The sequence below is a fragment of the Actinopolyspora biskrensis genome, assembly GCF_013408175.1.
GTDB classification, from domain to species: domain Bacteria; phylum Actinomycetota; class Actinomycetes; order Mycobacteriales; family Pseudonocardiaceae; genus Actinopolyspora; species Actinopolyspora biskrensis.
Window position 1 is genome coordinate 230,687 of record NZ_JACBYW010000002.1, and the last position, 57,671, is coordinate 288,357.

Annotated in this window: 50 protein-coding genes, 2 pseudogenes and 3 riboswitches (2 of these 55 running past the window's edge); of the genes and pseudogenes, 33 read left to right on the forward strand and 19 right to left on the reverse strand. The window is 68.1% G+C overall.

What is annotated here, in order from left to right; all coding sequences use genetic code 11:
* From FHR84_RS06785 to lgt, 5 genes are all read left to right on the forward strand, one after another.
* Positions 1 to 451 carry the 3' portion of a Trp biosynthesis-associated membrane protein gene (locus FHR84_RS06785; RefSeq protein ID WP_343075177.1) on the forward strand. The gene continues 203 nt to the left of window position 1, outside the view, so the window shows 451 of its 654 coding nt (coding positions 204-654); its start codon lies beyond the left edge, outside the window; it ends in the stop codon at positions 449 to 451.
* 338 nt (positions 452 to 789) lie between these two features.
* Entirely contained in the window at positions 790 to 1,602 is an 813-nt protein-coding gene (gene trpC, locus FHR84_RS06790; RefSeq protein WP_179534612.1) for an indole-3-glycerol phosphate synthase TrpC, read from the forward strand.
* Between the two features lie 8 nt (positions 1,603 to 1,610).
* Complete coding sequence (gene trpB, locus FHR84_RS06795) at positions 1,611 to 2,891, forward strand: tryptophan synthase subunit beta (RefSeq protein ID WP_218862316.1); 1,281 nt, start codon at positions 1,611 to 1,613, stop codon at positions 2,889 to 2,891.
* Positions 2,888 to 3,703: a tryptophan synthase subunit alpha gene (trpA, locus tag FHR84_RS06800; RefSeq protein ID WP_179534613.1), complete on the forward strand. Its 816-nt coding sequence runs from the start codon at positions 2,888 to 2,890 to the stop codon at positions 3,701 to 3,703. Before trpB ends, trpA begins: the two co-directional genes overlap by 4 nt.
* 54 nt (positions 3,704 to 3,757) lie before the next feature.
* Positions 3,758 to 4,825, forward strand: a complete 1,068-nt coding sequence (lgt, locus tag FHR84_RS06805; RefSeq protein ID WP_179534614.1) for a prolipoprotein diacylglyceryl transferase — start codon at positions 3,758 to 3,760, stop codon at positions 4,823 to 4,825.
* A 79-nt stretch (positions 4,826 to 4,904) separates the two neighbouring features.
* On the opposite strand, the gene FHR84_RS06810 is transcribed toward lgt, so the two are convergent.
* The 4 genes from FHR84_RS06810 to FHR84_RS06825 all read right to left on the reverse strand — a co-directional run bounded on the left by FHR84_RS06810 (position 4,905) and on the right by FHR84_RS06825 (position 10,538).
* On the reverse strand, positions 4,905 to 5,699 hold the full coding sequence (locus FHR84_RS06810; protein ID WP_179534615.1) for an ABC transporter ATP-binding protein: 795 nt from the start codon (positions 5,697 to 5,699) through the stop codon (positions 4,905 to 4,907).
* A 55-nt stretch (positions 5,700 to 5,754) separates the two neighbouring features.
* Entirely contained in the window at positions 5,755 to 6,843 is a 1,089-nt protein-coding gene (locus FHR84_RS06815) for a FecCD family ABC transporter permease (RefSeq protein ID WP_218862317.1), read from the reverse strand.
* Positions 6,844 to 6,852: 9 nt separating this feature from the next.
* A complete protein-coding gene (locus tag FHR84_RS06820; protein WP_179534616.1) occupies positions 6,853 to 7,812 on the reverse strand; it encodes an ABC transporter substrate-binding protein in 960 nt (319 codons plus the stop codon).
* Positions 7,813 to 7,915: 103 nt separating this feature from the next.
* Positions 7,916 to 7,991, reverse strand: a riboswitch (cobalamin riboswitch).
* 246 nt (positions 7,992 to 8,237) lie between these two features.
* Positions 8,238 to 10,538 carry an ATP-binding domain-containing protein gene (locus FHR84_RS06825; RefSeq protein WP_179534617.1) on the reverse strand — a complete coding sequence of 767 codons (2,301 nt, stop codon included), beginning with the start codon at positions 10,536 to 10,538 and terminating at the stop codon, positions 8,238 to 8,240.
* A gap of 342 nt (positions 10,539 to 10,880) precedes the next feature.
* Between FHR84_RS06825 and FHR84_RS06830 the strand changes: the two genes are divergently transcribed.
* Positions 10,881 to 11,603: a FadR/GntR family transcriptional regulator gene (locus FHR84_RS06830; RefSeq protein ID WP_179534618.1), complete on the forward strand. Its 723-nt coding sequence runs from the start codon at positions 10,881 to 10,883 to the stop codon at positions 11,601 to 11,603.
* A gap of 105 nt (positions 11,604 to 11,708) precedes the next feature.
* Here FHR84_RS06830 and FHR84_RS06835 read toward each other — a convergent pair whose 3' ends face one another.
* Positions 11,709 to 14,063 carry a LuxR C-terminal-related transcriptional regulator gene (locus FHR84_RS06835; RefSeq protein WP_179534619.1) on the reverse strand — a complete coding sequence of 785 codons (2,355 nt, stop codon included), beginning with the start codon at positions 14,061 to 14,063 and terminating at the stop codon, positions 11,709 to 11,711.
* A 20-nt stretch (positions 14,064 to 14,083) separates the two neighbouring features.
* The gene (locus FHR84_RS06840; RefSeq protein WP_343075178.1) at positions 14,084 to 14,467 is read right to left on the reverse strand and encodes a VanZ family protein; all 384 of its coding nucleotides are present in this window, start codon (positions 14,465 to 14,467) and stop codon (positions 14,084 to 14,086) included.
* A 109-nt stretch (positions 14,468 to 14,576) separates the two neighbouring features.
* Between FHR84_RS06840 and pyk the strand changes: the two genes are divergently transcribed.
* Together pyk and tesB are read left to right on the forward strand one after the other, a co-directional pair.
* On the forward strand, positions 14,577 to 15,998 hold the full coding sequence (gene pyk / locus FHR84_RS06845; protein WP_179534620.1) for a pyruvate kinase: 1,422 nt from the start codon (positions 14,577 to 14,579) through the stop codon (positions 15,996 to 15,998).
* Positions 15,999 to 16,115: 117 nt separating this feature from the next.
* Positions 16,116 to 17,060 carry an acyl-CoA thioesterase II gene (gene tesB / locus FHR84_RS06850; RefSeq protein ID WP_179534621.1) on the forward strand — a complete coding sequence of 315 codons (945 nt, stop codon included), beginning with the start codon at positions 16,116 to 16,118 and terminating at the stop codon, positions 17,058 to 17,060.
* A 333-nt stretch (positions 17,061 to 17,393) separates the two neighbouring features.
* Here tesB and FHR84_RS06855 read toward each other — a convergent pair whose 3' ends face one another.
* The gene (locus FHR84_RS06855) at positions 17,394 to 17,894 is read right to left on the reverse strand and encodes an Lrp/AsnC family transcriptional regulator (protein ID WP_179534622.1); all 501 of its coding nucleotides are present in this window, start codon (positions 17,892 to 17,894) and stop codon (positions 17,394 to 17,396) included.
* 100 nt (positions 17,895 to 17,994) lie between these two features.
* Between FHR84_RS06855 and FHR84_RS06860 the strand changes: the two genes are divergently transcribed.
* From FHR84_RS06860 to FHR84_RS06870, 3 genes are all read left to right on the forward strand, one after another.
* On the forward strand, positions 17,995 to 18,603 hold the full coding sequence (locus FHR84_RS06860; protein ID WP_179534623.1) for a LysE family transporter: 609 nt from the start codon (positions 17,995 to 17,997) through the stop codon (positions 18,601 to 18,603).
* A gap of 144 nt (positions 18,604 to 18,747) precedes the next feature.
* Entirely contained in the window at positions 18,748 to 20,355 is a 1,608-nt protein-coding gene (dacB, locus tag FHR84_RS06865; RefSeq protein ID WP_246300306.1) for a D-alanyl-D-alanine carboxypeptidase/D-alanyl-D-alanine endopeptidase, read from the forward strand.
* 98 nt (positions 20,356 to 20,453) lie between these two features.
* Positions 20,454 to 21,161 (forward strand): VTT domain-containing protein, encoded by a 708-nt coding sequence (locus FHR84_RS06870; RefSeq protein WP_179534624.1) that lies wholly within the window; start codon positions 20,454 to 20,456, stop codon positions 21,159 to 21,161.
* Between the two features lie 72 nt (positions 21,162 to 21,233).
* Here the strand turns inward: FHR84_RS06870 and bioB are convergent, their stop codons facing one another.
* From bioB to FHR84_RS06890, 4 genes are all read right to left on the reverse strand, one after another.
* Positions 21,234 to 22,295 carry a biotin synthase BioB gene (gene bioB, locus FHR84_RS06875; protein ID WP_179534625.1) on the reverse strand — a complete coding sequence of 354 codons (1,062 nt, stop codon included), beginning with the start codon at positions 22,293 to 22,295 and terminating at the stop codon, positions 21,234 to 21,236.
* A 237-nt stretch (positions 22,296 to 22,532) separates the two neighbouring features.
* Complete coding sequence (glyA, locus tag FHR84_RS06880; protein WP_179534626.1) at positions 22,533 to 23,813, reverse strand: serine hydroxymethyltransferase; 1,281 nt, start codon at positions 23,811 to 23,813, stop codon at positions 22,533 to 22,535.
* Between the two features lie 51 nt (positions 23,814 to 23,864).
* Positions 23,865 to 24,968, reverse strand: coding sequence for a glycine cleavage system aminomethyltransferase GcvT (gcvT, locus tag FHR84_RS06885; protein WP_179534627.1), 1,104 nt, complete (start codon positions 24,966 to 24,968; stop codon positions 23,865 to 23,867).
* 34 nt (positions 24,969 to 25,002) lie between these two features.
* Positions 25,003 to 25,112: riboswitch (glycine riboswitch) on the reverse strand.
* A riboswitch (glycine riboswitch) is annotated at positions 25,113 to 25,251 on the reverse strand.
* Between the two features lie 221 nt (positions 25,252 to 25,472).
* Positions 25,473 to 26,114: a TetR family transcriptional regulator gene (locus FHR84_RS06890; RefSeq protein WP_179534628.1), complete on the reverse strand. Its 642-nt coding sequence runs from the start codon at positions 26,112 to 26,114 to the stop codon at positions 25,473 to 25,475.
* Positions 26,115 to 26,502: 388 nt separating this feature from the next.
* Between FHR84_RS06890 and FHR84_RS06895 the strand changes: the two genes are divergently transcribed.
* From FHR84_RS06895 to FHR84_RS21970, 10 genes are all read left to right on the forward strand, one after another.
* Complete coding sequence (locus FHR84_RS06895; RefSeq protein ID WP_179534629.1) at positions 26,503 to 28,125, forward strand: long-chain-fatty-acid--CoA ligase; 1,623 nt, start codon at positions 26,503 to 26,505, stop codon at positions 28,123 to 28,125.
* On the forward strand, positions 28,122 to 28,895 hold the full coding sequence (gene fabG, locus FHR84_RS06900) for a 3-oxoacyl-ACP reductase FabG (RefSeq protein ID WP_179534630.1): 774 nt from the start codon (positions 28,122 to 28,124) through the stop codon (positions 28,893 to 28,895). Before FHR84_RS06895 ends, fabG begins: the two co-directional genes overlap by 4 nt.
* 330 nt (positions 28,896 to 29,225) lie before the next feature.
* On the forward strand, positions 29,226 to 30,404 hold the full coding sequence (locus FHR84_RS06905; protein ID WP_179534631.1) for an acyl-CoA dehydrogenase family protein: 1,179 nt from the start codon (positions 29,226 to 29,228) through the stop codon (positions 30,402 to 30,404).
* 301 nt (positions 30,405 to 30,705) lie between these two features.
* Positions 30,706 to 30,858, forward strand: a complete 153-nt coding sequence (locus FHR84_RS06910; RefSeq protein ID WP_179534632.1) for a hypothetical protein — start codon at positions 30,706 to 30,708, stop codon at positions 30,856 to 30,858.
* Positions 30,859 to 31,053: 195 nt separating this feature from the next.
* Positions 31,054 to 32,253: a Tm-1-like ATP-binding domain-containing protein gene (locus FHR84_RS06915; RefSeq protein WP_179534633.1), complete on the forward strand. Its 1,200-nt coding sequence runs from the start codon at positions 31,054 to 31,056 to the stop codon at positions 32,251 to 32,253.
* Positions 32,254 to 32,309: 56 nt separating this feature from the next.
* The gene (locus FHR84_RS06920) at positions 32,310 to 33,125 is read left to right on the forward strand and encodes a phosphoenolpyruvate hydrolase family protein (protein WP_179534895.1); all 816 of its coding nucleotides are present in this window, start codon (positions 32,310 to 32,312) and stop codon (positions 33,123 to 33,125) included.
* A gap of 70 nt (positions 33,126 to 33,195) precedes the next feature.
* The gene (locus FHR84_RS06925; RefSeq protein WP_179534634.1) at positions 33,196 to 33,633 is read left to right on the forward strand and encodes an SRPBCC family protein; all 438 of its coding nucleotides are present in this window, start codon (positions 33,196 to 33,198) and stop codon (positions 33,631 to 33,633) included.
* A gap of 166 nt (positions 33,634 to 33,799) precedes the next feature.
* On the forward strand, positions 33,800 to 34,726 hold the full coding sequence (locus tag FHR84_RS06930; protein ID WP_179534896.1) for an NAD-dependent epimerase/dehydratase family protein: 927 nt from the start codon (positions 33,800 to 33,802) through the stop codon (positions 34,724 to 34,726).
* Positions 34,723 to 36,156: a hypothetical protein gene (locus tag FHR84_RS21965; RefSeq protein WP_218862322.1), complete on the forward strand. Its 1,434-nt coding sequence runs from the start codon at positions 34,723 to 34,725 to the stop codon at positions 36,154 to 36,156. Before FHR84_RS06930 ends, FHR84_RS21965 begins: the two co-directional genes overlap by 4 nt.
* Positions 36,157 to 36,184: 28 nt before the next feature.
* Positions 36,185 to 37,033, forward strand: a complete 849-nt coding sequence (locus FHR84_RS21970; RefSeq protein WP_218862323.1) for a glycosyltransferase family 2 protein — start codon at positions 36,185 to 36,187, stop codon at positions 37,031 to 37,033.
* Here FHR84_RS21970 and FHR84_RS06940 read toward each other — a convergent pair.
* A complete protein-coding gene (locus FHR84_RS06940) occupies positions 37,002 to 37,484 on the reverse strand; it encodes a GtrA family protein (RefSeq protein ID WP_343075179.1) in 483 nt (160 codons plus the stop codon). The two genes, FHR84_RS21970 and FHR84_RS06940, sit on opposite strands and share 32 nt — an antisense overlap.
* Positions 37,485 to 37,805: 321 nt before the next feature.
* Between FHR84_RS06940 and FHR84_RS06945 the strand changes: the two genes are divergently transcribed.
* Positions 37,806 to 38,978, forward strand: a complete 1,173-nt coding sequence (locus FHR84_RS06945; protein WP_179534635.1) for an NAD-dependent epimerase/dehydratase family protein — start codon at positions 37,806 to 37,808, stop codon at positions 38,976 to 38,978.
* Between the two features lie 93 nt (positions 38,979 to 39,071).
* Here the strand turns inward: FHR84_RS06945 and FHR84_RS06950 are convergent, their stop codons facing one another.
* Positions 39,072 to 39,533, reverse strand: a complete 462-nt coding sequence (locus tag FHR84_RS06950) for a DUF6069 family protein (protein ID WP_343075180.1) — start codon at positions 39,531 to 39,533, stop codon at positions 39,072 to 39,074.
* Between the two features lie 792 nt (positions 39,534 to 40,325).
* On the opposite strand from FHR84_RS06950, the gene FHR84_RS06955 reads away from it, so the two are divergent.
* Positions 40,326 to 41,267 carry a M23 family metallopeptidase gene (locus tag FHR84_RS06955; protein WP_179534636.1) on the forward strand — a complete coding sequence of 314 codons (942 nt, stop codon included), beginning with the start codon at positions 40,326 to 40,328 and terminating at the stop codon, positions 41,265 to 41,267.
* Positions 41,268 to 41,683: 416 nt separating this feature from the next.
* Here the strand turns inward: FHR84_RS06955 and FHR84_RS06960 are convergent, their stop codons facing one another.
* The 6 genes from FHR84_RS06960 to FHR84_RS06985 form a co-directional block, all read right to left on the reverse strand.
* Positions 41,684 to 42,493, reverse strand: a complete 810-nt coding sequence (locus tag FHR84_RS06960; RefSeq protein ID WP_179534637.1) for a SigB/SigF/SigG family RNA polymerase sigma factor — start codon at positions 42,491 to 42,493, stop codon at positions 41,684 to 41,686.
* The gene (locus FHR84_RS22805; protein ID WP_343075181.1) at positions 42,490 to 42,966 is read right to left on the reverse strand and encodes an ATP-binding protein; all 477 of its coding nucleotides are present in this window, start codon (positions 42,964 to 42,966) and stop codon (positions 42,490 to 42,492) included. The genes FHR84_RS06960 and FHR84_RS22805 overlap by 4 nt, the downstream gene beginning before the upstream one ends.
* Positions 42,967 to 43,254: 288 nt before the next feature.
* Positions 43,255 to 43,905 carry a vitamin K epoxide reductase family protein gene (locus tag FHR84_RS06970; protein WP_179534638.1) on the reverse strand — a complete coding sequence of 217 codons (651 nt, stop codon included), beginning with the start codon at positions 43,903 to 43,905 and terminating at the stop codon, positions 43,255 to 43,257.
* A complete protein-coding gene (locus FHR84_RS06975) occupies positions 43,902 to 44,633 on the reverse strand; it encodes a DsbA family protein (RefSeq protein ID WP_179534639.1) in 732 nt (243 codons plus the stop codon). Before FHR84_RS06975 ends, FHR84_RS06970 begins: the two co-directional genes overlap by 4 nt.
* Positions 44,634 to 44,945: 312 nt before the next feature.
* On the reverse strand, positions 44,946 to 45,095 hold the full coding sequence (locus FHR84_RS06980) for an archaellin/type IV pilin N-terminal domain-containing protein (RefSeq protein WP_179534443.1): 150 nt from the start codon (positions 45,093 to 45,095) through the stop codon (positions 44,946 to 44,948).
* Between the two features lie 130 nt (positions 45,096 to 45,225).
* On the reverse strand, positions 45,226 to 45,963 hold the full coding sequence (locus FHR84_RS06985; protein WP_343075182.1) for a GntR family transcriptional regulator: 738 nt from the start codon (positions 45,961 to 45,963) through the stop codon (positions 45,226 to 45,228).
* 174 nt (positions 45,964 to 46,137) lie between these two features.
* Between FHR84_RS06985 and FHR84_RS23165 the strand changes: the two genes are divergently transcribed.
* From FHR84_RS23165 to FHR84_RS07030, 10 genes and pseudogenes are all read left to right on the forward strand, one after another.
* Positions 46,138 to 47,379 (forward strand): PucR family transcriptional regulator, encoded by a 1,242-nt coding sequence (locus FHR84_RS23165; RefSeq protein WP_343075183.1) that lies wholly within the window; start codon positions 46,138 to 46,140, stop codon positions 47,377 to 47,379.
* 338 nt (positions 47,380 to 47,717) lie between these two features.
* Positions 47,718 to 49,178 carry a dihydrolipoyl dehydrogenase gene (gene lpdA / locus FHR84_RS06995; protein WP_179534641.1) on the forward strand — a complete coding sequence of 487 codons (1,461 nt, stop codon included), beginning with the start codon at positions 47,718 to 47,720 and terminating at the stop codon, positions 49,176 to 49,178.
* A 157-nt stretch (positions 49,179 to 49,335) separates the two neighbouring features.
* The gene (gene pdhA / locus FHR84_RS07000; protein ID WP_179534642.1) at positions 49,336 to 50,457 is read left to right on the forward strand and encodes a pyruvate dehydrogenase (acetyl-transferring) E1 component subunit alpha; all 1,122 of its coding nucleotides are present in this window, start codon (positions 49,336 to 49,338) and stop codon (positions 50,455 to 50,457) included.
* Between the two features lie 130 nt (positions 50,458 to 50,587).
* Positions 50,588 to 51,583 (forward strand): alpha-ketoacid dehydrogenase subunit beta, encoded by a 996-nt coding sequence (locus FHR84_RS07005; RefSeq protein ID WP_179534643.1) that lies wholly within the window; start codon positions 50,588 to 50,590, stop codon positions 51,581 to 51,583.
* A 97-nt stretch (positions 51,584 to 51,680) separates the two neighbouring features.
* Positions 51,681 to 53,003 (forward strand): dihydrolipoamide acetyltransferase family protein, encoded by a 1,323-nt coding sequence (locus FHR84_RS07010; RefSeq protein ID WP_179534644.1) that lies wholly within the window; start codon positions 51,681 to 51,683, stop codon positions 53,001 to 53,003.
* Positions 53,004 to 53,227: 224 nt separating this feature from the next.
* Positions 53,228 to 54,028 (forward strand): EI24 domain-containing protein, encoded by an 801-nt coding sequence (locus tag FHR84_RS07015; RefSeq protein ID WP_179534645.1) that lies wholly within the window; start codon positions 53,228 to 53,230, stop codon positions 54,026 to 54,028.
* Between the two features lie 173 nt (positions 54,029 to 54,201).
* Positions 54,202 to 54,909: a M50 family metallopeptidase gene (locus FHR84_RS07020; protein ID WP_343075184.1), complete on the forward strand. Its 708-nt coding sequence runs from the start codon at positions 54,202 to 54,204 to the stop codon at positions 54,907 to 54,909.
* Positions 54,910 to 55,254: 345 nt separating this feature from the next.
* Positions 55,255 to 55,473 (forward strand): annotated as a pseudogene (locus FHR84_RS23170) (SAM-dependent methyltransferase); the annotation flags it as partial.
* Positions 55,400 to 55,933, forward strand: a pseudogene (locus tag FHR84_RS23175) (SAM-dependent methyltransferase); the annotation flags it as partial. The pseudogenes FHR84_RS23170 and FHR84_RS23175, both read left to right, overlap by 74 nt.
* A 228-nt stretch (positions 55,934 to 56,161) precedes the next feature.
* Positions 56,162 to 57,671, forward strand: the 5' portion of a protein-coding gene (locus FHR84_RS07030; RefSeq protein ID WP_343075194.1) for a putative bifunctional diguanylate cyclase/phosphodiesterase. Its footprint extends 635 nt past the window's final position; only the first 1,510 of its 2,145 coding nucleotides appear in the window; its start codon is at positions 56,162 to 56,164; its stop codon lies beyond the right edge, outside the window.

Genomic DNA, 57,671 nt, shown 5'->3' on the forward strand with positions numbered 1-57,671 from the left:
CCGCGGCGAGCTCACACCGCTCGCGCTGGCCACGCTGGCGGCCATCGCAGCCGTGCTGGCCACTGGCGGGCTGATGCGTCGGGTGATCGGTCTGATCGTCCTGCTGGAGGCCGTGCTGCTGACCTGGCGGCTGGTCGACTGGACGACGGGGTCCCACGGGGTCGACGAGCTCCCCGGCACGCCCCCGGGGACCCGCGCGCTCGCCGTGGAGCGAGTGGTTCCGTACGGTCCGATCCTGATGGGCGCCTGCGCGGCCGTGCTGCTGCTCTGCGGGCTCTCGGTGCTGGTGACGGCTCGGCGGATGCCCGCGATGGGGGCCAAGTACTCGGCTCCTTCCGCGGAGCGCGAGCCCGGCGATCCCGACCAGCGCATCTGGGACGCCCTCGACAGGGGGCGGGATCCCACCGAGAACGAGGAGCCCCCCGGAGGGGACGAACCACCGCGCCCCTGATCGAGGTCTTCCGCTCGGTTCGTGGTGTCCGTTCCGCGTGCTCGCGGGATTCGGGCGAGGGCAAGCCTGCGCGCCCGGAGTGTCGTGGGGAACGTCCTCACGGGGGAACCCGTGTACCCCCAACAGCAGGAACGGTGTGACCACCAGGGACTTAGGTCCTTGGTGCGCTGGGACGTTCTTCCGCCCCCTGCGGTGGGGTTCACACCGAACGGGGTTAGCATCGACAACGCGACCGGCACGGCGGGGAAGGGGAGTGTCGTGATCGAGCGCGATGAGACGATCCGCGCGTATTGCCACCTGCGAGCAAGTGTCCGGCCGGCCCTAGGTGAGGTGCGCGCGTGAGCGTTCTGGACACGATTATCGAGGATGTGCGAACGGATCTGGCCGCTCGTGAGGCGGCCGTTCCGTTCGAGGAAATCAAGCAGCTTTCCGCTGCCGCACAGCCGCCCAAGGATGTGTGGGCGGCGCTGCACGAACCGGGCGTCGGTGTGATCGCCGAGGTCAAGCGGCGCAGCCCCTCGAAGGGGGAGCTGGCCGACATAGCCGAACCGGCCGATCTCGCGGCGGAGTACTACGACGCGGGCGCCAGGGTGATCAGCGTGCTCACCGAGGAGCGTCGTTTCGGCGGTTCGCTCGCCGATCTGGACGCGGTGCGCGCTCGGGTGAGTGCTCCGCTGTTGCGGAAGGACTTCATCGTCAGCCCCTACCAGGTGCACGAGGCACGTGCGCACGGAGCGGACATGGTGCTGCTCATCGTGGCCGCGCTCGAGCAGAACGCTCTCGAGGCCCTGCTGGACCGGGTGGAGTCGCTCGGGATGGCGGCCCTGGTCGAAGTGCACAACGCCGAGGAGGCAGACCGCGCTCTCGCGGCAGGTGGAAAGATCATCGGCGTGAACGCGCGGAACCTGCACACGCTGGAAGTGGACCGGGAGGTTTTCGGGCGGACAGCCCCCGGACTGCCCGCCGAGGTGATCAAGGTCGCCGAGTCCGGAGTGCGCGGGCCCAGTGATCTGATGGCCTACGCGGGCTCCGGTGCCGACGCCGTCCTGGTCGGCGAGGGTCTGGTCGGTAGCGACAATCCACGTGCGGCTTTGACGCAGTTGGTCACGGCGGGGTCGCACCCCGCCTGCCCGCGGCCGAGTCGCGGATAGGAGACCGGATGACAGTACGCGATCCCGACGAGGCGAACGGCGTGGGCGGTGCGCATGCCACGTCCGGTGGGCACGATCCCGACGAGGGCGGCCATTTCGGTCCCTACGGGGGCCGGTTCATGCCAGAGGCGCTCATCTCCGCTCAGGACGAGCTCGCCGAGGAGTACGACAAGGCGCGCAACGACCCCGAGTTCGTCGCCGAACTCGATCGGTTGTTGCGGGACTACGCCGGCAGGCCCTCGCCGCTGACCGAGGCGGAGCGGTTCGGTGCCCACGCGGGGGGAGCCCGGGTGCTGCTCAAGCGCGAGGACCTCAACCACACCGGATCCCACAAGATCAACAATGTGCTCGGCCAGGCGCTGCTGGTCAAGCGCATGGGAAAGCGCCGGGTGATCGCCGAGACCGGTGCGGGACAGCACGGGGTCGCCACGGCCACGGCCTGTGCGCTGCTGGACCTGGACTGCGTCATCTACATGGGCGCGACGGACACCGAGCGGCAGGCGCTCAACGTCGCCAGGATGCGGTTGCTCGGGGCGGAGGTGCGGCCGGTGAACACCGGTTCGGCCACGCTCAAGGACGCGATCAACGAGGCCCTGCGGGACTGGGTGACCAACGTGGCGGACACCCACTACCTGCTGGGCACGGCGGCGGGCGCCCACCCGTTCCCGCTGATGGTTCGGAACCTCCACAAGGTGATCGGCCAGGAAGCCCGGGAGCAGGTGCTGCGCTCGACCGGTGAGCTGCCCGACGCCGTGCTCGCCTGCGTGGGAGGCGGTTCCAACGCGATCGGCGTGTTCCACGGCTTCGTCGACGACCCGGGGGTTCGCCTGATCGGCATGGAGGCGGGAGGCCACGGTCTCGACAGCGGGGAGCACGGTGCCGCGCTCACGAGCGGAACTCCGGGCACCCTCCACGGAGCCAGGTCGTACCTGCTGCAGGACGAGGACGGCCAGATCGCCGAGGCCTATTCGATCTCGGCCGGTCTGGACTACCCGGGTGTGGGCCCGGAACACGCGTGGTTGGCCGACAGCGGACGCGCCGAGTACCGTGCCGTGACCGACGAAGAGGCCATGGAGGCGTTCAAGCTGCTCTCCCGCACGGAGGGCATCATCCCCGCCATCGAGTCGGCCCACGCGCTGGCCGGAGCGCTGCGCCTCGGAAGGGAGCTCGGCCCCGACGCGGTGCTCCTGGTGAACCTCTCCGGGCGAGGGGACAAGGACATGGACACCGCCGCGCACTACTTCGGCCTCGTTCCCGAGGCCGGTATCACGGGAGAGGACCAGCAGTGAGCCTGGAAGATGTTTTCCGTACCTGTGCGGCACAGCGGCGGGCGGCTCTGATCGGCTACCTGCCCGCGGGGTTCCCCACGATGCCCGAGAGCGTCGAACTCCTCGAGGCCATGGTCCGGGGGGACGGCGACACGCCGGGCTGCGACATCGTCGAAGTGGGGCTGCCCTACTCCGATCCCGTGATGGACGGGCCGACGATCCAGGCCGCGTCCGGGCAGGCGCTGCGCAACGGGTTCCGGGTGCGCCAACTGTTCGACGCGGTCTCGGCGGTGGCCGCGGCAGGCGCGGCTCCCGTGGTCATGAGCTACTGGAACCCGATACACCGCTACGGTCCGGACGCTTTCGCCGGGGACCTGCGTGCCGCGGGAGGACTCGGACTGATCACACCGGACCTGATCCCGGAGGAAGCCGGGGAGTGGACGGCCGCGTCGAACCGGCACGGACTCGACAGGATCTTCCTGGTGGCCCCCTCCTCCTCGGAGCGGCGCCTGGCGCTGACGGCCGAAGCGGGTTCGGGTTTTCTCTACGCGGCCTCGGTGATGGGGGTGACCGGGGCGCGGGACTCCGTGTCCGGTTCGGCGCGGGACCTGGTGCGTCGCACCAGGGAGCACACGAGCCTGCCGATCGGTGTGGGGCTCGGGGTGCGCGACGCCGAGCACGCGGCCGAGGTGGGCCGATTCGCCGACGGGGTGATCGTCGGTTCCGCCTTCATCACCCGTGCCGAGCGGGAGGGCGCCACGGGAGCGGGCGCTTTCGCCGGCGAGCTCGCCAGGGGGCTGCGTGCCGAGCCCGCGTCGACAGCGGAGCGGTGATCCGAGGCGGGAACCCGTGTCGAAGGCGGTCCACGCGCCCGTTACGGTAGTCGCGTGACTGTCGCGCTGCCGACCCCGGCGACCACTCATCTGGCCAACATCCCCAGTCCCGACCGCGGGGTCTGGTTCCTCGGCCCGGTCCCCATCCGCGCCTACGCGCTCTGCATCATCGTCGGCATCATCATCGCCATCTTCTGGGCGGAACGCCGCTGGGTGGCACGCGGTGGCCGCAAGGGCGCGGTTACCGACATCGCCGTTTTCGCGGTTCCCTTCGGCCTGGTCGGCGGCAGGCTCTACCACGTGATCACCGACTACTGGCGTTATTTCGGCGCCGACAGTCCGAACCCGTGGTGGGGCATATTCCAGATCTGGCAGGGCGGCCTCGGCATCTGGGGAGCCGTGGCTCTCGGCGCGGTCGGTGCCTGGATCGGCTGCAGGCGGCGCGGAGTGCCGCTGCCCGCCTTCGCCGACGCGGTGGCCCCCGGACTCGTGGTGGCCCAGGCCGTCGGCAGGTTGGGCAACTACTTCAACCAGGAGCTCTACGGCGGTCCGACCGACCTGCCCTGGGGACTGGAGATCTACCAGCGCGAACCGGACCCGGTCACCGGTGTGGCCGTCAGTGACGTGCCCGTCGAGGTCGTGCACCCCACGTTCCTCTACGAGCTGCTGTGGAACCTGCTCGTCGCTCTGCTGATCGTCTGGGCCGACCGCAAGTTCCGAATGGGGCACGGCAGGGTGTTCGCGCTGTACGTGGCCGGCTACACGGCGGGGCGCTTCTGGATCGAGATGATGCGCACGGATCCGGCCTCCACCCCGTTCGATCTGGGGATCAGGGTCAACGTCTACGTCTCGGCGCTGGTTTTCGTGCTCGCCGTGGCCTGTCTGCTGCTCGCCCGACGTGGCAGGGAGGATCCACACCTCCTGCTCGGCAAACCGATGCCGGGAGACCCCGACTACGGGACGGGGAGCTCCGCGGCCCGGGAGAGCGGGGCTCCGGGGCAGGAGAGCGGACGTGGTTCCGTCACGGAGGAGACGTTCGAGGCCGAGCACGCTCACGGGGACGAGCCCCCGGACTCCTCCTCGGAGCGCGGAGCCACGGGGAGGACGAACCCTCCCGAGTGACCGGGTTGCCGGGGACTTCGCGGTCCCGGCCCGTCGGCGGTGCCGCCCGGGCCCTGCCGCGGAGCCCACGCGGTCCGCGTCAAGCGCGCCGCCGGGGTTCCGCGGCACGTACGGGTGCGACGACCGGGGAACCGTCCGGGGCGCGCAGGACGGAGATCCGAGCGGTGTAGTGCTCTTCCAGGGTGTCGGCCGTGAGCACCTCCTCGGGAGTGCCTTCCGCCGTCACCGCGCCCTGGTCCAGCAGCAACAGACGTTCGGCGTACTGGCCCGCCATGGTGAGGTCGTGCAGCGTGGTCACGACCGTGGTCCCCTGCTCGTGCCGTAGCCGGTCGACCAGGTCCAGCAGTTCCTGGGCGTGCCCCACGTCCAGGCCCGTGGTCGGTTCGTCGAGCAGCAGCACACCGGTGCGCTGGGCCAGGGCCCGCGCCAGCACGGCTCGTTGCCGCTCACCCCCTGAGAGGGTGGGGAGTTTGCGGTCGGCCATCCGGGTGAGGTCCAGGCGGTGCAGCACCTCGGCCACCACGTCGAGGTCCGTCCCGCTCTCCCTGCCCAGCAGCCCCGTGTGCGGAGTACGCCCGAGCAGCACGTAGTCGGTCACGGTCAGTCCGACGGGCAGCTGCGGAAGCTGGGGTGCGTACCCGAGTGATCTGGCCCGGTCCCGGTGCCGCAGTCCGGTGACGGCGCGTCCGTCCACGAGCACCCTCCCGGTGTGCTCGACGAGACCGAGCACGGCCTTGAGCAGGGTGGACTTGCCCGAACCGTTCGGACCGATAACCCCGAGCCAGCCCCCGGACTCGATCCCGGCGGAGACATCGGAGACCACTGTACGGCCCCGGTATCCCGCCGAGAGCCCGCTGATCTCCACGGCGCTCATACGATCGCCTCTCCGTTCGCGGTCTCGGTCCTCACCGGACGCCTCTTCCGTTCCGTCACCGCGTTCGGTTCGTGCGCAGCAGCAGGGCGAAGAACGGAGCCCCGGTGAAGGCGGTGACGACGCCGATCGGGAGTTCGGCCGGAGCCATGACGGTCCGAGCCAGCATGTCGGCTCCCACCAGGAAGGAACCACCGAACAACAGCGAGAGCGGGACTATGACGCGGTAACTGCCCCCCGCGGTCAGCCGTACCAGGTGAGGGACGACCAGCCCGACGAACCCGATCAACCCCGCCACGGAAACGGCCGATGCCGTGGCCAGTGACGCGGCCACCAGCACCAGAGCTCTTACCCGGCCGGGGCGGACTCCCAGCGCGCTCGCCTCCTCGTCCCCGGTCCCGAGCAGATCCAGCAGCCTGGAGCACGCGCACAGCACCACGGCGGCCAGTGCCGAGGTCGGCAGCACCACGAGCACCTCGTCCCACCCCGAGGTGCTCAGGTTGCCGAGAATCCACATGTACACGCGTTGCAGGGATTCCACGCGGAGCTGCTGGACGAACGTCTGGGCCGCAGTGAGGAAGGCACCCACCGCCACCCCGGCCAGCACCAGGGTGGCGGTGTCGGGTCCGGCGGAACGGCCGATCAGCCAGGTGAGCCCGACCCCGCCCAGCGCGCCGCCGAAAGCGGCCAGCTGCGCGAGACCGGTGCTGCCGAGGTCGACCTGCGGCACCGTGGTGACCACGACGGTCACGCTGAGTCCGGCCCCCGCTGCCGCACCGAGCAGGTAGGGGTCGGCCAGCGGATTGCGGAAGACGCCCTGGAAAGCTGCTCCTGAAACCGCCAGTGCGGCTCCGACCAGCGACGCGAGCACCACACGGGGGACGCGCAACTGCCAGAGGATCGCGGCTTCACGTCCGGAGAGGGGCGAGCGGCCTCCCGTCAGCTGCGCGCCGATCTCGGCGAGCACGCGCTGCCAGCCCAGGTCGGCCGCGCCGATCAGCGCGGACAGCAGCGTCAGCGCGACGAGCACCGCGAGTCCGCACAGCACGTGGACCGGCCGCAGCGCGTTGCGCCGGGGACGTGCTCCGCGCTCGGGTGCTCCGGAGGAGCCGTCCGTGACGGCGGTGCCGGCCCGTAACTCGCTCATCCGGAACGGTCAGCTCTTCTGCGCGGAGTCGACGGCCTCGCTGATCGAGCGGGCCAGTTCGACCACGCGCGGTCCCCAGCGGTTGGCGATGTCCTCGTCGAGTTCGTGGATCCGTCCTTCGCGCACCGCCGTCAGGTTGTTCCAGCCGGGACGCCGGGAGACTTTCTCCTTCGTGACGCCGGCGGAGCCGGTGTCGGCGAGGAAGATCATGTCCGGATCCGCCCGCAGGATCTTCTCCTCGGAGAGCCGGGGAAACTTGCTGTCGCCGGCGGAGTCCGCGATGTTGGTCAGTCCGAACTTCCGGTAGACGTTGCCCACGAAGCTCTCGGACGTGCTGGTGAAGTGGTCCGGGCTGATCTCGTGGTAGTAGGTCAGTTCCCCTTGCGGTTCGGGAGTCCTCTCCACCAGTTCGTCCATCCGGGAGCGCATGCGGTTCACGGTCTCGGTGGCGCGTTCGCCGTGCCCCGTGGCCCGTCCCAGTGCCTTGATCTGGTCGTACGAGTCCTGAAGGTTTTCGGCCGAGGGGGTGAGCAGCACCGGAACGTCGATCTCACGCAGCCCGTCCGCCAGCGAGTCCGCACTGCCGGCCTGGGCGATCACGAGATCGGGACGGTACTCGGAAACGGCGCTCGCGCTGGTGTCCAGGGCGGAGAACTCCTTGCGCGGAGCCCTGCCGGGATGGTCGGAGTTCTTGTCGACCGCGATGACCTGCTCATCCGCGCCGATCTCGTAGAGAACCTCGGTGGCCGTCGGGCTCAGCGAGACGATGCGCTTCGGCTGTTCCGTCAGGGTGACCGGCTGCCGGCCGGACAGCTCGACCCTGACCGGAAAGGCGGAAGCGGAATCGTTCCCGCTGTCCGGCTGCTCGTTGGAGGTGGGCCTGCTGGCGCACGATGTGAGTGGAACGAGTAGCGCGAACACGGCCAGCAGCAGGGCCGCGTTGCGGCGAAGTCCGATCGTCCGGCTCATGACTGTCCTCGGTCTCGGCCGGTGCACGCGGAGTCCGCCACAGAACCGGCCGACACCGCGTTCCTGCACCGGGAACGGCGGTCTCGAGTGACGTACGAGGCGACCTGGCTCGGCCCGGTCGTTCCGCGACGGCGGAACGGGGCCTCACAGTTGCGGGACAGCACCGGAGTCACACCGGGTTTCGCTCGTACGGCACCACGCGGGCTGCTCCGTGGGGAGCAGTCAACGTTCTGATCAGCAAAGATACCAGTTCGTTCGGTCGTGTGAGCGGACAGCCCCGCCGGTGCGCGGTACTGCGGTCCGTTCGGTTTCCCGATGCGCGGGATTTCCGGGAGGGACACGGGCCCTGCCCCGTTCACCAGGCGCGGCGGGGCTCCCGGCGGGCGGGACGTGCCACGCCGCCCGCCCGCCGGTGCCGCCCTCGTTCACTCCTCGAGCTCGAGCCCCCGCAGCTCCGCGGGAAGGTCACCGGTGTGCACGACAGCCAGCCTGGTGGTGCTCCTGGTGAGCGCGACGTAGACGTCGTTGAGCCCCCGGGCGGACTCGGAAAGCAGGACCTGCGGCTCGACCACGACCACGCTGTCGAACTCGAGTCCCTTGGCCTGGTCCACCGTCAGCACCATCACCGGCGCTTCCAGTCCCTCCGGCTGGGGGCCGAAGGCGGCCTCCGGCGTTCGCCCCACGATCGAACGACCGACCCCGGAGAACCCGTTCGCCGGGAGCAGCACCGCGACACGCCCACCGTCGACGGCCTCCATCTCCTTCGCGGTCACCTCGGCGACCCGGGCGGGGAGCTCTTCCTCCGGCACGCGGAGTCGGTGGGGGCGTACTCCGGTGCTGCGGACCGAGGTGGGCACGGAAAGATCCACATCCATCGCGGACAGCAGCGGTTCCGCACGGGACATGATCTCGGAGGGCGTCCGGTAGTTGATCGTCAGTTCTTCCATGCGCCAGCGCCGTGCGACGTACGGGGACAGCACCTCGTGCCATGAACCGGCCCCCGCCGTCGAACCGGTCTGGGCGATGTCGCCGACCACCGTCATGGAACGACTCGGACACCTCCGCATCAGCACGCGCCAGGCCATCGCGGACAGCTCCTGGGCCTCGTCGATGATGACGTGCCCGAAGGTCCAGGTTCGGTCACCCGCGGCTCGTTCCGCCGCCGTCATGTCGCTGTTCGTGCGATGCCGTTGCGCCAGAAGGTCGGCGTCGAGCACGTCGGAGACCCGCAGCCGCTCGGGATCGATGATCTCCTCGTCCTGCTCCATGATGTGCAGCACGCCCTCGGCGTAGGCCAGCTCCTCGCGTTCCTGCTGCCGCTGTGCCTGCTGCTGTTCGGACTCGTCCTCGCCGAGCAGTTCGGCCAGCTCGTCGAGCAGCGGCGCGTCCGAGGGAGTCCACTCGGCCCCCGACTCACGCAGCAGCGCCTGCCGCTGCTGCTCGTCGAAGTACTTGCGGGCGGCCTTGCGCAGCCGTTCGGGTGAGGAGAGCAGCTCGTCGAGCAGCGTGGTCGGTTCGAGCTCGGGCCAGAGCCCTTCCAGGACCTCGCCCACGCCGGAGTCGGCACGCAGCTCCGCGGAGATGTCGTCGATGTCGCGCTGGTCGAGCAGGTCCCTGCCGAGGCGGTCGGCAACCTGCAACGCCAGCGCCGAGAACATCTCGCGCCGGAAGATCTTCCTGGCCTCGTTGTGCGACTTGCGCGACTTGCGGGCCTTGGTGCGTGCCTGGCTGCACGTGCTCTTGTCGATGTGGAGTGGTTCGCGGTCGAACATCACCTCGACATAGTTCTTGGGGACCTGTTGCCGCTCGCGCACCGCGTTGTTCAGGATCGAGACCATTTCCGAGCGCCCCTTGAGCTCGGCGGCCTCGGCGGATTCCCGCCCCGTGGCCGCCACTCCCGGGTACAGCTCCCCGACCGTGGAGAGCAGCACACCCGTCTCCCCGAGCGAGGGAAGCACCTGTCCGATGTAGCGCAGGAACGTCGGGTTCGGGCCGACCACGAGCACGCCGCGCTTGGTCAGCTGCTGCCGGTAGGTGTAGAGCAGGTAGGCGGCCCGGTGCAGCGCGACGGCCGTCTTGCCCGTTCCGGGGCCGCCCTGCACCACCAGCACGCCGTTCATGCCGCTGCGGATGATCCGGTCCTGTTCGGCCTGGATGGTGGCGACGATGTCGCCCATCTTCCCGGTGCGGCGCTCGTCCAGTGCCGCGAGCAGCGTGGCCTCCCCCGCGAGACCGAGATGGCTGCTCTGCTCGGCCGCGTCCAGGTCGAGGACCTCGTCCTCCAGATCCGTGACGGTACGTCTGGTGGTCCGTATGTGCCTGCGGCGCACGACTCCGTCCCTGGACGCCGCCGTGGCGAGGTAGAACGGGCGCGCGGCCGGAGCCCGCCAGTCGATGAGCAGCGGTGTGTACTCGTTCTCCTCGTCGAACAGCCCCAACCTGCCGATGTGAAAACGTTCGCCACTGTCCAGGTCGAGCCTGCCGAAACACAGCCCGTTCTCCACCGCGCTCAGCTGGGAGAGCTTGTCGATGTGCATCTTGGTGGAAATATCGCGTTCGGTGCGCGCCTGCGGGGTGCCACCGGTTTCGCGGAGCGTCTCGGCCAGACGCCTGCTGTTGTACTGGCGTAGCTCGTCGAGCTTGTCGTAGAGCATCGACACGTACTGCTGCTCGGCGGCGACGCCGTCGGTGTGGTCAAGTTCCCGATCGGCTCGGGTGTCGGACACGACTCCACCTCGTGCGGTCAAGAGCGTTGGGACAGTAAGTGCGCCAAGTGGAGGCGCGGCGGTGTCGGAGACGAACACCGTGGCCCGCCAACAGGGCCGACGAACGAGTATACCTCCGCGGGGAGTGTGCTTGCCGGTGCGTGATCGCCGGCGTCGTGTGAAACGGCGCGGTCCCGCCGCGGGAACCGCTCGGGAAAAGCGTCCCTGACCGCGCGGGGGGTGCGACGACTATTCTGGTCCGCCGGAATGTGCACGTGCCATGTTGGCGGCCCTCCCGCGCCGTCACCGGGGTGACCGTCGCGCGGTGACCACCGGGCGAGGATCGGGAGGTCCCGGGCGTGCATGGCGGCGAACGGAGCCAGGTTGAGCGGAGGACTGCACGGAAAGATCGTCGACGTTCTGGGGCGCGAGATCAGCGCCGGGACGCATCCGCCCGGTAGCGTGCTGCGCGTCGAGGACCTGGAGCAGCGTTTCGGCATATCCCGCAGTGTGGTGCGCGAGGTGGTGCGCACGCTCGCCTCGATCCGGCTCGTGGTGGGACGTCAGCGGATCGGGATCGTGGTTCGGCCGCGCGAGGAGTGGAACACTTTCGATCCGATGCTGATCCGCTGGCTGCTGGAGGTCGACAGGACCAACCAGGTCAAGACCCTCGTGGAACTCCGCACCGCCGTCGAGCCGGTGGCGGCCGGTGCCGCGGCGCAGCGTGCCGATGCCGAGCAGGTGGCGGAGCTGGCGCGTCTCGCGGCTCGGATGGGGGAGCTCGCCTCGGCCGGAGCTCTGGAGGAGTTCCTCGACGCCGACGTGGCTTTCCACTCCCTGGTGCTGAGGGCCTCGGGCAACGAGATGTTCGCCCAACTGCACGAGGTGGTGCGGGAGGTGCTGCGCTGGCGCACCGAGCAGGGACTGATGCCGGCTCGTCCCGAGCCGAGGGCCATCGAGCTGCACAGCGAGATCGCACGGTGCATCGGGGAGGGGCACGGGCAGCGTGCCGAGGACGCGACGAGGGAGCTGGTCGCCGAGGCGCTGCACGGGACGCTGGAGCTGTTGGACACCTCCGAAACGTGACCGTTCGGCGCGGAGCCCGTGGCCGCCCGAGCTCGGGCACTCGGAGCGGAGGCCCGGGGAAGGGGGCGGGCGGCGAGTTCCGGTGGTCCGAGCGGAAGGCTTCGATCAGGACTGCTCCGACTGCTGCCCCGCGACCCACCCCGCGATCTGCGCCCGCGAGGTGAAGTCGAGCTTGGTGAGGATGTGCTGCACGTGGCCCTCCACCGTTCGCAGCGCGATGACCAGTCGTTCGGCTATTTCCTTGTTGGTGCGTCCCTGCGCCACGAGCTGGGCGATCTCCCGCTCCCGGCTCGTCAGCGGCATCGGGTGAACGTTCTCCCGCGAGCTGGTCCGCGAGCGCTGCTTGATCTCCAGCGCGTAGTCGATCGCGGTCTCGGAGGACCAGCGGTATCCGCGGTCGAAGGCGTCGTTGTACTCCTCGGAGCCGAGGGCCTGCCTCGTGGCGACCAGGTGGTTCCGGTGCTCCTCGGCGAAGGCGGCGTAGAGGTTGGGGGTGGAACGCGCCGACTCCCAGGCTCCGCCCGCCGCCCCGAACAGCCGGGCCGCGCGCTTGTCGTCACCGCGCCGGTGCACGGCCCAGGCCATGGTGTCCATGCTGAAGGCGATGGCCAGACGGTTGTCCAGCCTGCGCTGCAGGCTCAGCGCTTCCTTGAGGGCGGATTCGGCCCGTTCGGGGGCGCCGGCCGTGATCTTGAGGTATCCGATCGCCCACAGCGTCCAGGAACGCCAGTAGATCTCGCCTCGGCCCGTGGTGATCGCCAGTGCGTCGTCGAGCAGCTCCAGCCCGTGCTGTCTTCGCCCGCCCAACGTGTGGGCGAGCCCGAGCCCGATCAGCGCGAACAGTTCGCCCTGCGGATCGACGTGGCGGCGGAAGGCGGTCAGCGCTCCCTGGAGGAGCCGGGTGGCCGTGTCCGTTTCCTGCTCGAACAGTGCCGCCATGCCGTACACCTGGGTCAGCTGGGCGCGTTCGAGGGCGGCGTCCTCGTCCTCGATCGTGGTGGTGGCCGTGTCCAGCGAACGTCGAGCCACGGAGACGTCTCCGTGCAGGAGGGTGAACCAGGCGCTGGCGGCGAGCGCGGAGGCCCTGTCCCGCTTGGCGTGTTCCGTACCGGTCAGCGCCAGCGTCCTGTCCAGCCAGTGCCGAGCCTCCGAATGCAGACCGCGCAGCTGCCAGTAGCGCCCCAGCCCGATGGCCAGGCGCAGCGCGAAGGACGGGTCGGCGGCCGCCCTTTCGGGGCCGCTCGCCAGATGCAGCGCCGTACGCAGGTTCGCCTGCTCCATGCGCAGCCGCCGCACCCATTCGACCTGCTCGGCACCGAGCCACTCGGCGGAGAACCGCTCCACGATGCCGCCGTACCACTGCCGGTGCCGTTCCTCGGTTCCGGGGCGCTCACCCGCCGCGGTCAGCTTCTCCAGGCCGTACTCGCGCAACGCGTGGGGGAGCCGGTAGCGGCTCGGACCGTCGTGGTCGGAGTCGCGCAGCAGGATCGACTTGTCCACCAGCGAGTGGACGAGCGTCGCGACGTTTCCGCGGTCGACGGTGTCTCCGAGGACGTGTTCGGCCGCTTCGAGGTCGAAGCTGCCCGCGAACACCGACAGGTGCGCCCATGCCCTGCGGTCCTGCTCGGTGCACAGGTCGTAGCTCCAGTCGATCAGGGCCCGCAGCGTCCGCTGCCGCTGCGGAGCTCCGCGCCTCCCCCCGCTGAGCAGCTCGTACCGCTCGTTGAGGCGTTCCTCGAGCTGTTCGGGGGACAGGGAGCGCAGTCGCACCACGGCCAGCTCGATGGCGAGGGGGTTGCCGTCGAGTCGCTGGCACAGCCGCATCAGCACGGGGGCGTTGTCCGGAGTCACCTCGAACTCGGGAACCACGGCGCGGGCCCGGTCGGCGAACAGCCTCACGGCGGCGTACTGCTCGTAGGCCTCCGGAGCGGGCAGTTGCTCCGGGTCGGGAGCCTGCAGCGGGGGGACGACCAGTGTGCTCTCCCCGGCGATACCGAGGGAGTGCCTGCTGGTGGCGAGTACGCGCACCCCCGGGCAGGAGCGCACGAGGGCGTCCACGAGCCCGGCGCAGGCCTCCACGAGGTGTTCGCAGTTGTCCACGACGAGCAGAGTTTCGCGTTCACGGAAGTACTCGACGATGTCGTCGGTCTCCGTGCCGCCGGAGGACTCCGGGATGTTGAGCTGTTCCACGACGGTGGCCGGCAGCAGTTCCGGGTCGTCCAGATCGCCGAGGTCGACCTGCCACACCTTGTCCCGGAACGATTTGCGCGCGCCCGTCGCCACGCGCAGCGCCAACCTGCTCTTGCCGATCCCCCCTGGGCCGGTGAGCGTGACCACCCGGGATTCGGCCAGCAGTCGTTTGGTGAGCGTGATCTCGCGACGCCTGCCGACGAAGCTCGTGACCTCTGCCGGGAGATTGCCGCCGGCCGTACGTGAGCGAGCTCGTGCGGTGGAGTCCACGTCCACGAGAATAACGCGATTCAGTCCGCGGAACCGTCGATCATTCCCGAGCGGGAGCGCGTTGCCCTGGGACGACGGCTACTCACACGAAGGTGGGAACGCCGTGTCAGCCGGAGGAGCGCCAGTGCGGTGAGAACTCCTGCCAGGTCCGCCGCGAGGTCGAGGGGATCGGCGTGGCGGCGTATCGGCAACGCGGCTTGCAGCAGTTCGGACAGCGGTGCGTAGCAGACCAGCGTGGTGACCAGCGGCCCGGAACGTGCACCGGCCAGCTGCCCGGTGCCGGTCAGCGCGAGGAAGAGCGCGAGGTGGACGAGCTTGTCCGTGCCGGGAGGAGCGGTGGGAACCCCGCTCGAAGGGGTGAAAAGAATCACCGCGCTGGCTACGCAGCAAATCGTGAACAGCACACGGTGGAGGGGTCTACTGAAAGGATCCAGCACTGTGGCCTCTCGGAAGGTGGACAACGCCGGTGGTCGCATGCTGCGCGCGCGATAGTACGGATTAGGCTGTGGCACCGTGAGTCGACGAGCCAAGATAGTTTGTACTATGGGGCCAGCAACGGCCAGCCCGGAGAAGGTGAGTGCGCTCGTCAGCGCCGGGATGAACGTCGCTCGGCTGAATTTCAGCCACGGTAGTCACGAGGACCACCGCCATGTTTACGACATGGTTCGTGCCCAAGCGTCCGAGTCGGGACGTGCGGTGGGAGTCCTCGCCGACCTGCAGGGGCCGAAAATTCGGTTGGGGACCTTCGCCGAGGGCGAGGTCGAATGGCGTACCGGCGAGGCGGTGCGTATCACGGTGGAGGACGTACAGGGCGACCACGACCGGGTGTCCACGACCTACGAGGGACTGACCGGCGACGCGAAGGTGGGCGACCGGATCCTCGTCGACGACGGGAAGGTCGGACTGACCGTTACCGACGTCGAGGAGACCGATGTGGTCTGCGAGGTCGACGAAGGGGGGCCGGTCTCCGACCACAAGGGGCTCTCCCTGCCGGGAATGGACGTCTCCGTTCCGGCGATGTCGTCCAAGGACATCGAGGACCTGGAGTTCGCGCTGAACATGGGTGTGGACTTCATCGCGCTGTCGTTCGTCCGCACCCCGGCCGACATCGACATCGTGCACCAGGTCATGGACCGGGTCGGTCGTCGAGCCCCCGTGATCGCGAAACTGGAGAAGCCCGAGGCGGTGGACAACCTCGAAGCCATCGTGCTCGCATTCGACGGGGTGATGGTGGCCAGGGGGGACCTCGGCGTCGAGCTCCCGCTGGAACACGTGCCGCTGGTGCAGAAGAGGGCGATCGGGATCGCCAGGGAGAACGCCAAGCCGGTGATCGTGGCCACCCAGATGCTCGATTCCATGATCGGCAACCCGAGGCCCACCCGCGCGGAGACGTCCGATGTGGCCAATGCCGTGCTGGACGGCACCGATGCCGTGATGTTGTCCGGCGAAACCAGCATCGGCGACTATCCCGTGGATACGGTGGAGACGATGGCCCGCATCGTCGAGGCGGTCGAGGCCGGTTCCTCGGAACCGCCGGAACTGAGCCACGTGCCGCGTACCAAGCGGGGAGTGCTCTCCTACGCCGCGCGGGACATCGGGGAGCGTCTCAGCGCCAAGGCGCTGGTGGCGTTCACGCAGTCCGGTGACACCGTACGGAGGTTGGCCCGGTTGCACACCAGGCTGCCGCTGTTCGCGTTCACCCCCGAGGAGTCCGTCCGGAGTCAGCTCGCTCTCACTTGGGGGACGGAAACCTTCCTGGTGCCTAGTGTGGAGACCACCGACCAGATGGTGCGCCAGGTGGACCAGGCCATGTTGTCGATCGGACGTTCGGAGACCGGGGACACGGTGGTTATCGTCGCCGGATCCCCTCCGGGGACGGTCGGCTCGACGAACCTGGTTCGGGTGCACCGTCTCGGCGAGGAAGACCACGTCTGATCCCCCCGAAGCGTGGCGGAACCGGAGTACGCGGTACTGCGGTGCCAGCGCTCTCCGGCATTCCGCGCGCCTCGGGCGAGGGGTGGCGCACACCGATCACGACACGAGGAGCCCGAAGTGACCCGAGCGGCACGGGACGCCGCCGCAGACCCGGCAGGCGCCAGTAGTCAGTCCTCGGTTCCGGTGGACGCCAGCGGAATGCCGCACGGACAGCCTGTGCTGGACCGTCTGGTCGCGTTGCTGGATCTCGAACCCATCGAGGAGAACATTTTCCGAGGGGTCAGTCCCGCGGAATCACCGGTAAGGGTGTTCGGCGGCCAGGTGGCCGGGCAGGCCCTCGTGGCGGCCGGGCGGACCGTGCCGTCCGACCGCAGGGTGCACTCCCTGCACGCGTACTTCCTCCGTCCCGGAGATCCCAGCGTTCCGATCGTCTACGAAGTGGACCGGACACGCGACGGCCGTTCGTTCACCACGCGCCGGGTCGTCGCGGTGCAGCACGGCAAGCCCATATTCTCGTTGTCCACGTCCTTCCAGGTCGAGGAGGAGGGCATGGACCACTCCGAGCCGATGCCCGAGGTCCCGGCGCCGGAGGAGCTGCCGACCTACGGGGAGCGGATCGGTGCCATGGCCGACGAGGTGGGGGGCATGGCCAACCTGCCGCGGCCCGTCGACATGCGTCACGTCACCGAACCGCCGTGGTTGAGTCGCCGGGAGGGACCGCGGGACGCCCGCAGCAGAGTGTGGATGCGGGCCGACGGTGAGCTGCCCGACGACGATCTGCTGCACGTCTGCCTGCTGGCCTACGCCTCGGACCTGACGCTGCTGGATTCCGTGCTCATCGGGCACGGCGTGTACTGGGGGGTCGACAAGGTCCACGGCGCCAGCCTCGACCACGCCATGTGGTTCCACCGCCGTTTCCGCGCGGACGAGTGGTTCCTCTACGACTGCAGTTCCCCGAGCGCTTCCGGCGCGCGTGGGCTGGCGACGGGGAACTTCTTCGCCAGGGACGGTTCCCTGATCGCCACCGTGGTTCAGGAAGGGCTGCTCCGCATGGCGGACTGACCGCGAGAGTTTCCCGCCTCGGTTAGCGCGGGTGGTTGCGTGGCGGAACCTCTCGCGGGCTCTCGCTGCGGGTGCCCCGACCTCGGGTAGCCGGCCTACACGACGTCGGGACCGTCCTCGCGAGAGCACCACGAGAGAACCCGCGGCGGCGCCGATCACCGGGGCGGAATCCCGGCCCTGCCTGCTTCGGAAGAACCGCTCCGGGGCTTTGACACGACGGGAGGCCCGAACCGGCTGCTCGGCGGGATGAATAGCTCGGCTGATGCGGGTACCGGCACACGAGGCTCCTGTTCGCACGGACTCGGTCGCAGGCCCGCGCCTCGTCGGCACTGCTCAGCCGCGCCTGCGTGCCGGTCGCGGCGGCCGGGGCGGAGTGAGCGCGCGGGTGTGGACCTGTTCGAGCACCACCGAGGTGGTGAAGTGCCGTACCTCCGTGCGCGCGGACAGCTTGTCCACGAGGAAGCTCTGCAGGTGCGCGCTGTCGGCCACGGCGACGTGCAGCATGAAATCGGCCTGCCCGCTGACGTGGAGCAGCGAGCGGGTCTCGGGCTGGGCCATCACGAACTCCCGGAAGGAATCCACCACCGCCCGCGTGTGCGGGCGGACGTTGATGGAAACCACGGCCTCCAGGGTCAGACCGGTTGCGGCCGGGTCCACGTCGATGTGTGACCCGGTTATCACCCCCTGCTCACGCAGCCTGCGCACTCGTTGCAGGCAGCTCGACGCGGCGAGACCGATCCTTTCGGCCAGCGTCCTGTTGGCCAGTGTCGCGTCGTTCTGCAACTCCTCCAGGATCCGCCAGTCCACCGAATCCAGTTCTACTGTGTTCGTCATCGCCGAACATCGTATGTCGTAGCTGGAAAGAGCACGAACTAATGACCCATTATTCCGAGGACTGTCGAAGATTCGTCGGATAAGCGTGAAGGAGTTCGCGGTGCACATCGCTTGGGGGTCGTTCCTGCTCGCCCTGCTGGTGATCATCCTGGTCCCGGGGCCCGACTTCGTGATGGTGACCAGAAACGCCGCGAGTGGAACCAGGTGGGGATGGCTGGCGGCCGCCGGTGTGACCTGTGGGCTGCTCGTGCACGCGAGCGCGGCCACCGCGGGACTGTCCGCGCTGGTCATGGCCGTTCCCGGGGCGTTGGCCGTGGTCAAGGTGATCGGGGTCTGCTATCTGGCCTTCATGGGACTGCAGATCCTGCGCCGGGCGGGCGCCGGGACCGTGCGGGAGGCGACCGCGGCGCCGACGTCGCGGCGGGCGGTGTTCTTCCGCGGTTTACTGATCGACGTGCTCAACCCGAAGGTGCTGCTCACCTTCCTCACCCTGTTGCCGCAGGCCATGGATCCCTCCGGTGAGCCGATGCCACAGGCGTTGTTGTTGAGCGGGGTGGCGGTGTCCTCGTTCGCCGCCTGGTGGCTGATCGTGGTGCCCTCGGTCGGGTGGTTGTCGGCCTTTCTCGCGGATCCGCGGCGGAAGCGCGTCTTCGAGCGCTGCTGCGGCGGTGCGCTGCTGGTGATGGCCGGCTCCATCGCGATGGCCTGATCGGCGGGGCGTGCCTCCGCGAGCTAACACGACGGGGAGCGGTGCGTCGATGTTGACCACGCGCACGCGCTGTGCTTGCTTGTACCGAGCACGAAAGGTGTTCGCTCGTGTGGTGTACGTGTGCCGTGTTCGAAAGGCGGGACGTTGCGGCGTGGGTTGGCTCTGTTCCTCGGGTTCGTAGTGCTGCTGGCGACTCCCACCGGCGCCGCTTCTCCTGCCTCTCCGGACGGGCGCGGCGAGCTGCGCGACGATCTGGACGGGATGCTCGAGGACCCTCGCCTGGACGGGTCCACGGTGGGGGTCGTGGTCCGCGATCCGCGCAGCGACCGCGTGCTCTACGCGCGGAACCCGCGCACGCGGATGACTCCGGCCTCCAACGCCAAGTTGTTCACCTCGGTGGCCGCGCTGGAAACGCTCGGCAGGGACTTCCGGTTCGGCACCGAGGTGCTCACGACGGGGGAGAGGCAGGGCGCGGAGCTGCGCGGTGATCTGTACCTGCGCGGGAGCGGCGACCCGACGATGCTGGCTGCCGATTACGAGGGGCTCGCCGCCGATGTCGCCGAGTCCGGGATCGACGTCGTCCGCGGCCGGGTGCTCGCCGACGACAGCTGGTTCACCGGTCCGGGGCTGGCCAACGGCTGGATGGCGGTGGACGAGCCCTATCACTACGCGGCGCCGGTCTCAGCGCTGACCGTCGCCCCCACCGACGACTACGACGCCGGTTCGGTGGTCGTCCGGGCGCGGCCGGGAAAGCCGGATCGTCCCGTGCGGGTGAGCACCAGTCCCTCGACCGGTGCGGTCACCGTGGTGAACCGGGCCCGAACGACCCGTGCGGGGTCCGAGGGGAGCCTGTCCGTGCGTCGCGAGCACGGGAGCGACCGGGTGCTCGTGTCCGGGGAGCTGCCTGCCGACTCGGGGAAGAAGCGGTTCTTCAGCAGCGTGCCGGACCCGACGCGCTACGCGCTGGACGTGTTTCGCCGAGCACTGGCCGAACACGGGGTGTCCTTCGAGGGGACGGGAACCTCCCGGGCCCCCGAACGGGCGCGGGTGCTGGCCGAACATCGTTCCATGCCCCTCGGTGAACTGCTGACCCCCTTCCTCAAGCTGAGCAACAACGGGCACGCGGAAACACTGGTCAAGACCATGGGAAGACGGGTTCTGGGCGAGGGCAGCTGGACCGCCGGCATGAGAGTGCTTCGGAGTGAGCTGGAGTCCCTGGGCGTGGACCCCGGGGGGTACCGCCTCGTCGACGGCTCCGGGCTCTCCACGCTGGACACGGTGAGCCCGAGGCAGTTGAGCCTGCTGCTCGACGCGGCGCGCGAGGAACCGTGGTTCGGCACCTGGTACGCGGCTCTGCCCGTTGCGGGAAAGCCCGAACGACTGGTGGGAGGCACGCTCAGGGGACGCATGGAAGGCACCGCCGCCGAGGGCGACGTCGTGGCCAAGACGGGGTCCATGACCGGGGTGACCGCCCTGTCCGGGTACGTGCGCACCCGCTCGGAGCGGCCTTTGGTGTTCTCGGTCGTGTTCAACGACTTCCTGGGAGCCGCTCCGCGCGACGTGCAGGACGCGATAGCGGTGCGGCTGGCCGAGCACGGAGGTGACGTCCCCTCCGGAACGGTCGATCCGCATTCCCGGGAAGGCGGCCCGCCGACCACTTCCGGGGGGCGGGACGGCTCCGGTGTCGACGCCCACCGCTCACCGCTCGAGTGCTCCTGGACCAAGAGCTGCCGCCCCGGCGACGATAGTTGAAGTCGTGCCCTGACTCAGGGCGGTTCAGGGTCGTACCGGGTTCGTGCGACCGTAATCACGCGATAGCGTGAGCCACGTCGCCGGTCCGAGGAGTGCGTGTGTCTGTTGTCAGTGAGCTGCTCGCAGCGATCGCGGGGCTTCCCCGGCCACTCCTCGTCGTAGTGGTCGGTGCACTGGTGCTGGGCGAGTGCACTCTCGGTATCGGCTTCTTCGTGCCCGGGGAAAGCGGCTTGCTGATCGCTTCGGCCGCCGTCACCGACTTCGGTTTCTTCCTGACGCTGTCCCTGTGCGTGGCTTTGTTCGCCGTCGTCGGTGACAACATCGGTTTCCTGCTCGGGCGTCGCTACGGGTGGCGTATGCGGGAGAGCGCCGCCGTGCGCAAGCTCGGCCAACGGCACTGGGACCGGGCGGGTGAGCAGCTGCGTCGCTACGGGACGGGGGCCGTGTTCATAGCGCGCTTCCTGCCCGTGGTTCGCACCCTGACACCGGCCGCTGCCGGATCCTGCGGGCTCGGCTACGCCCGGTTCCTGTCCGCCTCGCTGCTCGGGGGCACCTCCTGGGCCGTGCTGCACGTGTCGATCGGCTGGTTGGCCGGGGCCTCGGCCAAGTACATCGAACACATACTCGGCGGAGCGGGGTGGTTCGCGCTGGGGGCGCTGGTGCTGATCGGGCTGGTTTTCTGGCTGTGGCGACGTCGTTCCGGTCGTCGCGTCGGGCAGGGGACCGGCGCCGGCTCGGTCGGCTCGGAGAGCTCCGACTTCGCTGCCGGAAACGGCACGGTCGAGGACATCGACCGTGCCGCGTGAGCATTCGCGCACCGGTTGTTCGAGCCCGGAGCACTAGATCCCGGACCGCCGCCCCCGGACGGCGAACTCCGCTCAGACGTTGGAAGCCACGTCGGTGCCGACCCCGCGCCTGCGGATGTTGACCAGGTCCTGCCGCTGCCCGGGCAGGGTCGCCTCCTCCTTGCCCTCGATGACGAACCCAGCGTCGGTGATCAGCTGACGGTCCTGGTCCCCGGTTTGCCCCTCGCTGGTCAGGTAGTCGCCCAGGAAGATCGAGTTCGCCACGTGGAGCGCCAGCGCCTGGACGTTGCGCAGGTGTATCTCCCGGCCGCCGGCCAGGCGGACCTCGACGTCGGGGAAGAAGAACCGGTAGAGGGCGAGGATCCGGAGGCAGCGCTGCGGCGTCAGGTGCCACTGCCCCTCCATCGGGGTCCCCTCCATCGGAATCAGGAAGTTGACGGGTACGGAGTCGGGGGACAGCTCGCGCAGTTCGAAAGCGAGGCTGATCACGTCCGCGTCCGACTCGCCCGTGCCGAAGATCGCCCCGGAGCAGGGGGACAGCCCAGCCGAAGTGGCTTCCCGAACCGTTCTCGTCCGATCCGCGAAGGTGTGTGTCGAGCAGATCTCGGCGTAACGTTCCTCGTTGGTGTTCAGGTTGTGGCTGTAGGCGTACGCGCCTGCCGTGCGGAGTTGCTCGGCCTGCCCCTCGGAGAGCAGCCCGAGGCAGGCGCAGATCTCCACGTCCGGTTGTTTCCGCAGGATGGCCTCGATGGTCGAGCCGACCCTGTTGACGTCACGCTGCCCCGGCCCCCGACCGCTGGCGACCAGGCAGATGCGCTTCGCTCCCGCGCCGGCGGCCGCCTCGGCGGCCTCGGCCGCTTCTTCGGCCGCGACCCAGGAGTACTTGAGGATCTCCGAGTCGGAGCCGAGCCGTTGTGCGCAGTAGTTGCAGTCCTCCGGGCACAGCCCGCTCTTCATGTTGATGATCGTGTTCAGCTTGACCCGGTTTCCGAAGAAGTGCCTGCGCACTCGAGCCGCGGCCGCTACGACATCGAGAACGTCGAACTCCTCGGTGAGCACTCCGGCCGCCTCTTCGCGCGTCGGAGTCCGCCGTTGCAGCGCCTTCGTGACCAGTTCGTCCAGCGGATTCGTCATGCCGTCGACGGTCGCCGAACGACCGGAGGGCTACAAGATCGCGAAACCTACAAGATCGGCCGCGGTGATTTGTCGGTACGGAGTCCCGGCACCGAAGAAGTGCCGCGCCCCCCGGGAGGGACGCGGCACTGTCACTCGGCTCGGATCCCGGCTACCCGCCGGCGGGGCTTCCGCGGCGGTCCCCGCCGGAAGGTTCCGCCGAGCGAGTAGCCCGACAACCCGAACGGAGAACCACGATCAGAGGTTGGGGTAGAGCGGGTGCTTCGCCGCGAGCGCTTCCACCCTGGCACGCAGCTTCTTGCTGAGCGCCTCGTCGAACTCGGAGTGCAGCGCCGTGGCGATGATGTCGGCGATCTCGGTGAAGTCCTCGGCCCCGAACCCGCGGGTGGCCAGCGCCGAGGTGCCGATGCGCAGCCCCGAGGTCACCATCGGCGGCCGCGGATCGTTCGGAACCGCGTTGCGGTTGAGCGTCACGCCGACCTCGTGCATGCGGTCCTCGGCCTGCTGACCGTTGAGCTCCGAGTTGCGCAGGTCCACCAGCACCAGGTGCACATCGGTGCCGCCGGAGACGATCTGAACTCCTGCCTCGGCAGCGTCGGGCTGCTGCAGCCGGTCGGCGACGATCCGCGCGCCCTCGAGGGTGCGCCGCTGACGGTCGGCGAACTCCTCGCCCGCGGCGAGCTTGAAGGCCACCGCCTTGCCCGCGATCACGTGTTCCAGCGGACCACCCTGCTGTCCGGGGAAGACGGCGGAGTTGAACTTCTTGCCGAGGTCCTCCTGGGAGGACAGGATCACGCCCGCACGCGGACCGCCGAGGGTCTTGTGCGTGGTGGTGGTGACCACGTGGGCGTGCGGAACCGGGTTGGGGTGCAACCCGGCCGCGACGAGCCCGGCGAAGTGCGCCATGTCCACCATGAGGTAGGCGCCGACCTCGTCGGCGATCTCCCTGAAGCGCTTGAAGTCCAGCTGACGCGGGTAGGCGGACCAACCGGCGATGATCAGCTGCGGCTTGTTCTCCCTGGCCAGACGGGCGACCTCATCCATGTCGACGAGGTTGTCGTCCTCACGGACGTGGTAGGGGACCACGTTGTAGAGCTTGCCCGAGAAATTGATCCGCATCCCGTGGGTGAGGTGCCCACCGTTGGCCAGGTCGAGTCCCAGGATGGTGTCGCCCGGGTTGAGCAACGCGAACATGGCCGCCGAGTTGGCCTGGGCGCCCGAGTGCGGCTGGACGTTGGCGTAAGCGGCCCCGAAGAGGTCCTTGACCCTGTCGATCGCCAGTTGCTCGACGACGTCGACGTGTTCGCAGCCACCGTAGTAGCGCTTGCCCGGGTACCCCTCGGCGTACTTGTTGGTCAGTACCGATCCCTGAGCCTCCAGCACCGACTGCGGTGCGAAGTTCTCCGAGGCGATCATTTCCAGCGTGTTCTGCTGGCGGTGCAGCTCGGCATCGACCGCATTGGCCACCTCGGGATCGACCGAGGCGAGTCGCTCGTTGAACAGATCGCCTGACGGCATGATCAATTACCTCCGTGTTTGTGATTACCGGTGGACTCGGGGCGGCCGCGTTCAGCGGTTCCGGTTGTAGAAGGGTGTTTCCACGACCTCCACGGGCGCGGCCTTGCCGCGGATGTCCACCTGCAGTTCGGTACCCGGCTCGGCGCTGGCCCGGTCCACATAGGCCATCGCGATCGGGTGTCCCAGCGTGGGCGACGGTGCGCCGCTGGTCACGACACCGGTCTCGGCGCCGTCGTTGTCCAGCACGGTGTAGCCGTGCCGCGGCGCGCGACGACCTGTCCCGCTCAGCCCCACCAGAGTCCTCCGTGGTGGTTGTTCGGCGGCCGCCGCGAGCGCCGCGCGGCCGACGAAGTCCGCCGATTTGTCCAACCGAACCACTCGCCCCAGGTTCGCGTGGAACGGAGTCAGCTCGGGGGACAACTCGTGTCCGTGCAGCGGCATGCCCGCTTCCAGCCGCAGGGTGTCCCGACACGCCAGGCCCGCGGGTTGCAGCCCGTGCGGTGCGCCCGACTCGCTGAGCGCGTGCCAAACCGTAGCGGCGTCGGCGGTCGATGTGAACAGCTCGAAACCGTCTTCGCCGGTATAGCCGGTACGGGCGAGTAAAATGTCACAGTTGGCCACGCGGCTCGAGTACCCGGCGAAGTAACGAACCTGTCCGAGATCGGTGTCGGTCAACGGTGCCAGGATGTCCGCGGAGGCGGGGCCCTGCACCGCGATCAGCGCGTACTCGGTGGAGACGTCGGTGTACTCGGTGTCGAAAGCACGCACCCGTTCGGCGAGTTCGGCGGAGACCACTTGCGCGTTGGCCGCGTTGGCGACCACGAGGAACTCGTGATCACCGGTGCGGTAGACGATCAGGTCGTCCAGCACGCCGCCGTTCTCGTCGCAGATCATCGTGTAGCGCGCGCGTCCGACCTTGATCCCGGACGCGTTGGCCACCAGGGCGTAGTCCAGTGCCTCGGCCGCCTGCGGGCCCCTGAGCCTGAGTTCGCCCATGTGCGTGAGGTCGAACAGCCCGGCCGTGTTGCGCACGGCGTTGTGCTCGACGGTGTCCCCGGCGTAGCGTAGCGGCATCTCCCAGCCGGCGAACTCGGTGAAACTCGCCCCCAGCTGCTGGTGCACGTCGTGCAGTGGTGTCTGACGGGGTGGTGGCATGCTGTGTGACTCCTCCTGGTCGGCGCCTGCTAGGCGTCTCCCCGGAGTCATTGGCCTGAGAGTTTCACCGCGTCGTGGCTTGCACCGTGGGCGGCTTGCACCGTGGGCGAGGGGCTCCCGCCCCTGCTTTCCTCCGTGATCGCCTGCTGTCATGCGGTGATTGGGCCTGAGAGTTTATCGGGGAGTATTGCTCCTTCGGCGCTCCGCGTGCACGTTGAGGCCATTGCCGTGGCCGGGCAGCGTTGCCGCGAGCCGCTTGCGGAGTCTCTCCCGCATGACGTCATCGGCGCACTGTTCGGTTGTGGGCAGGACGCTACGTAGCCCCCGGGGCCGAGTCAAGCACACCGAGGGGTGATCCTCGTCCGAGCATTCGTGGGTTCGTGCGTTCCGCGCGCGGAGATCACCGCTGTCCGGTGCCGGGGCACCCGTGACGGGAGCCCGCGGGAGGTTCCGCCACCCGCGCCGCCACGCGACCCGAGACGACGAAGTCCCGGTGTGATCCCGTCAGGAATCCTCGGTTTCCCCCGTGAGTTCGGCGTGGCGCCTGCGCAGGCCCTCCACGAACGCCTGCAGGGCCAGCTCGAAGCTGGCGCTGTCGATCTCGGCGGCGTGCCGCGGGAGCAGGTGCGCCCGTTCCAGGTTGGGGAAGCGGTCCTCGTACAGCTCCGCGTCCGCGGGGAAACCGCCCGCGAAGGACCCCATGGCCCCTCCGATGACCAGGTATTTGACCGAGGCCCCGATCATCGTCGCGTACCGTTGCGGCCATCCCGCGCTGATCAGGCCGCCGTGCACGGCGTCGGCACGTCGCAGGGCCGCTTCCCTGCGCGCGGGTCCGGAGGCGAGGAACGGGACCAGATTGGGGTGCTCGGCAAGTGCGGCCCGGTAGGAGCGCGCCCACACCGTCAGTCCGGTGACCCAGTCCGTGTCGAACCCGGAGACGTCCACCTCGTCCATCACCGAGTTGGCGATGTCCTGCAGCAGTTCGTCCTTGTTGGGGACGTAGTTGTACAGCGAGGCTGCCCGCACCCCCAGGCGTTCGGCGAGCTTCCGCATGGACAGGGCTTCCAGGCCGGCCTCGTCGATGATCTCCAGAGCGCGTTCGCGGATGCGCGGCATCGAGAGCAGCGGAGTGCTCGGTCTGGGCACTGTTACCTCCGGGATCTCGATGTCCGGCTCGTCCGGCTTTCGCGCCCGTGCGGGGAGTGCCCGGCGTCGGCCGCTCGGTCCCGGCCGCGCGGTGCTCGGGAGCGTTTCGGGGATTCACCGGCGAGCGAGCGGAAGCCGGATCGTGGCTTCAATGTGTCATATCGGGCCCCGGGCGACGTGCTGGGCTCCGCTCGCCCGGGATCACGGTCCCGCCGCGGCGCGCGTCGCTGCCCGGTGTGCTCGCCGTTCTTTCCCGTGCACGTCTCCCTGGTCAAATTCGTGGTTCCGTTGTAGGGTCCCATAAAACTAACAACGTTAGTTAAGCTGTCGGCCGCAGCGGTGCGTGCCGCACGCGGCAGCGGCTCCTGGTGAGCGAAGGAGATCGCTGATGATCGAGAAACGCCCTTGCCCGAACTCCGCGGACGAGAACACGGCAGGTCCGCATTCCACTCTCTCGCTGGCCTCGCTGCTCGCGGAACCCGCCAAGCGCGCCCCCGAACGAACCGCCGTCGTCGAGGGGCGAGAGCGCTTCGGTTACGGCGAGCTCTGGGAACAGGTGCGCGGGTACGCGGCAGTGCTGCGCGAACTCGGTGTGACCGAGGGATCGCGGGTGGCTCTGGTGGCCCCGAACGTGGTCGACTTCGTACGTGTCTACTACGCGGTGCAGGTCCTGGGAGCGGTCGTGGTGCCGGTTCCGCTGCTGTTGGTTCCGGAGGAAGCCGAACACCTGGTGGCCGACTCGGAGGCGGAGCTGATCGTCGGGCACACCGGTCAGCTCGAACTGGCGCGCGGATGTTCCCGCCTGGCGGGAGTCCGGCTCGTCACCGTCGGCCCTCGGGAGGACGGGCAGCCCGAACCCGGCCTCGACGAGCTGGCCCGCTCGGTGGAGCCCGTGCGCGGTTTCGTCTCCAGGCGGCCGCGGGATCCGGCCGTGATCTTCTATACGAGCGGAACCACGGGGAAGCCCAAGGGTGCCGTGCTCACCCAGCTCAACATGGTCATGAACGCCACGGTCAACGCCTTCGACGCCAACGAGACCACTCCGCGCGATCGGGTGCTCGGTTGCCTCCCGCTGTTCCACGTCTTCGGGCAGACGGTCTCGATGAACACCACGTTCCGGGCCGGAGCCACCCTGGTCCTGCAGCCGAGGTTCGAGCCGGCACAGGCCCTGGAACTTATTCGTGAGCACGAGATCACCCAGTTCAACGGGGTTCCGACCATGTACGGCCGGTTGCTCGACGCGGCGGAGGAAGGTCTGGAGCTGCCCAGCCTTCGCCTGTGCGTGTCCGGGGGAGCGGCGCTTCCCGTGCCGGTGCTGGAACGGTTCAACGAACGTTTCGACACCAGGATCCTGGAGGGCTACGGGCTGTCCGAGACCTCGCCGACGGCGACGGTGAACCAGCCCGCGCTGGGGACCCGTGCGGGCACCGTCGGGCATCCGCTCTGGGGGATCGAAGTGGAGACGGCCGACCCCGACGCGGAGCGGATCGAGCTGCTCGGCGCCGGAGCGACCGGTGAGGTGGTGGTGCGCGGGCACAACGTGTTCGCCGGTTATCTCAACGATCCGGAGGCGACCGAGGCCGTGCTGGTCGACGGCTGGTTCCGGACCGGCGACATCGGGCGCAAGGACGAGGACGGATTCCTGTCCATCGTCGACCGGAAGAAGGACCTGATCATCCGCAACGGGTACAACGTGTATCCGCGCGAGGTTGAGGAGACGCTGCTCGACCACCCCGCCGTGGATCAGGTGGCGGTTATCGGTCTGCCGGACGAAGTGCGTGGTGAAGAGGTCTGTGCAGTGGTGGTTCCCGCCGATAAGGTGGATACCGACCAGTCGGTTGGCGATTGGATAACCGAGTGGGCCGCGCACAGGCTGGCGGCGCACAAGTATCCGCGCCGAGTGAGCTTCGTGGCCGAGCTCCCGCTCGGCCCCAGCCACAAGGTCCTGAAAAGGGAGTTGCGCACCCGGATCATCGGGGAGCTGCGCCGAACCAACGACAGTGAGGAGTGAACGTGTCTTCGGAACTGAGTGACAAGGTGGCCGTGGTTACCGGAGCAGCCAGGGGGATCGGCGCCGGTATCGCCCAGACCCTGGCCGCCTCCGGGGCGGCGGTGGCCGTGGTGGACCTCGAGGAATCCGCCTGCGCCGACACCGTGGAGCGGATCGAGGCCTCCGGCGGCAGGGCACTCGCCGTGGGGGCGGACGTGACCGACTCCGACTCCGTCGAGCGGGCCTTCGAACGCGTCTCCGAGCAGCTCGGCACGGTCGGGGTTCTCGTGAACAACGCGGGAGTCACCAAGGACAACATGCTGTTCAAGATGTCGGAGCAGGACTGGGACGCGGTCATGGGAGTCCACCTGCGTGGAGCCTTCCTGTGCAGCAGGGCGGCCCAGAAACGAATGGTGCCCGAGCGCTGGGGAAAGATCGTGAACCTGTCCAGCGTCTCCGCTCTCGGGAACCGCGGTCAGGCCAACTACTCGACGGCGAAGGCGGGCATCCAGGGATTCACCAAGACCCTGGCGATCGAGCTCGGACCGTTCGGGATCAACGTCAACGCGATCGCACCGGGGTTCATCGTCTCGGACATGACCGCGGACACGGCACAGCGGCTCGGCATGGACTTCGAGGACCTCAAGGCCGGGGCGGCAGGCGAAACCCCGGTCCGACGGGTCGGTCAACCGGAGGACATCGCCAACGCGGTGTCCTTCCTGACCAGCGACAAGTCCTCGTTCATCACCGGGCAGACGCTGTACGTCGACGGTGGTCGCAAGCTCGGCTGAGTCGTTTTCCGGTTTTCCGACGGTGCACCGGGGTGGTGCACCGTCCCGGGCGCCGCGTCACTTGGAACTTCTGACAGGGGCTCGTCCGGCTCGGGTGCTCAGCCCACGCGGAGCGAGTGGCTCGGGGTGCGTGCCCCGGATGCGCCACGAGGCGGCAGGGCACGTGGCTCGCCGCTGTTCGGGGTGCCTTCCGGCGCTCCCGAAGCGCCGACCACGCGGGCGGTCACCCGGCTCGGCCGAGCAGAGTTCCGCCATGAGTTCTTCAGTGCCCGCGAAGCCCTCCTCCACTCGTTGACAGGCTAGAACTTCTTTCCGGGAAAAGGAATTGTCATGGTCGATTTCTCGTTGTCGGACACCGAGCGCGACATCCGCGACTGGGTGCGCAACTTCGTCCAGCGCGAGCTGATGCCGCTGGAGCAGCAGGTACTCGACAGGGAGCGCAGGGGAGAGCGCGGTCTGACCAAGGAGGAGACCGAGCAGCTGCGTGACAAGGCCCGCCAGGCGGGGTTCTGGGGCGTGCAGACGCCCGAGGAATACGGAGGCATGGGGCTGTCGGCCGTGCTGACCGCCCTGACCGAGGTCGAACTGGGACGCACCTTCGTGCCGTTCAGTTTCGGAGGCAGTGCGGACAACATCCTCTACCACGGGGACGAGCGGCAGAAGCAGCGCTATCTGCTGCCCACCATCGAGGGCACCCGCAAGTCCTGCTTCGCGATAACGGAGCCCGACGCGGGTTCGGACGCGAAGAACATCCGCACGACCGCTCGGAAGGAGGGGTCGGAGTGGGTCATCGACGGTGAGAAGACCTTCATCACCGGCGGTATCGACGCGGACTTCGCGATGGTCTTCGCCGTGACCGACAGGGAGAAGGGGGCCGACGGCGGTGTGACGTGCTTCCTCGTGGACAGGGACATGGGGTGGACATCGGAGCCCATCGACATCATGGGCGAGTGGGACCGGCAGCCTGCCGCGCTGACCTTCGAGGGGGTCCGGGTCCCCGAGGAGAACGTGCTCGGTGAGGTCGGGGGCGGGTTCTCGCTGGCCATGCAGTGGATCGGCCGGGGGCGGTACCTGCTGCCCGCGCGTGCGCTCGGTGGTTGCGAGCGCATGGTGGAGATGGCGACCGAGTACTCGCGGTCGAGGAAGACCTTCGGTGCGCCCATCGCCGACAGGCAGGCCATCCAGTGGATGCTCGCGGATTCGGCCGTGGACATCGAGTCCCTGCGCTGGTTGGTGCTCCAGGCCGCCTGGCAAGCCGATCAGGGGCTGGACTCCCGTCACGCGCAGTCCATCGCCAAGCTCCACGGAGGGGTGCGCGCCAACGAGATCGTCGATCGGGTGATGCAGATCCACGGCGGGATGGGCTACACCCGGGAACTGCCCATCGAGCGCTGGTACCGCGACCTGCGGCTGCTGCGCATCTTCGAGGGAACCGACGAGATCCAGCGCCGCACCCTGGCCAGGAACCTGCTGAAGGGGAACGCCTCGGTGCGGGGAGTGCTCGGCTGATCGAAGTTCTCCGTTCGCTCCTGGCGACTGCTCGGGCGGTGTTCCGGTGTGGCGGCGCCGAAACACCACACCCGCCCCCGGCACGGCGGGGGCATCGATGAGTTCCCGTCCGGGGCCCGTGCCGAACGGTCGGGCGCCTCCCGGCTGCGCGAGCCGGTGCGCCCGCGGGTTCGCGAGCCCCGGCACGATGATTCCACCGGGTGACCCGGTGGGCGCACACGGTCTTGTGATGCTGGTCTCCCGCTGTTCCGTAGCGGGTACTCTGGGCGGGGAGGAATCCGATTCGACGGCAGGAGCTGGCATGTCGATCTTCAAGAAGGTGGCCGACTTCGCCAAGGGGCCGCAGGGCAGGCGTGCGGTCGAACAGGCCAAGCGCTATGCCCAGGACCCCAAGAACAAGGAAAAGATCGATCGGGTCGTCAACAAGGTCAAGGGCCGGGGGAAGGGCCACTGAGCCCCCAGGGACGAAGGCCCCGCCGGTGCCCGGCGGGGCCTTCGTCGTCTGTGGTGCCCCTCCGGACGCCTCCCGCGGCGTCCTGTGCACGATCAGGCGAACGAGTGAGGTGAATTCCGGCCGAGGGCTGTCCCGCGCCCGAGCGGACCAGTAGAGTGCGACACGCATGATCACTGTTCGACCGCGGGGCGTGATGTGGCCAGCGTTTACGTCGTCGGGACCTTCGACACCAAGCGAGCCGAGCTCGACCACGTCGCCTGCCTGCTCCGGGAGAACGGTTCCTCGGTGGTGACCGTGGACCTGAGCACCCACGACACCGCGACGGCTGCTGTTGCCGTCTCCGCCGAGTCGGTGGCCGCGCACCACCCGCGCGGAAGTGGGGCGGTTTTCACCGGGGAGCGCGGTTCGGCGGTCTCCGGGATGGCCGAGGCGTTCGAGGAGTTCCTGAACTCCCGTGCGGACGTGGCCGGGGTCCTCGGGCTCGGCGGGTCCGGAGCCACGGCGATGATCACCCGGGCCATGCGTTCCCTGCCGGTCGGCGTCCCCAAGTTCATGGTCTCCACCGTCGTGTCGGGCGACGTCTCCGGTTACGTCGACGCGAGCGACATCACCCTGCTGCCCTCGGTCACCGATATGGCGGGGCTGAACCGGATCTCGCGCCGAGTGCTCGCCAACGCGGCCAACGGACTCCACGGCGCTGTCGCGGCCGGGAGGGCCTCCGGCGCGGAGGACAAGCCCGCTGTCGCCCTTTCCATGTTCGGCGTCACCACGGCCTGCGTTTCCGGCGTCGTGTCCGAGCTGGAGAACGAGTACGACCCCCTGGTCTTCCACGCGACCGGTACGGGAGGTCGCGCGATGGAGAAACTGGCGGAAGACGGGCTGCTGCGGGCTGTGCTGGACATCACCACCACGGAGGTGTGCGATCTCGTCGCGGGCGGCGTGATGAGCGCAGGGCAGGAGCGTTTCGATTGCCTGGCGCGCAGCGGTGTTCCCTACGTCGGCTCGTGCGGCGCGCTGGACATGGTGAATTTCGGGGCGCGGAGAACGGTCCCGGAGAAGTACGCCGACCGGAACCTTTACGAGCACAATCCCCAGGTGACCCTGATGCGAACCACCCCGGAGGAGTGTGAGCGCATCGGCCTGTTCATCGCGGAGAAGATCAACACGTTCGTCGCCCCGGTTCGTTTTCTGCTTCCCGAGGGCGGGGTCTCCCTGCTGGACGCCCCGGGAAGCCCTTTTCACGATCCCGAGGCGGACGCCGCTCTCTTCGAGACCCTGCGCCGTCACGTCGTGCAGGACGAAAAGCGTCGTCTCGTTCGGTTGCCTCACAACATCAACGATCCGGAGTTCGTGCGCGAACTGTTGACCGCTTTTTCCGAGGTGGTGGGAGAGTGACCGAAGACGGTACGACCCCGGGTGATGTGGGGAAACCGAACGACCGGTCACGCATAATGCGGCGACTCCGGGAAAAGGCCGCCCGGGGGTTGCCGATCATCGGCGGCGGGGCCGGAACCGGGCTCTCGGCCAAGTGCGAGGAGTCCGGTGGGATCGACCTCATCGTGATCTACAACTCCGGTCGTTACCGCATGGCAGGCCGCGGCTCGCTCGCGGGATTGCTCGCGTACGGAAACGCCAACGACACGGTCGTGGAAATGGCCCGCGAGGTGATCCCGGTGGTGCGGGAGACCCCCGTTCTCGCCGGAGTGAACGGGACCGATCCCTTCATGATGCGGGACAGATTTCTGTCCGAGCTCCGCGAACTGGGATTCGCCGGTGTGCAGAACTTTCCCACGGTCGGACTCATAGACGGGACTTTCCGGCAGAACCTGGAAGAGACCGGGATGAGTTACGAGCTGGAGGTGGAACTGATCCGTGCCGCCAACGAAGCGGACCTGCTCACCACTCCCTACGTTTTCTCGGCCGAAGATGCCAGGGCCATGACCGAGGCCGGAGCCGATGTCCTCGTGTGCCACATGGGGCTCACCACGGGAGGGGCCATCGGGGCCGAAACAGCCAGGAGCCTCGACGACTGCGTCCGGCTGATAGACGAGTGGGCCGCGGCGGCTGCCGAGATCCGGGACGACGTTCTGGTGCTGTGCCACGGAGGACCGATAAGCGATCCCGAGGACGCCGGTTACGTGCTGTCACGGACGCGGCGCTGCCACGGTTTCTACGGCGCGAGCAGCATGGAACGGTTGCCCACCGAGCAGGCGGTGGTCGCTCGGACCGAGGCCTTCCTGCGCGGAACCGGGCGGCCGGGCAGTTGACCGGCGTCTCCCGCTCCCCGGGCGTGTCGGGCGTGCGGATTCCGTTTCGGAAATGTTGTGGAGGAGTCCGATGGCAGAGTCCTACGCGAGCGCGGTCATCCCCGCCCCCGTGGACCGCGTCTGGCAGCGCTTCGGGGACTTCGCCGGCCTCGCCGAGTGGCATCCCGCCGTGACCGCGCTCGAGCTGGAGGGGGGAGCCCCGACCGAGGTCGGGGTGGTCAGGAGGCTGTGGTTGAGCGACGGGTCGCCGATCCGTGAGCGGTTGACAGCGTTCGACTCGATCAGCCGTGGGTACGGCTACGAGATGCTGGAAGGGCCGTTCCAGGTCCGGACCTACCGGGCGGCCGTGCGGTTGGCACCGGTCACGGCCACCGGTGCGACCTTCGCGGAGTGGTCGGCCTGCTACGACACCGATGCGGATCAGGAGGCCGAGCTGGACCGGGTCTTCGTCACGGAGGTGTTCGCCTCCGGACTCGCCGGACTTGCCCGGTTTTACACCGACGAGTGAAACTCTGTGTTTACCCCCGGCTGTCCGGCTAATTCGTTCGGGGGATCGGTTTCCGACGGGCTCGCACACGACGAATACAGGAACGGTTAGAGTCATATGCGTGCCAAGCAGCTTTGTGCAGTCCGCAGCGAAATCAGGTGAACCGGGAGTCGGTGCAGAGCGGGTCGTGGTGACCGGTGGATCGGGCTTTGTCGGCAGAGCCGTCGTCCGGGCCTTCGCGAACCGCGGCAACCCCGTGACGGTCGTCGACCGGGTCGAGCCCGAGATTCCGGAGGAACACCGTCACCTGGTCAGTCACGTCCCGGGCGACCTGACAGACCCCGAGGTTCGGGACGCCGCCGTCACCGAGGGAAGCGCCGGGATCATCCACCTGGCCGCCATCACTTCCGTGTTGCGTTCGGTGGACAAGCCGACCGAGACCTTTGCCGAGAACGTGGAGGTCACCCAGGGGTTGCTGGAATTGGCACGCCAGCGCGGCCTCACGCGTTTCGTGCTCGCCTCCACCAACGCCGTGGTCGGCGACATCGGGTACGGCACGATCTCCGAACGGCTGCCGTTGCGACCGCTGACACCGTACGGGGCGACCAAGGCCGCCTGCGAGATGCTGTTGTCCGGCTACACCGGGGCCTACGGCATCGCCACGACGGCGCTGCGCTTCACCAACATCTACGGGCCCGGCATGGGGCACAAGGACAGTTTCGTGCCGCGCCTCATGCGTGCCGCACTGGCGGACGAAGGCGTGGAGGTCTACGGGGACGGCTCGCAGAGCCGTGATTTCGTGCATCTCGACGACGTGGTCCGAGCCATCGTCGCCTCATGGGACAAGCAGTACAGCGGTACGGCCGTCATCGGCTCCGGAAGTTCCGTCTCGGTGCTGGAACTGATCGAGTCGGTACGCGCCGTCACCGGCAAGGAGCTCCCCGTGACGCACGTCCCCGCGAAGAACGGCGAGATGCCCGCCGTGATCGTCGAGGTCGAGAAGGCCAAGCGCGAGCTCGACTACCAGCCGAGTGTGCGGTTCGCCGAGGGGCTGCGTACGGTTTGGGACGATTTCCGCCACGTCGCCGACGGCAGTGTCCCAGCGGCGACATGACCCACCGGCTGTTGCGTGCGGTCCGGCGGCACTGGTTACTGGCGCTGTTCCTGCTGGCCGGGGTGTTGCTGCGTATCGTCGTGGAGGTCGCCTACCAGCCCGCGCTGCTGTACATCGACTCCACCCGGTACCTGAGGGATCTCGGGGTGTTCTACCCCGGCAACATCAACCCGATCGGCTACGAGCTCCTGCTGCTCGGACCGGTGCTGCTGTTCGGTGACCTCGGGGTCGTCGTACTGGTCCAGCACCTGCTCGGGCTCGCCATGGCCGTGGCCGGGTACTCCCTCCTGCTGCGGCTGGGGTGCAGGCGTTGGCTGGCCGCGCTGGCGGTCGCCCCGGTCCTGCTCGACGCGTACCAGCTCCAGGTCGAGCACATGATCATGTCCGACCTGCTGTTCCAGCTGTTGTTGCTGACCGTGCTCATCCTGCTGACCTGGTGGGGCACTCCGGGGCCACGGCTCGCGCTCGTCGCCGGGTGCGTGCTGGCGACCTCGGTGCTGGTTCGCCTGGTGGGGATCACCCTCGTCGTCCCGGCGGCCGTGTTCGTGCTGCTGGCCGCCGGGCTGCGGCCGCGGGACGGCTGGAGACGTCGGTTGCGTGCCGGAGGCGCTCTCGTGGGTGGTTTCGTGCTCGTGCTGGTCGGGTACGCGGGTTACCACATGCTCTGGACAGGAGTTCCCGCACTCGGTGGCTCGACGGGCAGTGTCGTGTTCGGCCGCACGGCGATGGTGGCCAAGTGCGACGAGCTGCACCTCACCAAGGCGCAGCGGGTCGTGTGCCCGAAGGAGCCGGTGGCCGAGCGCAAGCGCAACGGGATCGACTACTACATCCACTTTTTCCACAACCAGGTGGATGCCGATGAGCTGCCGGAGGACACGAGCTACTCGGCCGCGCAACACTCGCTGGCGTTCAAGGTGCTGCGCAACCAGCCCCTGGACGTCTTCGGAGGTGTGACCAAGGACTTCCTCAAGGGGTTCGCCCCCATGCGCACCCAGTCGCCGGGGGACGTCCCACTGTCGAGATGGCATTTCCAGACGGAGTACCCGCTCTACTTCTCCGAGTGGTCCCTGAACGGGTGGCTCGAGTACTACGACAACGGCAGTTACTCGGTCAACGACCGAGCCGCGGGATTTCTGCGCGCCTACCAGCAGGGCGGGGGATATACTCCCGGCACCGTCCTCGGGTTGGCGTTGCTCGTTGCCATCGCGGCGATTCTGGGGGTGGGACGAGCCGGCCGGAGCGGGCTCAGAGCGGTGTGCCTGCTCTCGGGAGGGCTGGCTTCTGCCGCACTCCTCACAGCGGCGGCCATGGAGTTCTCCTGGCGATACCAACTTCCCGGACTGCTGTTACTGCCCCTGGCCGGGGCACTGGGAATCACAGCCATAACCGGCCGCCGAGCCGACACCAAGGGTTCCGCGACGAACCGGTAGCCGAGATCACGGCCTGAAGGAGCATGAGATGTCGACGACCTTTCCGGACGAGGTCGACCAGGACGCGTTGGCCGATTACGCCACTCGCTACGGCGATCACCGGTTCGCCCCGGTAGTCGTGCTGATCGCCGCCTACAACGAGCAGGACGCCATTCCCTCCGTGCTGGACGGGATGCCCGAGACGAGCTGCGGTCTGAACGTGGACACCCTGGTCGTGGTGGACGGTGCCACCGACGCCACGGCCGAGGCGGCGGCACGTCACGGTGCCTACACCTGCACGGCTCCGAAGAACCGGGGGCAGGGAGCCGCGTTGCGGCTCGGCTACCGGTTGGCGGCCGAGCGCGGGGCGCGCTACGTGGTGACCACGGACGCCGACGGGCAGTACGAGATCGAGGAGCTCCCCAGCCTGCTGCGCCCGCTCGTCGACGACGAGGCCGACTTCGTGACCGGGTCGCGGCGTTTGGGCAGCAGCGAGAACCCCCAGTTACTGCGCCGCATGGGCACTTATGTGTTCGCGTGGCTCGTCAGCGTCATGACCGGCCAGCGCATCACGGACACCTCGTTCGGGTTCCGCGCCATGCGCGTCGAGGTCCCCAACTCGGTGTGCCTGGAGCAGCAGCAGTACCAGTCCTCGGAGCTGCTGGTCGGGGTGTTGGCACGCGGTTACCGCGTTCGGGAGCGTGCCATGACCATGCGGCAGCGAGTGGCGGGATTCAGCAAGAAGGGCAACAACGTGCTCTACGGGTACCGCTACACCAAGGTGGTGCTCGGCACCTGGATGCGGGAGCGCAGGGCCCGGCGCGTGATGCAGGCTTCGGCCGGGTCGGCCTCTTCCGACGAGCAGGTCAACGAGCCGGCTCGTGCCGCCGGTGACTAGGGAAGACCACCCGGTCCATCAGGAAGAACTTGACCACGAACATCAACAGATAGGTCCCCAGATAGGCCCCCCAGACCAGTGCGACACGGGGGGTCGCGGATTCGGCGAACAGATGCAGGGCGAGAGTTTCGGCGTAGTTGGCGGCGGTTCCGGCGATCAGCACGGTGGCCACCGAGACAGGGATGAATCGGGCGAGTTCGCCACGCAGCCCACTGCGCCCCCTGCTGCCCCATGTTCGCCGGTTCAGCAGGAAGTTGGGAACGGCTCCTGCCAACCAGCCCAGCACCGTGGCCAGGATCGGCATGGAGCTGAGCGAGTAGGAAAGCAGGAACACGAGCTGACTACTGACTGTCGCTACTGCGGATGCTCCGGTGAAACGGCGGAGCAGCCGCCAGTAGCGACGTGCGCCTCCGGTGGGCTGTTGTGCTTCCGGCCCCGAGGTGGCGGCCACGGTGTGCTCCCTTCCTCCGGGAAGAACGGGGTGTCGAAGTGGACTCCACGAATGTACGGAGACGGCTTCGCCACCTGCCCGTCGGATGAGAGCATGCCATTCGTGGAGGTGAGGTTGGCTGTCACAGGGCGACAGTTAGCCTTTCACATCGGACACGATCGTGTGAGACGGGTTTTCAGTCACGCATGTCGTGCCCGGTGAATTACATTCTGTGGATACCCGCAGGCAGGGTGTCTCGGAAACGGACCTTGGCAGGTGGTGGACACGGTGTCGTGCCGAACGGCATCGCGGAAGCCAGCATTGTATAGAGGAGAAGAAGGCGTGCGAATCCTCGTCCTCGGTGGGGACGGCTACCTTGGTTGGCCGACCGCTCTGCATCTGTCCGACTGCGGTCACGAGGTGGCCGTAGTAGACAACTTCGCCCGTAGGGCCTACGACCACGAGATGGGCGTGCGTAGTCTGGTTCCGGTCGAACCGCTGCAGGTGCGGGTCGATGCCTGGCGGGAGGTTTCCGGCCAGGACATCAAGATGTACTACGGTGATCTCGTCGACGCGGACTTCACCGTCGAGATGATCAGGGACTTCCGTCCCGACACCATCGTGCATTTCGCCGAGCAGCGTGCCGCTCCCTACTCCATGATCGACCGCAAGCACGCGGTCTACACCCAGCACAACAACGTGATCGGCAACCTCAACGTGCTGTTCGCGATCGAGGAAGTCGATCCGAGCATCCACTTGGTCAAGCTCGGCACGATGGGTGAGTACGGCACCCCCAACATCGACATCGAAGAAGGCTGGCTGGAGGTCACCCACAAGGGGCGCACCGACCGGATGCTGTATCCGAAGAAGCCGGGCTCCTTCTACCACCTCAGCAAGGTGCACGACAGCCACAACATCGAGTTCGCCTGCCGTATCTGGGGCCTGCGCGCGACCGACCTGAACCAGGGAGTCGTCTACGGGCAGGAGACTCCGCAGACGGCCCGGGACCCGAGGCTGGCGACCCGGTTCGACTACGACGCCATCTTCGGCACCGTGCTCAACCGGTTCGTGATCCAGGCCGTCCTCGGCCATCCGCTGACGGTGTACGGAACCGGTGGTCAGACGCGCGGCGTCATCGACATCAGGGACACCGTCGAGTGCATCAGGCTGGCCGCGGAGAACCCCGCCGATCCGGGTGAGTTCCGCGTGTTCAACCAGATGACCGAGAGCTTCTCGGTGGAGGAGATCGCCAAGACGGTGGCCAACAACTACCACGGCACCGTTGAGGTGGAGTACCTCGAAAACCCGCGTGTGGAGCAGGACCAGCACTACTACAACGTCGTGCACACCGGTCTGGTCGATCTCGGCCTCGACCCGCACCTGCTGTCCAACACCCTGATCAACTCCCTGTTCGGCGTGGCCGAGCAGTTCAAGGACCGCGTCGACCTCGCTGCCATGCGTCCCACAGTGCAGTGGCGTACGGCGGCGAGCCCGATGCGCACCGAGGGGAGCTGACAGCCGCTTACAGCGGTTCACGAGTGGCCGCGGGAGAAAGACCGGCTCCGGACGGGACGGGGAAGCATTCGTCCCGCCGCTGCGGCGCCCGCTTCAGGGGCGACGAGCCGCGCTCGCGGCCACTCCGCTGATCAGCGTTCCTATCGCGAGTCCGATCAACACGTTCAACACGCACGTGGCGATTTGTGTTTCCAGCGTCGCCGTGGTGGTGAACGGTCGCACGGCCACCGCGATCGTCGCGAGGGCGACTATCCAGCCGAAGAAGGTCGTCGGTCGCGGTGTGCTCAGCAGCAGCAGATGCATCAGCCCGGTCGCGAGCAGTGCCGCCACGGCCGCGAGCAAACACATCCAGAGCGTACTGACGTCACCGAGCGTGCCGTAGCGCGACGGTCCGAGCACGGGGATCCGAAGGACTCCGCGAGCGATCACCAGCCCTACCAGGGCGATCAGCAGCGCGACGAGAGCCGTGGCCGCCCCTCCGGTCCACAGCTGACGAACGTTGATCCCAGGACGACCGGAGCCGCTCCCCGTCGGTCGAGCGTCCTCCTCGGACACCGGCACCCTCCCGACAGCGACGAAACCGGGCAACGACAGTCGATGTTCGCGGCCGGGGCGGCACGCCGCAACGCCTGTCCCGTTTCCTCACTCCAACGAGTGGTCGTGTACCGGATATTTCGCCTCCGCTCTCGGTCCGGTGCGGGGTTCTCCGGCGCGGTGGGCGGTGGGGAACGAGCTCTCCCGGAGAAGGACACCTTTTCGCATACTGTGACGCCCCGGGCGCCGTGCGGCGTCACGCGTCGTTTCACCGGGGTGGACATCGCATTCGCGTGTCGGACATCACTTTGGCGGCTTGTTTGCTTTAACGTGACCCTCGATGTGTTCATTCGATCATTTATCCGGTGGGCTACATTGCCGCTTTTCGCGATCTCCTCGAGATCACGATTCCGGAGGTTCTTGATCCGGAATGAGTCGACAACGTGGATCTTCGCCACTTCTTTCTCGTGGCTTTACCAGGAACTTCGTCGAGAAAACAGATCACGGATCCCGTGGTCCCCCCGGATCGGCCCGCGCCGCCCCGTGTCGCAGCCGGAGGCGTGGTGAGCCAAGTAGGCGTTTGGTTGCAGTGTTATCGGAGTGCAACCCGCTTATGAACACATAGAGTGCTTGCATGCGTGGCATATGTGCTTCTGCTCTGCATCTAAAGGGTGAGAGCTTGAAGCCTTGGATACATAAAGCTACGTTGCAGCCGGTACGTCACGGTTCGGTCACGACGCACTTCGACCCCCGAGGAGTGCACCCGACCCCCGACGGGATGTGTCCGAACCTCCCCGAGACGGAAAGGCGAGCATGGCCGACAAGCATGACGAGGGCGGTCGCAACAAGTTCTCCACCCTCAAGTCACGTATCCCCGAATCCCTTCGCAATTCGTTTTCGAGTTCCGGGAACAACCCCGCCCGCAACAAGATTCTTGCCGGCGTGGTCGCCGCGGGAGCTTTCGTCGCGGTCGGATCTCCGCTGGTCGCGGTGACGAACGAGGACGGCGGAGGATCGAAGAACCGTGATGTCGCTCCGGTGGCGGAACAACGTCCCCTGAGCGCGGCCGTCAACGGCACCCCCGAATCCCCCGAGTCCGTGAAGCTCCCCAGCGGCGAGTCGAACGGCGACGACGGGGAGAAGCAGAACCTGGACAAGAGCAAGCAGGTGCGCCAGCAGCGTGCCGCCGAGAAGGCGAAGCAGGCCGAGGCGGAGCGCAAGGCGGAACAGGAAAAGGCCGTCCAGCAGCAGGCCGCGAAGAAGAAGGAACTCGCCCGCCAGGCCGACCAGCAGAACAAGGCGGACAAGCAGGAGGAACAGCCGAAGGCCAAGGCCGCTCCGAAGGCGGCCGAGGCACCTGATCCCACGCCGAACAAGCTGGTCGAGGAAGGGTTCCTCACCTCGGGCTTCCACACCCGCGGTGGTGCGCACGCCGGTATCGACGTCGGAGCCGACACGGGAACGCCGATCTACGCTCCGCAAGCGGGTACCGTGATCAGTTCCGGTCCCGCCAGCGGATTCGGTATGTGGGTCCGTGTGCAGCACGACAACGGCGAGGTCACCGTCTACGGCCACATCCACAGCTCGCAGGTCAGCGTCGGCCAGCGAGTGGAGGCCGGACAGCAGGTCGCGACCGTTGGCAGCCGCGGGCAGTCGACCGGGCCGCACCTGCACTTCGAGGTCCGCGTCGGCCCCGGGGCGCAGGAGCTCAACCCGATTCCGTGGTTGCAGCAGCGAGGCCTGAGCCTCGGCTGACGCCCACGGCGAGTCGTTGCCGGGGGACCGCGCTCCCCCCGACGCCGGTTCCCCGGCAACTTTCCAACCGAATACCCCCGGGATCGGACCACGGGACGCGAACAGGGCTGCTCGGTCGGCCACCCGTTCTCGAGACGGGCGGGAGGTTCCCCACCCGTACCGCCGCGTGGAGCGAGGCGACGAGGCATGCCGGGACCGGGACGCGAAACGGGGCCGCTCAGTCCGAGCGGCCCCGCGGTCGTGGAACGCCCCGCACGAGCGGGTTCTTCCGAACCCCGGCGGGGTCTCACTGATGTCTCCCGGTTGGGGCGCCGGTCGCGCCGGGGCGGCTACCCGGCGTCGGAGCGCCCGCTCACGAGCCCGCGGGAGGTTCCGCTCAGCGACCACCCACGCCGAGGAGGAACGGAGAACACCGGTCAGTCCTTCACGGGTTCGGGAGGCACGTCCACCTCTATACGCTCCCGCAGCCAGCTCAAGGTGCGCGCGAGCAGGCGTGAAACGTGCATCTGGGAGATACCGATCTGCTCGGCGATCTGGGTCTGTGTCATCGACTTGAAGAAGCGCAGCACCAGGATGCGCCGTTCCCTCTCGCCGAGCTCCTCGAGCAGGGGGCGGATCGCGGCGCGGTTCTCCACCTCGTCCAGCTCGGTGTCGGAGGAGCCGATGGCGTCGCCGAGCGGTATTTCGTCGGTGTCGCTGAGCAGTTCGTCGAGGGAACTGCTCCGGTAGGCGTTGCCCGCCTCCAGGCCCTGGTGGACCTCGTCCCTGCTGATACCGAGATGTCCGGCGATCTCACTGGGAGTGGGGGCTCTGCCCAGGTTCTGCGAGAGCGTGGAGATCGCCGAGGAAATGGACAGATGCCTTTCCTGCAGGCGTCGTGGTACTCGTACCGTCCAGCCCGTGTCCCGGAAATGCCGCCGCACCTCGCCCATGATGGTGGGAACGGCGTAGGAGAGGAAATCGACACCCCGTTGCGGGTCGAATCGGTCCACGGCGTTGATCAGCCCGAGGGTGGCCACCTGGATGAGGTCCTCCTGAGCCTCACCCCTGTTGCTGAACCTCCGCGCTATGTGCTGTGCGATGGGCAGGTGTTCGGTCACCAACCTGTCCCGCAGCTCGGCGTGGCGCCGATCCGTTTTGTCCAACCCCGCGAACTCGACGAATAACGGGGCCAGTTCCTCATAGTTCTGACCTCGGTAGGCGTGCTCGGAGTCCGCCTGCGTCACTCGTGGACCATCCGTCCCTTGCTCAGCTGTATACGCACGACGTGCCCGTCAGCGTGCTCTTCCGATTCCTGGACCGAGGATGCCACGTTGTCCGACAACGCGCTCAGCACACGCCAGCTGAACGTGTTCTTGCGCGGCCCGGAGGCATCCGGGCTGTTCACCTCGGCGGTGAACTCCAGCACGTCGTTCTCGGCGCGGAAACGTCCCACCAGCTGACTCTGCTCGGCGGCGATGCGGACCAGCGAGGAACATGCCTCGTCCACGGCCAGTCGCAGGTCGGCGATGGTGTCGACGTCGAAATCGGCACGCATGGCCAGGTCACCGACCACGGCGCGCATGACGGGGAGTTGTTCGGGATCGGCCACGACCCGCACTTCGACCACGTGCGGATCTCCGTTCGTGCTCGGTGCTTCCGGGTTCGGTGCGGAACTTTCCACAGATGCCTGGTGGCGATCCGGATGGGATGCTGACACGCGGACTCCTCGTTCCAACCTCATGCGAGACCACCGCACATCGAATCAGAGGGACGAGACCGTCCAATATCTCGGGGGTGTGATCGTGGGGAGGACGCCTTGTGCCACGGCTCGGGCAGAGACCGTGAACGGAACTGAACGCTCATAGCCGCCTGGTACCCGAGAACGAAGCATTGCAAACGGATGTTCGTCATCGCGGGCCAGGCGGCTGAGACCGTGCTTTTTCCGGTTGTGCGGGGTTCGGGGACCGGTAACTCCCGTGCCCGCGGGTCCGTCACCTCCCGCGGGTCAGACCAGGGTGCTCCAGTAGGCCCAGAACGCCTCCAGGATCAGGCCGATGATGACCAGGTACCACAGCACCAGCACCACGGTGTGAACTCGGGCCACGCCCAGCACCAGCGGTCTGACCGGCCCGACGGGGAGGTGCCTTCTTTCCAGGTTGTGCAGCGTGGTGTACCAGAACATCGCTATGGTCACCACCCACACCACCATGCAGTACGGGCACAGTGCGTGGATCTCGTAGAGGCTCTGCCAGATCAACCAGTGCACGAAGACGACCCCGAAGAGCGTCCCCAGCTGCATGCCGATCCAGTACCAGCGCGGCGGCCGGAAACCGGACAGCATCGCGACACCGGTCGTGGTCACGATCGCGAAGGCGGCTACTCCGATCAGGGGATTGGGGAACCCGAACGCCGTGGCCTGATCGCTTTCCATCACCGAGCCGCACGAGACCACCGGGTTGATGCTGCAGCTGGTCACGTAGTCGGGGTTGAGCAGGCTCAGGTACTCCTCGACGCTGAGGGCGAAAGCGGCGATGAAGCCGATGCCGCCCCCGATCAGGTAGAGCCAGCCCAGTCCGCGCCCGAAAAGCGGAGGATCGGAGTGCTCAGTCGGGCTCCCGGGACCCTCGTGCTGAGTCGTTTCGGCTGTCGCTGTCACTTGGCCAGGGCTCCGTCCAGTTCCTCACGCAGGTGCTGCGCCGGGTCGCCTCCGCGCTCGAACTCGACCTGCTCGCCGTTCAGGAAGTAGGTGGGCGTCGCCGAGACCCCGGCCTCCTGGCCGTCGGCCCTGTCCTTGTCGATGCTCTGCTGCACCTGGTCGGACTGCATGTCCTCGCGGAACTTCTCCACGTCCAGGCCGATCTGCTCGGCGAACTCGGTGAACTGCTCCTGGGCGCGTTGCTCGTCGCTGCTCACGTTCTGCCCGCCGGAGGCAGCGGCCCAGGAGGAGTAGTTGTCGAACACCTTGTGATACATCTGCTCGAACTCGCCCTGCATGGCGGCCGCCTCGGTGGCTCGCGCCGCGGGTTCGGCCAAGGGGTGCATGTCCAGCGGGAAGTTCCGCACCACGAAGTTGATCTTGCCCTCGTACTCCTGCTCGATCTTGGTGTTCACGCTCTGGTAGTAGGAGTGGCAGCTGGGGCACTGGTAGTCGGCGAACTCGACCAGGGTGGGAGCGCCCTCACCCGCGTCGAGCACCTTGTTGCTCCCCTCGGGGCTCAGCACGGAGGCAGCGACCCTGTCCGAGCCGTTGGAGTTGGAGTTGCCGCCTCCGAAGAACACGACGCCACCGATGACTGCCACCGCTACGACCAGCACGATCGCGGTGAGGATGATGTTGGTCGAAGCCCCGCTGCGCTTCGCCATCGGATTGGTTGTCTTGGGCATCGGCCTGTTACACCTTCGACGGTCGGGTTCGCGCGAGCGGTTGCTCGCGCACGGGCGTTTCGGTCAGTTTCCCCTACTCACACGATCGTGAAATCCGCCGGGGTGGGTCATATCACCCCGGCGGGGGTGGGGGCTGCACTGTGGCAGCTGTTCGCCACCATCATGCCCGCGATGGAGTTCGCGTTGTTCGCTCGCGTGGGTGAACTCGACTACGCTCGGCGAGCCACAGGAGCTTTCGGAGCGGAAGGTGTCGGCCGGTCCTCGCCACGACGGACGAGGAGGGGCGGCCGAACGAGCGCCGGGGCGGGCCGCTCAGTTCTCGGACAACCTCAGCACCGTCGCTCCGCCGTCGGCAGGGGTCCCCTGCTCGGCGGGAAACCAGGTGGCCAGCACGACGGTCAGCACGACCATCAGAACGGTGCCGGTTATGGAGGCGATCACCTGACGAGAACTGACGTGCATCTTCGATCCCCCGTATGCGCCGTGCCGAGAAGCGTGTGCGGTGACGCTCCGCTCCCGAGGCGACAAGATCACCGCACTCCGGGTGTCGAATATCGCTTCCGAATCGTTACACGACGACGTGGACCCGTTCTCAGCGCTCCGCGGCCCACGCGTCCCGCTCGTCGAGATAGGCGATCAGCAGTTCGCCCAGACCGCGCAGGTGTTCGTGCATCCGCCTCTCGGCGGCGTCGCCGTCCCCCTCCGCCAAGGCGGTGAGCACGGCCGAATGGTCCCGTGCGCAGGCATCCGTCCAGCCCGCCGCGGCCAGTGCCTGCTCGCGTGGTGCGTAGCGCCTGGTCAGTTCGAAGAACCAGGCGAGCTTCCCGGCGTGGGCGGCGTCCCCCAGCTCACGGTGGAAGCGGTTGAGCAGCTCGGCCGCCCGTGTCCGTTCGTCGAGCTCGTGCGCCCGGGACAGGTCCTGCTGCACCGTGCGCAGCTGCTCGAGTTCCCCGGAGGTGAGCTCGCCCGCGCACCGGCGGGCCAACCGGCCCGCGATCAGGGCCTGCAGCTCGAAGATGTCCATCAGATCGCGCCGGTTCGGCGAGGCCACGGCGAAGCCCTGGCGTGGTTCGAGCTCGACGAACCCCTCCGCGGCGAGGGTGATCAGTGCCTCGCGTACCGGCGTTACGCTGATTCCCAGGTCCTCGGCGAGCTGATCCAGCCGCAGGTACTCCCCGTCGAGCACCTGCCCGGTGATGATCTGTTCGCGGATGTGCACCGCCACTTCCTCCGGAAGCTGGGGTCTGCGCCCGCGGGATGCTGATTCGGATACGGCCATCGAACTCCCGATCGTCGCGGTGCTGGGGGCGATCACACGCGTTCGTGTCACCGGAGGGCCCCTGTGCAAGGGCCGGGCCCCGAATTGTCGGTGAACACGACGGGGCGCGCATCGCGCGCGGTGCGGCCTGCCGTTCGTCGCCCACGAAACCGTGGGCGAACTGTCGCGAACACGGTTCGCGGTGCCTGTCCCGCGGGCACCCGGGGAGTATCGTCTGGAGGCGTGGTGGCTGATCCCTTCGCAGGTGATGTCCACGGGGCGTTCACCCACAAAAACCCCGACGGGCCCACCGAACAGATCACGCGTTCACTCGCGCAGGCAAGGCTCGACGACGTGCCCGAGCTGGCACAACGGCTCATGGGGGCGATCTTCACCGACAACCCGGAGTGGACCGACTACCGTCCGGTTCCCAGGGAGGACCTGTGGGAGGGGTGTGCCAACTACCTCGCCCGTGTGCTGCACGTGCTCAGCGGACGCGTTCCGCGCAGCGAGGACGACAGCGTGGCCGCGGCGATCGGAAGACGCCGCGCCGAGCAGGGAGTTCCGCTCGAGGTGATGTTACGGACCTTCCGGATCGGTGGGCGCATAGTCTGGGAGGCCCTGGTCGAGCAGGCGCACGCCGATCAGGTGGATCCGGACGCCGTGCTCGGTGCCGCGACGGCGATGTGGACCGTCATAGACGCCCTGTCCTCGGCGCTGTCCACCTCCTACCGCAACACCGAGCTGGAACAACTGCGCAGCGACGACCAACGAAGGCACGCTCTCGTGGAGGACCTGCTCGGCGGGAGGGCGCGGGACACGGCGTTCGCGCAACGTACCGCCAAGGAGCTGGATCTGCCCACTTCCGGGCCCTACGTCGTCGTGGTGGCGGAGATGATCGCCGACGGCAGCTTCGCGCTGCGTGGGCAGCAGGCGGCGCTGGCCGCTCTGCACATCCGGTCGGTCTGGCAGGTGCGCGCGGACACCTTCGTGGGGTTGATAGCGCTGGAGCAGCACGAGGAGTCCACCGCGCTGGGGGCCCTGCGCCAGTTGGTCCGCGGACGGGCGGGCGTCTCACCCGTGGTGCGTGGTTTGGCCGAGGTGGGGCTGGGGCACGAGCTGGCCGTCACGGCCCTGGGGACCTCGCCACGGGGAGCGACCGAGCTCGTCTCGCTGGGGCAGCGTTATCCCGAGGCGTTGCTGGTGCAGTCCCCCGATCTGGCCCAGCGGTTGCTGGACGAGCAGCTGGGGCAGGTGCTGGCGCTGCAGCCGAAGGAACGCGACATGCTGTTGGAGACCCTGTCCGCCTGGCTGGAGGAGAACTGCTCGACGGCCAACGCGGCCGTGCGGCTCCACTGCCACCGCAACACGGTGCTCAACCGACTGCACAGGATCACGACGCTGATCGGGAAGCCGCTGCACGGACGGGACTCCTACGTCGCGCTCTCCCTCGCCCTGTCGGCGTTGAGGATGCGTGCCGACAGCTGAGCAGCGCCCCGCGGTCGGGCTTCGCCGTTGCCGGTTGAACATCCGCCCCGGAGCTCGTCAACCGTGTTGATCGGTAATTTCTCGAATTTTTGACGCTGGGTTGGTTGACGGTGCTGTTTTTGCCGGCGCGATTTCCGGGTTACTGCTAGTAGGTTTACTTTCCGTGTTCATTGTTCACCGCTATGTCACGGAATGGTGGGGAAAATGTGCGTAGTGCACAGCCACTGAGGGTCAACTCTGGGCGTGGCGGCATGGCGCGACCGTGGTCGCGGTCACGACACTCGGAACGCGACAGCTCGACGCTTTCGGCGGGTGCGAGAACAAAGGAGCACAGCGAAGTGCAGGAATTCGACCTACTCGTGGTAGGCGGCGGCCCCGGTGGCTACGTCGCGGCGATCCGTGCCGCCCAGCGTGGCCTTTCGGTCGGCCTGGTGGAGAAGGAAAAAGCCGGTGGCGTGTGCCTGAACTGGGGCTGCATCCCGACCAAGGCGATGCTGCGCTCCGCCGAGGTGTACGAGACCGTGCTGCACTCCGAGGACTTCGGGGTCCGCGCGGAGAACGTGGCGCTGGACTTCGGTGCGGTGGCGCGCCGCAAGGACGGGGTCGTCAAGAACCTCACGGACGGCGTGGCCGGTCTGCTCAAGGCCAACGGGGTGACCGTCATCGACGGGCACGCCCGTTTCACCGGGCCGACGAGCGTGGACGTCTACCCGACCGGGGAATCCCCGCTGGGCGAGGGCGGGCCGCGTTACGCCGCCGACCCGGCCGGGGGGCAACCGGTGGAAAGGGTGACCGGACGGGACGTGATTCTGGCGACCGGGTCGACGCCCGTCCGCCTGCCGATACCCGGGGGAGACCTTCCCGGTGTGATCACTTCCGACGGGGCCTTCGGTCTCGACGAGGTGCCGGGGCGCATCGCCGTGATCGGAGGCAGCGCCGTCGGAGCCGAGTGGGCGAGCATGTTCGCGGCCTTCGGCAGCGAGGTCACCGTCGTGGAGATGGCCCCCAGCCTGGTGCCGATCGAGGACGCCGAGGTCGGCAAGGCGCTCGGCCGTTCCATGAGCAAGAGCGGCGTCCGCGTGCTCACCGAGTCGACCGTCTCCGCGATCGAGCAGACCGACGGAGCGCTGCGGGTGCGGGTGGACGGCTCCAAGGAGCAGCAGCTCGACGTGGACGTCGTGCTCATGGGAGTCGGCCGCAAGCCCAACACCGCCGCGCTCGACCTCGAAGCCACCGGCGTCGCCACGGACGAGCGCGGTTTCGTGCAGGTCGACGAGAAGATGCGGACCAACGTCGAGCACCTTCACGCGATCGGGGACCTCACCGGCAAGGCGCTGCTCGCCCACGTCGCCTCCCACCAGGGCGTGGTCGCCGCGGACACCATCGCCGGGCACGAGTCCCACATCGACTACGGAGTGGTCCCGGCGGCCACCTTCACCCATCCCGAGATCGCCAGTGTCGGGCTCACCGAGGCGGCGGCGAAGGAGGCGGGGCACGACGTCGTCACCAGCCGCTTCCCGTTCGCCGCGCTGGGCCGGTCCAAGACCACCGGCGACGAGGAGGGCTTCATGAAGATCGTCGCCGGCAGCAAGCACGGCGAGATCCTCGGGGTGCACGTGATCGGCCCCTCCGCCAGCGACCTGATCACCGAGGGAACCCTGGCGATCAGCCTGGAGGCCACGCTCGACGAGCTCGCCGACACGATCCACGCCCACCCGACGTTGGGGGAGATCGGCATGGAGGGCGCCATGTCGGCCCTCGGACTTCCGCTGCACACCGCGCCGCCGCGCCGCCGCTGAGCGCGGAGGCAGTTCACCCAGTGGGGACCCGCCCCCGCGCGACAGGGGCGGATCCCGAGCTCAGAAGGCATCGGCGTTCGACCGCAACCGCCACGCACCGCGTTGCCCTTCGGTCTTCGGGACGCCGCTAACCACCCACTCGAAGAGGGGATCTCTCATGGCGGAGACCGCTACCCGCAGCAAGCCGACAAGCTCCGGCTCGAAGAGTCGTCGCGGCGGCACCCGCTCGAGCGGAAACCGGGCGCAACAGACTCAGGAGAGGGCCGCGCTGGGATCCGAGTCCCCGGAACAGCTGCGCGACTACTTCAAGCAGATGTCGCTGATCAGGCGTTTCGAGGAGCGCGCCGCCCAGGGCTACACCCAGGCCAAGGTCGGTGGGTACTGCCATCTGAACCTGGGAGAGGAAGCCACCGTCGTCGGGTTGATGAGCTCGTTGCACAAATCCGACTACCTGTTCACCAACTACCGGGAGCACGGTTACGCCATCGCGAAGGGCATCGACCCGAACCGGGTGATGGCCGAGCTCTACGGCCGCACCACCGGGACCTCCAAGGGCCTCGGCGGTTCGATGCACATGTTCGACACCGACGTCGGGCTGCTCGGGGGGTACGGAATCGTCGGCGGACAGGTCCCGCTCGCGACGGGTGCGGCGCTCGCGATCGACTACCGGGGCGGCGACCAGGTGGTCATGTGCCAGATGGGCGACGGGACGACGAACATCGGCGCCTTCCACGAGTCGATGAACATCGCGGCACTGTGGAAGCTGCCCGTGGTGTTCGTCGTGATCAACAACCATCTCGGCATGGGGACGACGGTGGACATGGCCTCCGCCGAGTCCGAGCTCTACAAGCGGGCCGTGGCCTACCGGATGCACGGTGAGCGGGTGGACGGCAACGATGTGCTCGCCGTGAACGAGGCATCCGGCAGGTTGGTCGAGCACGCCAGGAAGACCGGCGAGCCGGCCATGCTCGAGGCGGTCAGTTACCGGATGAAGGGGCACTCGGTGGTCGACCCGGCCAAGTACCGCAGCTCCGAGGACGCCCAGGCCGCCAGGGCGGCGGACCCGGTGGCCGCTTTCCGGGACCAGCTGCTCTCGGCCGGGGTGCTGGACGAGGACGGCGCATCCGAGATCGAGCAGACCGTGCAGGCCGATGTCGACGCGGCCGTCGCCTTCGCCGACGACAGTCCGCATCCCGATCCCTCGACCCTGTTCGACTACACCTACGCCACGCCGGTCGCCAACGACTCCCGCAGGCTCCCGGCCGACCCGGTCTTCTGACGAACTGTCTCCCGCCCGGTCCGGCCAGGAAGGGGCCGAGCGGGAGCGATCCACCGAATCACACCCCGCCACGAACCGCCGGGGGTCGTGCACACGACCCCACGGCGAAGCATGCCCAGGAGAAACACCGTTGGCTGTCATCACCTATCGGCAAGCGCTGCATGACACGCTGCGCGAGGAAATGCTCGCCGATGAGAACGTCTTCCTCATCGGCGAAGAGATCGGAGTCTTCGAGGGCTCCTACAAGATCACCGCGGGCTTGCTCGACGAGTTCGGGGAGAAGCGTGTCCGGGACACCCCGATCGCGGAGGAAGGATTCGTGGGCGCCGCCGTGGGAGCGGCGATGCTGGGGCTGCGCCCGGTCGTGGAGTTGATGACGATCAACTTCTCGCTGCTCGCGCTGGACCAGATCGTCAACCACGCCGCGAAGATCTACGGAATGTTCGGTGGCCAGTCCAACGCCCCCATGGTGCTGCGCACCCCCGGTGGCGGTGGCCAGCAGCTCGGTGCCACGCATTCCCAGAACATCGAGCTCTACTACGCTTTCGTCCCCGGCCTGAAGGTGGTCGCACCGAGCACGCCCGCTGATGCGAAGGCGCTGCTCAAGGCTTCCATGGCCGACAACGATCCCGTGCTGTTCCTGGAGAACCTGGCCCTCTACAACACCAAGGGCGAGGTGCCGGACGAGGTGGCTCCCGCGGAGATCGGCAAGGCGGGCGTCGTCCGCCCTGGAAGCGACATCACCATCATCGGGTACTCGAGGATGGCCAACGTCGCCACCCAGGTCGCCGACCAGCTGCAACAGGACGAGGGCATCTCGGCGGAGGTGGTGGACCTGCGCAGCCTGCGCCCGCTGGACAGGGAGACCGTCGTCGAGTCGGTGCGCAAGACCGGTTGCGCCGTCATCGCCGAGGACGACTGGCTGACCTACGGTGTCGGGGCGGAGATCGCGGCTTCGATCTCGGACGGTGCCTTCGACTACCTCGACGCCCCGGTGCGCCGTGTCGCCGCGGCCGAGGTGCCGTTGCCCTACGCCAAACCACTGGAGCGGGCGGCGCTGCCCTCCGCCGAGTCGCTGACCACGGCGGTACACCAGACACTCGAAGCCGTCGGACATCGTCGCTGAGAAACCAGCAAGGCGCAGACTCGCCGTGTCGGTGGCGCAAGGGCCGCGAGCTCCCGCACCGGCACGGTGAGTCGTTCATCAGGAGCCGAGGAAGACCATGACCGAGATTCACATGCCGCGCCTGTCCGACACGATGGAGGAAGGCGTCATCTCCGCCTGGCGCAAGCAGGTGGGTGAGCAGATCAACCGTGGCGACGTGGTGGCCGACATCGAGACGGACAAGGCCGTCATGGAGCTGGAGGCCTACGACGACGGGGTGCTGGAGAAGATCCTGATCGGCGAGGGGGAGACCGTCCCGATCGGAACCCCGATCGGCTTGCTCGGCGACGGCTCCGGATCGGCCGCGGAGTCCGGGCCCTCCGAGAGCCCCGGTTCCGCCCAGCAGTCCTCCGGGGAGAAGAGCGGTTCGGAACCGCAGGGCGACGGGCAGAGCCCCGCTCCGGCCCGGCAGGATCCCGCCCCCGCCGGGCAGGGATCCGCCGCGGATTCCGGCGACGCCTCCCAGGACGGTCCGCGGAACCGTCCGAAGGCGTCCCCGCTGGCGCGTGCGGTCGCGCGGGAGAAGGGGGTCGACCTGTCCACCGTTTCCGGCACCGGACCCGGGGGCAGGATCATCAGGGTCGACATCGAGGCCGCCGCCGAGCGTTCCGGGACGGACCAGCCCTCGACCGCTCCCACCGCTTCCACGCGGGACGCCTCCACCGGGGCCCCCGCAGCGGTGGAGGACCCGGATCTCGAGGAGATCCCGCTGAGCAACATCCGCAAGGTGACCGCCAAGCGGTTGACCGAGAGCAAGCAGCAGGCCCCGCACTTCTACCTGACCAGCGCGGTCGACGTCACGGACCTGGTTTCCTTCCGCGCGGACCTCAACGAGCGGTTGCAGGCCGCGGGCGGGCCGAAGGTCAGCGTGAACGACCTGGTCGTCAAGGCCTGCGCGACGGCCTTGCGCGCCAACCCCTCGGTCAACGTCTCGTTCCGGGACGAGAAGCTGTTCCAGCACAAGCGGGTCCATCTCGGAGTGGCGGTGGCGCTGGACTCCGGCCTCGTGGTGCCGGTGATCCCCGACGCCGACCGCAAGAGCGTCTCGGAGATCGCCACCGAGGGACGTGAGAAGGCCGAGCGCGCCCGTGACGGCAAGCTGAAGCCGGACGAGATGACCGGAAGCACCTTCAGCGTGTCCAACCTGGGCATGTTCGGCATCGAGGAGTTCTCCGCCGTGATCAACCCGCCCGAGGCGGCCATTCTCGCGGTGGGGGCCACGCGGGAGGAGGTGCAGGTGCGCGACGGCGAGTTCGCGGTCCGCAAGATGCTCCGCCTCACCCTGTCGGCCGATCACCGCGCGGTGGACGGCGCCGTGGGAGCGGTGTTCATGCAGCAGCTCACGGGGCTGTTGGAGGACCCGATCAGGATCATCGCGTGAGACGAGCCCACGACGGGGCCGGCCGCCGGTGCGCGGCCGGCCCCGCTCGTTCCGGTGCCCGGCTCGGGCGCCTAGTGGGAGAACCGTTTTCACGAACGGCGTTCCGGTAGGATCAGTCGCCGTGGTTGTCGGACGGTTCCGCCGAGCGGGTGTCCCGGCAGCCGGAACGGAAACCCACCACAGGATCGGCGGCGCCGTGTCGTCGGTGCCGCGAGAGTTCGACGATGAATGACACGGGACTCGGAGCCCGCGAGCTGGGTAAGGGCTTGTTCGACATACTCCGCTCGCCGAGGATGCTGCTGCTCGGTGGTGTGCCCGCCCTGCTGAGCAGTCTGGTCCTGTTCGCGGGGATCGGTGTGCTCGCCTGGTTCAGCGGCGACCTGGCCTCCTGGATGACCCCCTTCGCCGAGGGGTGGTCCGCGTGGTGGCGGGGGGTGCTGCGTGCGGTTCTGGCCTGCGCCCTCGTCGCGGGGGCCGTGCTGCTCGGCTCGGTGTCCTTCGTCGCGCTGACCTTGTTGATTGGCGGACCGTTCTACGATTACATCGCCGAGCGCACCGAACGGGAACGCGGGCTGGACAGCGGATCCGACGGTGCCGGGCAGCCGCGACTGGTGTGGCGCGGCGTTCGCGACGCGCTGCGGCTGGTGCTGATCGGTGTCCTCGGGGCGCTGCTGCTGTTCCCGTTCGGCTTCGTTCCCGTGCTGGGCCAGACCGTGGTGCCTGTTTGCGGGGTGCTGTTCGGCGCGTGGCTGATAGCCCTGGAAGTGACCGGTCCCGTGTTCCAACGGCTCGGGATGGGAATCGGGCGGCGCCACCGGCTGCTGTGGCGCCATCGGCGCAAGGTGCTGGGATTCGCGGTTCCGACTTATCTGCTCTGCCTGATCCCGGTGGCCCAGCTCGTGGTGATCCCTTCCGCCGTGGTCGGGGGAGTCCTGCTGGCGCACCGGGTGTTGGGCCACGAAGGGGGCGGCGACCTCCCGGGGGCGGTTCCGAAGGGTTCCGCGACCCCGGGTGGGAGCACCTGACGGCTGGGGAAGCCCCTGCCGGTGAGCGGGTTCCTCCCGCGGGCTGTGGAGCTCTCCCGAGCGGCAGCCGATTCCCGGAACCGCGGGTGGACTCCGCGGCGTCCGGTCGGTGAGACACGTGCAGGAGCCGAATCGACCCGGTTGCGAGGATCGTTGTGCAAGAGTTCGGCCGAGTGCTGACGAACGTGTCGGGAGCGGTTCCGGCTTCCGTGGTCGCGCTGCTCGCGCTCGTGCTGGTCGGCTACCGCGGCACCTGGCGGGTGCTGCGCAACGTGGTGACCATCGCACACGAGGCGGGGCACGCCCTGGTGGCTCTGCTCAGCGGCCGCAGGCTCAACGGGATCCGGCTGCACTCGGACACCTCGGGGCTGACCGTTTCCACCGGGCCCGCGCGCGGCCCCGGGATGGTCCTGACCCTGTTCGCGGGATATCCGGCCGTGTCGCTGCTGGGGGCCGTCGCGGCCTGGACGGTTTCCGCCGAGCACGTGGAGGTCATGCTCTGGACGGCGGTGGGGGCGCTGGCGCTGTTGCTGATCGCGCTGCGCAACCTCTACGGGGTGCTGTCCGTGGTGCTCACCGGCCTCGCTCTCGCGGCCGTGATCCGGTGGGGCACCCCTCCGGTCACCGTGGTGTGCGCCGAGCTGCTGAGCTGGTTGCTGCTGCTGGGAGGCGTGCGGCCGTTGTTCGAGCTCTCCGGCAAACGCCGCAGGGGTCGGGCGTCCGACTCCGATGCGGATCAGCTGGCCAGGTTGACCGGTGTGGCGGGGGGAGTCTGGATGGCGGTCTGGTTCGTGATCTCCGTGGGTCTGCTTGTCCTGGGGGCGCGCTGGTTGCTGGACCTGCCGCCGCTGGCGGAGTTCTCCGCCCCGGTCAGCGGGTGAATGTCCCTCGAGCGGTTGCCAACACGGCACCGGTTGGACGAGCATCGTCACAGTGGTGGTGTGTCGGTCGGTGCCGGTATGGCAGCGCGTGCCGAGACTTCGTTCACCGCGTCAGGGCCTGTTCGCTGTGCCGGAGGGGCCTCGTGCTCCCGCGACGAGACATGTCTCCGGGGCACCTTCCAACGCGACCGCGCCGAACGCCCACACATGACGCGTTCGCCCGTTTTGTCGGGGGCACCCAGTACCCTTGGAAGAACGTGACGGAACCGTCGAGGGGGTGGGGTGACGGCACAGGACGGTTGGCTGCTGCGGCGCCTGGACGAGGAGACGCCCAGCGCCGCGCGAGTGTACGAGTACCTGCTCGGCGGCGCGCACGACTTCGCCGCGGACCGTCGGCTGGGCGAGCGGTTTCCCGCCGCGCTGCCCAGCGCGCGCGACGTGGCGTGTCCCAACCGGGTTTTCCTGCGCAGAGCCGTGCTGACCCCGATGGATGCGGGGACACGACAGTTCGCCGGCACCGGGACGGGCAGCCCGGCGGTCGGCAACGTGCACGAGGTGGCGGGCAGGATCGAGCCTGACACCAAAGTGGCCTGCGTGGACGACGAACCGGTCGCGGTCGCGCACGGGGGAACTGCTGTTGCGGGACACCCCGGATGTGAGCGCGTTGCACGCCGACGTGTTGCGCCCGGACAACGTGCTGGCGCCCCCGGAGCCCCGGCGGTTGGTGGACTTCTCCGAACCGATCGGATTGTTGCTCGTCGGAGTGCTGCACTTCGTTCCGCCGGGGTCGGATCCGGTGAACGTGGTGCGGTGTCACGGGGATGCCCTGCCCTCCGGCGAGTCTGGTCGTTTCGCGTTTCACGGCCGACATCGGGCCCGACGCGATGCGGGGGGCGAGGTGGTGAAGCAGAGCGCCGCCCCGATCCATCCGCGTTCCCACGCGGAGAGCACCGAGTTGTTCGACGGGCTCGAACTGTTGGATCCCGGTGTGGTGGGGACCGGGCTGCGGCGCCCCGGGCAAGAGGAGCTTGATGCGGTGGAGCCGGGAGCGGAACGAATTCACGCGGGGGTGGGTAACAAACCTTGTGCGGAAGTGGCGTGCCGGTTGTGCGGGGGCGTGCGGTTCCGGTATGCGGTACGTGCGGCGGTGTTTTCCCGCCGGTTTTCTGGTTCGTGGGGTTCGGTGCTGTCGCTAGGGAGAGGTGAGATGAGTCGCGCGAGTTCCGGTTGTGGTGCTCCGGGCGAGGGAGTAGTGCCCGATTCGCGGACGGCTTCCTGGGGGAGCGAACCGTGGTGCGCGGAGCTGGCGGCGCAGTGGGCCCAGCGACTGAACCGCACGTCGTACGTGCCGATGGCTCGTGAATCCCTGGAGAACAGGCTGTGCGAACTGGCCGGTGAGATCGTGGACGGTCTCCGGACACCGGGAGAGACCGAACGTACCGGGGAGCGGATCGGCGAGCAGTTGGTCCGGTTGAACGCCACGGGTGAGGAGAGCCTCGCGCGCAGCCTCGACCTGCTCTGCCGCGCACTGCTCCCGGCCCCTTCCGACGAATCGGTGCGGCAGGTGTTCAGCCTGCTGACCTCGGTCGCCTCCGGTTACGCCGCCGCGAACCGCGCGACCGTCCTCGACCAGCAGGAAAACCTGAGACGCGCGATACTCCGGTCCAAGCTGGATAGCGAGTACAGGTTGCGGGCCAGCCAGGACCGTTTCCACGAGGTCTTCCGGACGACGCCGGTCGGCATGGGCATATGCGACGGGGAGGGCGCTTTCCTCGACGTGAACGAGACCCTGGAGTCGCTCCTCGGGTACTCGGGGGAGGAGCTGCGCTCCAGAACGCTCGCCGAGCTGTTCCACCCCGACGAGACCGACTTCCTCGCGAACACCTACGCGGAACTGCTGCGGGGGACCCGCGACGAGTTGCGGGAACGCAGGAACCTGCTGCGAGCGGACGGCGGTAAGGCCTGGACCCGCGTCTCGCTCGCGACGTTGCGTGACGGGGAGGACATCCCCGGGCGTTTCGTCGTGATGGTGGAGGACCTGCGGGAGCTGAGTTACCTGCAGGAACGCCTGCAACACCAGACCCTGCACGATGCCATAACCGGCTTGCCCAATCGGCAGCACTTCCGTTCCAGGCTGGAGACCGCGCTCGCCGGTTTCCCCTCGACGGATCGCCTCACGCTGTACCAGCTGCGGTTGGACGGTTTCGAGCTGATCAACGAAGGGCTCGGCTACGAGGTCGGTGACGAGATCGTCCGCACCGTGGCCAACAGGCTCCAGGGGCTCGTCGAGGACGAGGACGGACTGGTGGCTCGCATCGGAGGGACCGAGTTCGCCGTCCTGGTGAGACAGGACCGGTACACGCCGGAGATCTCCGAGTTCGCCGAGGTGATCAACAAGGAGCTGGACGAGCCCATCTACATCGGGGGGAACGGGTTGGCCCCCACGGCCAGCATCGGGGTCATCCAGCGTGCCGTTGGGGATCGGGAGCCCGCCGATATGATGTGGGCGGCCGAAGTGGCGTTGCGCGGAGCGGAGCAGGCGGGCAAGCGGCAGTGGGCGCTTTTCGACCCGCTCCGGGCCCCGTCGGAGCGTTCCGATGCCAGGCTGGCCGCCGTGATGCCGGGAGCGCTGGAACTCGGCGAGTTCCAGGTGCGCTACAGACCGTGGGTCTCGCTGCTCGAGGGGAGCCTGCTCGCAGTCGAGGTGCGCCTTTCCTGGCAGCCGTCCGGCCACGACGAACTCGACCACGACGAGTGCCTGC

What these genes read in the sequence shown, in the direction of transcription:
- FHR84_RS07010 (WP_179534644.1), top strand. Translation starts at nt 51,681, where the DNA reads ATGACCGAGATTCACATGCCGCGCCTGTCCGACACGATGGAGGAAGGC.
- FHR84_RS07015 (WP_179534645.1), top strand. Translation starts at nt 53,228, where the DNA reads ATGAATGACACGGGACTCGGAGCCCGCGAGCTGGGTAAGGGCTTGTTC.
- FHR84_RS21970 (WP_218862323.1), top strand. Translation starts at nt 36,185, where the DNA reads ATGTCGACGACCTTTCCGGACGAGGTCGACCAGGACGCGTTGGCCGAT.
- pdhA (WP_179534642.1), top strand. Translation starts at nt 49,336, where the DNA reads ATGGCGGAGACCGCTACCCGCAGCAAGCCGACAAGCTCCGGCTCGAAG.
- bioB (WP_179534625.1), bottom strand. Translation starts at nt 22,295, where the DNA reads ATGACGAATCCGCTGGACGAACTGGTCACGAAGGCGCTGCAACGGCGG.
- FHR84_RS06975 (WP_179534639.1), bottom strand. Translation starts at nt 44,633, where the DNA reads ATGCCCAAGACAACCAATCCGATGGCGAAGCGCAGCGGGGCTTCGACC.
- FHR84_RS06830 (WP_179534618.1), top strand. Translation starts at nt 10,881, where the DNA reads ATGGCGGCGAACGGAGCCAGGTTGAGCGGAGGACTGCACGGAAAGATC.
- FHR84_RS06815 (WP_218862317.1), bottom strand. Translation starts at nt 6,843, where the DNA reads ATGAGCGAGTTACGGGCCGGCACCGCCGTCACGGACGGCTCCTCCGGA.
- FHR84_RS06955 (WP_179534636.1), top strand. Translation starts at nt 40,326, where the DNA reads ATGGCCGACAAGCATGACGAGGGCGGTCGCAACAAGTTCTCCACCCTC.
- glyA (WP_179534626.1), bottom strand. Translation starts at nt 23,813, where the DNA reads ATGCCGTCAGGCGATCTGTTCAACGAGCGACTCGCCTCGGTCGATCCC.
- FHR84_RS06810 (WP_179534615.1), bottom strand. Translation starts at nt 5,699, where the DNA reads ATGAGCGCCGTGGAGATCAGCGGGCTCTCGGCGGGATACCGGGGCCGT.
- FHR84_RS06905 (WP_179534631.1), top strand. Translation starts at nt 29,226, where the DNA reads ATGGTCGATTTCTCGTTGTCGGACACCGAGCGCGACATCCGCGACTGG.
- FHR84_RS06925 (WP_179534634.1), top strand. Translation starts at nt 33,196, where the DNA reads ATGGCAGAGTCCTACGCGAGCGCGGTCATCCCCGCCCCCGTGGACCGC.
- FHR84_RS06910 (WP_179534632.1), top strand. Translation starts at nt 30,706, where the DNA reads ATGTCGATCTTCAAGAAGGTGGCCGACTTCGCCAAGGGGCCGCAGGGC.
- FHR84_RS06980 (WP_179534443.1), bottom strand. Translation starts at nt 45,095, where the DNA reads ATGCACGTCAGTTCTCGTCAGGTGATCGCCTCCATAACCGGCACCGTT.
- gcvT (WP_179534627.1), bottom strand. Translation starts at nt 24,968, where the DNA reads ATGCCACCACCCCGTCAGACACCACTGCACGACGTGCACCAGCAGCTG.
- FHR84_RS06820 (WP_179534616.1), bottom strand. Translation starts at nt 7,812, where the DNA reads ATGAGCCGGACGATCGGACTTCGCCGCAACGCGGCCCTGCTGCTGGCC.
- trpB (WP_218862316.1), top strand. Translation starts at nt 1,611, where the DNA reads ATGACAGTACGCGATCCCGACGAGGCGAACGGCGTGGGCGGTGCGCAT.
- FHR84_RS06855 (WP_179534622.1), bottom strand. Translation starts at nt 17,894, where the DNA reads ATGACGAACACAGTAGAACTGGATTCGGTGGACTGGCGGATCCTGGAG.
- FHR84_RS06895 (WP_179534629.1), top strand. Translation starts at nt 26,503, where the DNA reads ATGATCGAGAAACGCCCTTGCCCGAACTCCGCGGACGAGAACACGGCA.
- FHR84_RS06920 (WP_179534895.1), top strand. Translation starts at nt 32,310, where the DNA reads ATGCGGCGACTCCGGGAAAAGGCCGCCCGGGGGTTGCCGATCATCGGC.
- FHR84_RS21965 (WP_218862322.1), top strand. Translation starts at nt 34,723, where the DNA reads ATGACCCACCGGCTGTTGCGTGCGGTCCGGCGGCACTGGTTACTGGCG.